This is a genomic window from Klebsiella sp. GN_Kp190, assembly GCF_040061795.1.
In the GTDB taxonomy this organism is placed as follows: domain Bacteria; phylum Pseudomonadota; class Gammaproteobacteria; order Enterobacterales; family Enterobacteriaceae; genus Klebsiella; species Klebsiella michiganensis.
Genome location: NZ_JBEAFN010000067.1, coordinates 1 through 57,671, shown reverse-complemented (window position 1 = coordinate 57,671; position 57,671 = coordinate 1). Strand labels below are relative to the sequence as shown.

Here is a 57,671-nt window from a genome sequence, read left to right as displayed (position 1 = left end):
GCGTCGCGACCTTATCGGCTTCCAGCTTGTCAGCGTAGATTTTGCGCGGGGTCGGATGCTTTTTGATTTTCTGATACATCAGCGGCTGGGTTGCGCTCGGCTCGTCGGCTTCGTTATGGCCGTGACGGCGGTAGCACACCAGGTCAATGAAGACATCGCGTTTGAAGGTATTACGGAAATCCAGCGCCAGGCGGGTCACGAAAGCGACCGCTTCCGGGTCATCGGCGTTGACGTGGAAAATCGGCGACTGCACCATCTTACCGATGTCGGTGCAGTACGGGGTAGAACGCGCATCCAGCGGGTTAGACGTGGTGAATCCCACCTGGTTGTTAATCACGATGCGTACGGTACCGCCCACTTCGTAACCGCGCGCTTTGGACATGTTCAGGGTTTCCTGAACCACTCCCTGGCCGGTGACCGCGGCGTCGCCGTGAATGGTGATCGGCAGAACTTTGTTGCTGCTCGGTTCGTCGAGACGATCGAGGCGTGCGCGGACGGAGCCGATAACCACCGGGCTGACGATTTCCAGGTGCGACGGGTTAAACGCCAGCGCCAGATGCACCAGGCCGCCTTCGGTTTCCATGTCGGAAGAGAAGCCCATATGGTACTTCACGTCACCGGTGCCGAGGTGTTCTTTATGTTTACCGGCGAACTCGTCGAACAGGTCCTGCGGTTTTTTACCCAGCACGTTGACCAGCACGTTCAGACGACCGCGGTGCGCCATGCCCAGCACCACTTCGCGGGTGCCGCTCTTACCCGCGTGGCGGATAATCTCTTTGAGCATTGGGATCAGCGCATCGCCGCCTTCCAGCGAGAAGCGTTTCGCGCCCGGGAATTTCGCCCCGAGGTAGCGTTCGAGGCCTTCCGCCGCGGTCAGCTCGCTCAGGAAGCGTTTTTTCTCTTCGGCGCTAAAGCTCGCTTTGCCTGCTACCGACTCGATACGCTGCTGGATCCAGCGTTTTTCTTCGGTAGAAGTAATGTGCATATATTCCGCGCCGATGGAGCCGCAATAGGTTTGCTTGAGGGCGGAGATCAGATCGCCCAGCTTCATCGTGTCTTTACCGATGGCAAAAGAACCTACGTTATAGATCTCCTGGAAATCGGCCTCGGTCAGATCGTGGTAAGCCGGATCGAGATCCGCCACTCTCTCTTGCTGCCACAGTCCCAGCGGATCGAGATTCGCATGCTGGTGACCACGGAAGCGGTATGCGTTGATGAGCTGCAGGACTTTAACCTGCTTCACATTGGTGTCAGGGTCGGAAATCGAAGAAGTGTAACGCGAGGCATCCTTCGCCAGGCGGCGGAAATAATCACGCGTTTTGGAATGAAATTGATCCGGTTTGACTCCGGTGCCAGGTAACTGCTGGAACATAGAACGCCAGTTGGCGTCAACAGAGTCAGGATCGGTTAAGAAGTCTTCATAGAGCTGTTCTATCCAGCTCTGGTTCGAACCAGAGAGGTAAGAAGAGTCCAGCCAGGCTTTCATTGCGCCGTTCTGCATCGTGATCCCTTAAGCATTTATATGCTTATTTCGCCGTAGAAACTACCACGCACAGAAGTTGTACGTGCCGGGGTTCACTTGTTGCGGATGAGTTGTGGTTTCGTCCGCTAAGGAACCTTTAAAAACTGCCATTAATCTTCGGCGTTCAGGCTGCGGTTGCGTTAGCTGCCTTCACTTACCCCGGTCACATAGTTCACTATGCTCCCGGAGATGCGTTCAGTTGCCGCCTTACCTCGCTCTGAACGCCTTGATTACTGGTACATATTTGGCGGTTTTTAAAGATTTCCTGCTATATCCCCCGGCGGCACGAACGCTGCCGGGGCTACTGCTTTTGGTAGCCCGGATAAGCGCTAGCGCCATCCGGGGCAGACCGGGTTACTTACGCACTGCGCTGCAGCAGCATCGACTTAATATGGCCGATGGCGCGCGTCGGGTTCAGCCCCTTAGGACACACACTGACGCAGTTCATAATGCTGTGACAGCGGAATACGCTGAAAGCATCGCTCAGCCCTTCGAGGCGCTCGCTGGTTTCGGTATCGCGGCTGTCGATCAGGAAGCGATACGCGGCCAGCAGGCCGGCCGGGCCGATAAACTTGTCCGGGTTCCACCAGAACGACGGGCAAGACGTTGAACAACATGCGCAGAGAATACACTCGTACAAACCATCGAGTTTCTCACGCTGCTCTGGCGACTGCAGATGCTCGCGAGCCGGAGGATTTTGCCCATTATTCAACAAGTAAGGCTTAATCTTCTCATATTGTGCATAGAATTGCCCCATGTCTACCACCAAATCACGGATAACCGGTAATCCTGGCAGCGGACGGATAACAATTTTCTTACCCGGCTGATTCAGCGCGGAGATCGGCGTGATGCACGCCAGACCATTTTTCCCGTTCATGTTCAGACCGTCGGAGCCACAAACCCCTTCACGGCAGGAGCGGCGGAACGACAGCGACGGGTCTTTCTCTTTCAGCTGGATTAACGCGTCCAGCAGCATCATGTCGCGACCCTCTTCCGCTTCCAGGGTGTAATCCTGCATGCGCGGAGCATCGTCTACGTCCGGGTTATAACGATAAACTGAAAACTCGAGTTTCATATTCCTGTCTCCGCATTAATAAGTACGAATCTTCGGCGGGAATGCCGGACGCAGCTTCGGTTCCATATTGACGCTACGACGCGTCATGGATTCCGACTCTGGCAGATACAGGGAATGGCACAGCCAGTTTTCATCATCACGATCCGGGAAGTCGAAGCGGCTATGCGCGCCGCGGCTTTCGGTACGGTAGTTCGCAGACATCGCGGTGGCGTAAGCGGTTTCCATCAGGTTATCCAGCTCCAGGCACTCAACGCGCTGGGTGTTGAACTCGCTGGAAGTATCATCCAGGCGGGCGTTTTTCAGACGCTCGCGGATGGCTTTCAGCTGCTCAAGGCCCTTCGCCATTGCATCCCCTTCGCGGAAGACCGAGAAGTTATGCTGCATACACTCTTGCAGCGCTTTGCGGATTTCGACCGGGTCTTCACCATTCCGGTTGCCGTTCCAGCGGTTCAAACGTTCCAGAGAAGCGTCGATCTCTTCATCCGTCGCGTCGCGCAGTACGCCCTGCTCGGCGATAGACTCTTGCAGGTGCAGACCCACCGCGCGGCCAAAGACCACCAGGTCAAGCAGCGAGTTGCCGCCCAGACGGTTCGCGCCGTGTACCGATACGCAGGCGATTTCGCCTACCGCGAACAGTCCCGGAATAACCACATCTTCGCCCTGCTCGTTGACGGTCAGCGCCTGTCCGCTCACTTTGGTCGGAATACCGCCCATCATATAGTGGCAGGTTGGGATAACCGGAATCGGCTCTTTTACCGGGTCGACGTGGGCAAAGGTGCGGGAGAGCTCCAGGATACCCGGCAGGCGGGATTCCAGCACTTCTTTACCGAGGTGATCGAGCTTCAGCTTGGCGTGCGGGCCCCACGGACCATCGCAGCCGCGACCTTCACGGATTTCGATCATGATGGAACGCGCCACCACGTCGCGACCCGCCAGGTCTTTCGCATTCGGGGCATAACGTTCCATGAAACGTTCGCCGTGTTTGTTCAGCAGGTAGCCGCCTTCACCGCGGCAGCCTTCTGTCACCAGAACGCCCGCCCCGGCGATACCGGTCGGGTGGAACTGCCACATTTCCATATCCTGCACCGGCACGCCGGCGCGGATCGCCATACCAACGCCGTCGCCGGTATTGATATGGGCATTGGTGGTGGACTGGTAGATACGACCAGCGCCGCCGGTAGCCAGCACGGTGGCGCGAGCCTTGAAGTAAACCACTTCACCGGTTTCGATACACAGGGCGGTACAACCAACCACCGCGCCATCGGCGTTTTTCACCAGATCCAGCGCGTACCACTCGGAGAAAATAGTGGTGTGATTTTTCAGGTTCTGCTGATAGAGAGTGTGCAGCAGCGCGTGACCGGTACGGTCAGCCGCCGCAGCGGTACGTGCCGCCTGCTCGCCGCCGAAGTTTTTCGACTGGCCGCCGAACGGACGCTGATAAATCGTGCCATTTTCGAGGCGCGAGAACGGCAGACCCATATGATCCAGCTCCAGAATCGCTTCCGGGCCGGTTTTACACATGTATTCGATGGCGTCCTGATCGCCAATGTAGTCCGACCCCTTAACGGTGTCGTACATATGCCATTCCCAGTTATCTTCATGGGTATTACCGAGCGCGACGGTGATACCACCCTGCGCGGAAACGGTATGGGAACGGGTCGGAAAAACTTTAGAGAGCAGCGCACAGGTCTGGCCGCTCTGGGAAATCTGCAGCGCCGCGCGCATACCTGCGCCGCCGGCACCAATGACAACAGCATCAAATTCTCTGACAGGCAATTTCATTACACACCCCACACCACAACAAATCCATAAAGAACGTAAGCCACCAGCGCAACAACGATCAGCAGTTGCAGAACTAAGCGCACTGCCAGTGGTTTAACGTAGTCCGTTAATACCTGCCACATCCCGATCCAGGCGTGGATCAGAATGGAAACGAGAGCCAGCAGGGTGAAGACTTTAGTGAACGCGGAGGAGAAAAAGCCCGTCCAGACTTCCCATGAAATTTCACCGGTGGTGGCAAAGAAGCCAACCATATAGATGATGTAGAGGGTCAGAACGATAGCGGTAGCACGGACCAGAATAAAGTCATGTACGCCGTTGCGTCCTAGTGCTGAGGCGTTGCTTACCATACGAGGACTCCTGCGAGAAGTGAAAGCACGACAGTAATAACAAAAGAAATTTTGGCGGAGCGTGTCCCTACTTCGAGGGTTTCTTCAAGGTAGCCAAAATCCATCAGCAGGTGGCGAATACCGACCACCGCGTGATACGCCAGCGCGGTCAGGATGCCCCACATGATGAACTTCACAAAGAAGCTATCCATAATGGATGCCGCAGTGAGAAAACCTTCGGGAGAGGAAAGGCTGGTGCCCAGCAGCCAAAGCAGAATCCCGATCGCCACGAAGGTGATCACTCCGGATACGCGATGGAGAATGGACGCTATCGCCGTGATTGGGAACCGGATCGTTTGCAGATCCAGATTGACAGGTCTTTGTTTTTTCACATTTCTTACCATGAATAACGCCCACATGCTGTTCTTATTGTTTCCTTCCTCCGGTCTGCTTGCGGGTCAGACAGCGTCCTTATCTATAACTAAAAGTCATGTTAAAACGCCTTTCCAGGAGTTAAAGCGTGACAAAATAACGCTGGGTGGCTCGGGATTGCAGGGTGTTCCGGAGACCTGGCGGCAGTATAGGCCGTTCACAAAATCATTACAATTAACCTACATATAGTTTGTCGGGTTTTCTCCCGAACAGTGATCCATGTCACGATAACAACATATTTTTAATTTTTAATCATCTGATTTGACAAATATTAAACATTATTGTTACAACCATTACCAGATAAATGCAATAATACGCAAAAGTTATGGGGTCACTCTTTTACCTGAGAATAAGTTATGCAACAGTGAGAGAGTATTGACCGATGTAATCAGGACAGTTATTAGTGGTATATAGTTTTATAATATTCGGGCTGCTAAAACGCTGATTTGCTGTTGTTTCGTCGTAGGCTGAAGACGTACCATCAAGCGCCCTTGCTCTGTACCCTGCCCTTTTCGCGACGCAGAGCGATGTGCAACATAACAAACTGGTAATGTCATCTGCTACGGGCTGAATGCAAATCCACCACCCGGCAGCCTTAAGCAATAAAGGCGCTAAGGAGACCATAAATGTCTGATGCTAAAGCAAAAATCACCCTGGGTGGTGATACTGCTATCGAACTGGATGTGCTAAAGGGCACGCTCGGTCAGGATGTTATTGATATTCGTAGTCTTGGTTCAAAAGGCGTGTTTACTTTTGACCCTGGTTTTACCTCCACCGCATCCTGCGAATCTAAAATCACCTTCATCGACGGTGATGAAGGTATCCTGCTGCACCGCGGTTTCCCGATCGATCAGTTAGCAACCGACTCCAACTATCTGGAAGTATGCTACATCCTGCTGAACGGTGAGAAGCCGACCCAGGCCCAGTACGACGAATTCAAAACCATCGTTACCCGCCACACCATGATTCACGAACAGATTACCCGTCTGTTCCACGCATTCCGCCGCGATTCTCACCCGATGGCCGTCATGTGCGGTATCACCGGTGCGCTGGCCGCGTTCTATCACGATTCGCTGGATGTGAATAACCCACGCCACCGCGATATCGCCGCATTCCGCCTGCTCTCCAAAATGCCAACGATGGCGGCAATGTGTTACAAATATTCTATCGGCCAGCCTTTCGTTTATCCGCGCAACGACCTCTCCTACGCGGGTAACTTCCTGAATATGATGTTCTCCACGCCGTGTGAAAAATATGAAGTGAATCCGATTCTGGAACGCGCCATGGACCGTATCCTGATCCTGCACGCCGACCACGAACAGAACGCTTCAACGTCCACCGTACGTACCGCCGGCTCTTCCGGCGCGAACCCGTTTGCCTGCATCGCTGCGGGTATTGCCTCCCTGTGGGGACCGGCACACGGCGGCGCCAACGAAGCGGCGCTGAAGATGCTCGAAGAGATCAGCTCCGTTGAACACATTCCGGAATTCGTCCGTCGCGCGAAAGACAAAAACGACTCTTTCCGCCTGATGGGCTTTGGCCACCGCGTGTACAAAAATTACGACCCGCGCGCCACCGTGATGCGTGAGACCTGCCACGAAGTGCTGAAAGAACTCGGTACCAAAGACGATCTGCTGGAAGTGGCCATGGAGCTTGAGCACATCGCGCTCAACGACCCGTACTTCATCGAGAAGAAACTCTACCCGAACGTCGATTTCTACTCCGGTATCATCCTCAAAGCGATGGGCATTCCGTCTTCTATGTTTACCGTTATCTTCGCGATGGCGCGTACCGTGGGCTGGATTGCGCACTGGAACGAAATGCACAGCGACGGCATGAAAATCGCCCGTCCGCGCCAGCTGTATACCGGCTACGAAAAGCGCGATTTCAAAAACGATATCGCCCGTTAAGAGGGCTATCGCAGCAATAAAAAAACGCGCCTGAAGGCGCGTTTTTTTATTGCTGACATCCCGGGCACCAGTAAAACGGCCGCGACGATAGCATCGTTCTCTCGATTATTCCGCCGCAGCGCTCGCAGGCCTCCCCTTCGCGATGAAAAACCTTAAAGCGAAACAGCGCGCCGTGGTGCTTATTCTCGTCCACCAGACCGCGGGTGTTGTAGGACAAGCGCGGGATCTCCAGCAGCGCATGCGCCAGCGCATCGAGCTGTTTTTCATCCAGTTCAGAGGCTTTATGCCGCCCGGTCAGCCCCACCTGCCAGAGGATCTCCACGCGCAGATAGTTGCCTAATCCGGCAAGAAACGCCTGATCCAGCAGCAGACCGGAGAACTGGCGGTTGCGGAATTTCGCCGACAGCAGCCGCGCTTTGACCTGTTCAACGCTAAGGCGCATATCGAGCACATCCGGCCCGACCCGCAGCAAAAACGGATGGCGGGCGAGCTGCTCGGGCGTCAGCATCTCAATATCAGAGGCGCTGTAGAGCAAAATCGCCCTGCGCGCGGTCTGCAGCCGAACGCGCAGAACGCGCGTCGTTTCAGGCTGCTCCCCCGCGTCCACCACTCGCCAGACGCCGTACAGCTGATTGTGGCTATACAGCGTTAGCCCGCCGGAGAAGTGGGTCAGCAGCGCCTTACCGCGAGTTTCAATGTGCGTCACTCGCTGGCCGACCAGCTGAGATTGGTAATGTTGTAACTGCGGGAAGGCGAACCACGCCCCGGTCAGGGGTTCGCCTTTAATCGCCGCTTCCAGGCTATCCGCCGCGCGGCGAATTTCCGGACCTTCCGGCATAATCTTGTCCTTGTGTTAATGCGTTGCCCCACCGCCGACTTTCACATCGCCATCCTGCTGCAGGGCAACGGCGATGGCCGTTTCCAGCGCGGCCTGCACCGTCTCTACCGCCATACTGGCTTCGCCGGGATGAGCCGCGGCCTGCTCCGGCAAATACGGAATATGGATAAACCCGCCCTTCGCGCCGCTGCGATGACGCAGGCTGTGCAGCAGGCCGTACATCACGTGATTACAGACAAACGTCCCCGCCGTCTGCGACACCGACGCCGGGATCCCCCGGCTGCGCAGGGCGGTTACGATCGCTTTGATCGGCAGCGTGCTGAAGTACGCCGCCGGCCCGCCGGCAGCGATCGGTACGTCGATCGGCTGCAGGCCTTTATTATCAGGGATCCGCGCATCATCGACGTTGATCGCCACCCGTTCAACGGTGATGTCGACGCGACCGCCCGCCTGGCCAATCGCCAGGGTCAGGACGGGATCCAGCTCATCCAGCGCGGCGTTCAGCGCCGTCAGGGCGTCGCCAAAGACGCACGGCAGCTGCCGCGCCGCCACCGGCTGTCCGCCGATAATAGCGCCATCCAGCCGCTTTACCACTTCCCACGAAGGGTTAACCGCTTCGCCGCCGAACGGCTCAAAACCGGTAATTAACACGCCAGCCATGATCCCTCCTTACAAGAACATCAGGAAATAGAGCAAAAATACGTTCACTATAAGCAGCATAACGCCGGTCGGCACCTGGGCTTTTATGACCGCGTTTTTATCCGGCAGCTCCAGCAGCGCGGCAGGCACGATATTGAAGTTCGCCGCCATGGGCGTCATCAGGGTACCGCAGTAGCCGGAGAACATGCCAATGGCCGCCATCACCGCCGGGTTCCCCCCGTGCTGCAGCACCAGAATCGGGATCCCGACTCCCGCCGTCACGATAGGAAACGCGGCGAAAGCGTTGCCCATCACCATCGTCAGCAGCGCCATTCCCAGGGTATAGACGGCAACGGCGATAAACCGGCTATCTACCGCCAGGTAGTGCTGCGTCAGCAGGGAGATGCTGTTGCCAACGCCGGCGGCGGTAAACAGCAGCCCGAGCACCGCGAGGATCTGCGGCAAAATAAACGCCCAGCCCACCGAATCCAGCAGGCGGCGGGCTTCCTGTAACGGCTGCGCCGCCGTTTCATGGGTCATGCGGATAGCCATCACCAGACCGAGCAGCGTGCCCGCGGTCATCGAAAATAGCGTGATCAGCGTGGCGTGATTGCCCGGGCCAAAGATAGCGACCTGCAGCGAGGGGAGATTATTAAACAGCAGCACGCCGATCACCGTCACCACCGGGATCGCCAGCGCCGGGAAAAACAGCCGGTTGCCAAGACGCGCGGCGCTGGCGGTACGTTCTTCCTGCGAGCGCTGATGATAGCGGCCGAGGCGCACGCCGCCAAAACCGGCGATCAGCGCCAGCACCACCACCACCACGCCAACGCCGATATTAACGGCCCGCTTGTCGCCGACCAGCTCATAGGTCCAGTCGCCAAACAGAAACACCAGGCCATACAGCCCCCAGAACAGGCCGGTTGTCAGCCTGCGCGGGTTGGCCTTATCGCGCCATGACATCACCGCCACCACCAGCAGAACCGCGCCCGCCAGCCAGTACAGCCAGGTTTGCTGAAAATTCATGCGGCACCGCCTTTCGCCTGCCCGGCGTTAACCTTGTCCAGCTCGCGCTGGAGATGGCGGTCGAGGCGCCACAGGCGGGCGGAGTGGATCAGGAAGGCGCAGACCGCCGTTGGGATCCCCCACAGGGCGATATGCAGCGGCTCGGTCTGAATGCCGCCCGACTCCAGCATAAAGTTATGCATAAAGATAATCGCCCCGAAGGCGACGAAAATATCTTCCCCGAAGAACAGGCCCACGTTGTCGGTCGCCGCCGACATCGCGCGCAGACGATAGCGCACCTCGCCGGGCAAGGCGCCGAAGTTTTTCTCCGCCGCCCCTTCCGCCATCGGCGCCAGCAGCGGGCGCACCATCTGCGGATGACCACCCAGGCTAGTGAGGCCCATCGCCGCGGTCACTTCACGAACGAACAGATAGACGATAAGCAGACGACCGGCGGTGGCGCTGCGGATCTTCGCGATCCACGTCTGCGCGCGCTCTTTCAGACCGTGCCGCTCCAGCAGGCCAATCACCGCCAGCGGCAGCAGAAGAATAAACGGCAGGTTGCGGGTATTAAGAAATCCTTCTCCCAGCTTTTCCAGAATGGTCGCGATCGGCATATGCGCCGTCAGACCCGTGATGATCCCGGACACAATAACCACCAGTACCGGGTTAAAACGCAGAACAAATCCGACCACGATCGCAGCAATGCCGATCAGTGGCCAGAGAGATAATGACTCTCCCATAGTTACATCCTGTATGTTGTTGTGAATTGTTGTCTAATGTTAATTGCTTGATAATATTGTTTTTATTCTTCTACTTCCGCACTGACCTGTATATTGCGCCCGGCAAACGCCGCGCGCAAGCGGCGCGCAAAATCCAGCGCGTGCTCGCCGTCGCCGTGCAGGCAGACGGTTTCCGCCACCACGTGCGCCCATTCGCCGGTGATGCTCCGCACCCGGCTGTGCTGCACCATTTCCAGGGTTTGCGCCAGCGACTGCTCTTCGCTCTCGATCAGCGCGCCGGGCTGGGTGCGCGGCACCAGGCTGCCGTCCGCCAGATAGCCGCGGTCGGCGAAGACCTCCTGGCGGGTGGTCAGCTGATAACGATGCCCGGCGCGAATCAGCTCGCTGCCCGCCAGGCCTACCAGCACCAGACCCGCGTCAACGTCATATACCGCTTTGGCGATAGCGTCAGCAAGCTGCGGATCTTTTGCCGCCTGGTTATAGAGCATGCCGTGCGGCTTGACGTGCTGCAGCTCGCCGCCCTGCGCGCGCACCAGCGCCGCCAGCGCGCCGACCTGATACAGCGTTTGCGCATAAACCGTTTCCGGCGGCAGCTGCATCGCCGTACGGCCAAAATTTTCCCGGTCAGGGAAGCTGGGATGCGCGCCCACCGCGACGCCATATTTCAGCGCTTCGCGGACGCACTGCAGCATCATCACCGCATCGCCCGCATGGAAACCGCAGGCGATATTGGCGGAAGAGACCAGCTGCAGCAGCGCGCTATCGTTGGCGCAGCCTTCGCCCAGGTCGGCGTTTAAATCAATCTTCATCGTTCAGTCTCCATGCCAGCTGTTCAAAATAACGTTGTCTGTCGGCGCGCGCCTTCAGCGCCTCCTCCAGGGAGCAGGGAACAAAGTGGATCGGCTGTCCCAGCGGGATCTGCGCCAGCTGGTACATGTCGGCTTCGATAATGGTCGCAATCCGCGGATAGCCGCCGGTGGTCTGCGCGTCGTTCATCAGTACGATGGGCTGGCCATTATGCGGAACCTGTACCACGCCGGGCAGCAGGCCGTGCGAAAGCATCTCGCGGTCGGTCGTCCGCTTCAGCGGTTGCCCCTGCAGACGATAGCCCATACGATTGCTCTGCGGGCTAAGCTGCCACGGCGAGCGCCAGAACGTGTCCTGCGACACGCTATCAAACTCCTGGTACTCGGGCCCGGGCAGCGCGCGGATGCGGTTGCCGATGGGGAGCTGCTTCACGCCGCGCGGCCCGCGGAACTGCTTATCCGATTTCCCCAGCTTCAGCCGGTCTCCGTCCTGCAAACGTCGACCTTCCAGACCACCAATCCCCACTTTCAGATCGGTGCTGCGCGAACCCAGCACCTTCGGCACCGCAATCCCCCCCGCCACCGCCAGGTAGCTGCGCACGCCGTGCTGCGGGTTCTTGAGCACCAGATGCTGCCCGGCCTTGACCGCCGTTCGCCAGCCCACCCATACCGGCTCGCCATCGAGCTTCGCCTCGCAGGCGGCGCCGGTCAGCGCAAACCAGCCGCTGCGTTCAAACTGAATATCCACCTGACCCAGCGTTATCTCCAGCGCCGCGGCATTAGCGCCGTTACCCACCAGCAGATTAGCGGTGACCAGCGCCGGCTTATCCATAGCGCCACAGCGGCTGATGCCCAGCTGACGCAGCCCTTCACGCCCGCCGTCCTGCACCGAGGTATACATTCCGGCGCGGATAATTTTTAACATACGCCCTCCTTTTGCGGCACGAAACGCACTCTGTCGCCGGAACGCAGCAGCACCGGCTCCTTGCGCTTCGGATCAAACAGCGCCAGCGGCGTACGCCCCAGCAGCTGCCACCCTCCGGGCGTCGCCAGCGGATAGATCCCGGTTTGCGCTCCGCCAATACCGACGGACCCGGCGGGCACCAGCAGGCGCGGCTCCGCCCGTCGCGGCATCGCCAGCTGCTCCGGCAGGCCGCCGAAGTACGGGAACCCCGGCTGGAAGCCGAGGAACCACACCACGTACTCCACCGACGAATGCAGCTCAACCACCTGCTTTTCGCTCAGGCCGCTGTGGCGGGCAATTTCTCCCAGATCCGGTCCGTATTCGCCGCCATAAACTACCGGGACCGAGACCTCCCGCGATTCCGGTTCGAGCGTATCGCACTCCTCCCACCAGAGCTGCAGGCGCTCAATCGCGTCCCACGCCGTCTGCTGCGGGTTGCGCAATATCACGGTAATGTTGTTCATGCCCGGGATCGCTTCCACCACCTCGGTATGGCCTACCAGCCGCTGGGCTAACCGCCAGATCCGCTTCTGGCTTTCCAGCGTCACCGGAGGCTCAAGCTCCAGTACGACTGCCGTTTCACCTAATAAATAACAACGCGCTCGCTGCACTTTTGCCTCCGTTCATCAGGCCGGGTTCGGGATATCAATAAACGTGACGTCCAGTTCGGTATTTTCCGTCAGCCATTCGCTTAACGCGCGAATGCCGCCGCGCTCGGTGGCATGGTGCCCGGCGGCGTAGAAATGCAGCCCCTGCTCGCGCGCCGAGTGTATGGTTTGCTCTGAAACTTCACCGGTAATAAACGCATCGACGCCAAAGCGGGCCGCGCTGTCGATAAAGCTTTGCCCACCGCCGGTGCACCAGGCCACGCGGGCGACTTTATCCGGCCCGGTGTCGCCGCACCACAGCGGTTTGCGACCCAGCCGTGCTTCAATCCATGAAGCCAGCTCCAGGCCCGATACCGCCATCGACAGTTCGCCCCACGGTACCAGCGGTTCAATCTCCCCCATCACATTGATGCCGAGCAGCGACGCCAGCTGAGCGTTATTGCCCAGTTCCGGGTGAGCGTCTAGCGGCAGGTGCCAGCCATAGAGGTTAATGTCGTTAGCCAGCAGCGTTTTGAGGCGATTGCGCTTCATGCCGCGAATGACCGGCGATTCGCCTTTCCAGAAGTAGCCGTGATGGACGATCACCGCATCGGCCTCCAGGCGGACGGCTTCATCCAGCAGCGCCTGGCTGGCGGTCACGCCGGTGACGACTTTTTGTATCGTTTCGCGCCCTTCCACCTGGAGCCCGTTGGGGGCGTAATCACTGATGGCCGCGCTATTGAGTTTTTCATTAATCAGTTGTTCCAGTTCACTATTTTTCATTGCCGTTCCACCAGGTCATCGTTCTATGCAAAGGAATAACATAACGGTATCCGTCCGGTCAGTCGATAGTTCTGCCGCTTCGCCGTCCATTTTGACTTTTCGCGAAATCCCGCAATTTGTCTACTCCCTCGTTCGCGCATTCGTGTATATTTATGCACTATTACAGCATATTAAATAACCAGAAAGCCCATAAGGCCATGAATATCGCTAGTTAATGGCTATTCATGCAGAAAGATCGACTTTCTTTTTTACGGCAGGACAAGGCATTACATGAACACACAATCCTCACAGCCGCGGGCGATTTATTACGTCGTCGCGCTGCAAATCTGGGAATATTTCAGTTTTTACGGCATGCGCGCGCTGCTGATTCTTTATCTCACCAACCAGCTCAAGTATGACGATAATCATGCTTATGCGCTGTTCAGCGCCTACTGTTCTTTAGTCTACGTCACGCCGATTCTCGGCGGCTTCCTGGCCGATAAGCTGCTGGGCAACCGCATGGCGGTGATGCTCGGCGCGTTGCTGATGGCCATCGGCCATCTGGTGCTCGGCGCCAGCGAAATCGCCCCTACCTTCCTCTATCTGTCGCTGGCGATTATTGTCTGCGGCTACGGGCTGTTTAAATCCAACGTCAGCTGCCTGCTCGGCGAGCTGTATGAACCCACCGACCCGCGCCGCGACGGCGGTTTTTCGCTGATGTACGCGGCGGGTAACGTCGGGTCTATCATTGCGCCAATCGCCTGCGGCTACGTGCAGGAGGAGTACAGCTGGGCGATGGGCTTCGCGCTGGCGGCCGTCGGCATGATCGCCGGGCTGGTGATTTTCCTCAGCGGCAATCACCATTTCCGCCACACCCGGGGCGTCAATCGCGAAGCGCTGCGGGCGCGGAGTTTCGTCTTACCAAACTGGGGCTGGCTGCTGGTGCTGCTGATCGCCGCGCCGCTGCTGATCACCGTGCTGTTCTGGCAGGAGTGGTCGGTTTACGCGCTGATTGTGGCGACGGTTATCGGCCTGGCGGTACTGACGCGGATCTACCTGCGGGCGGAGACCGCCAGGCAGCGTAAAGAGCTGCGGCTGATTATGGTGCTCACCTGCTTCAGCCTGCTGTTCTGGGCCTTTGCGCAGCAGGGCGGCAGCTCCATCAGCCTCTATATCGACCGTTTTGTTAATCGTCATTTTATGGGCTATGAGATACCGACCGCGATGTTCCAGTCGGTGAACGCCTTTGCGGTGATGCTCTGTGGGGTGGTGCTGGCGTGGCTGGTGAAGGAGAATATTAACGGCAACCGTACCGTGCGCATCTGGGGCAAATTCGCGCTGGGCCTCGGCCTGATGAGCGCCGGTTTCTGTATCCTGACCCTCAGCGCACGCTGGTCGGCGGCTTACGGACAATCTTCAATGCCGCTGATGGTGCTGGGCCTGGCGGTGATGGGCTTCGCCGAGCTGTTTATCGACCCGGTGGCGATGTCGCAGATTACCCGTATTGAGATCCCCGGCGTGACCGGGGTGCTGACCGGTATTTATATGCTGCTCTCCGGCGCTATCGCTAACTATCTGGCAGGCGTGATTGCCGATCAAACCTCGCAGGGGTCGTTCGACGCCGCCGGGGCCGTCAACTACTCGATCAACGCCTACATTGAGGTGTTCAGCCAGATAACCTGGGGCGCGCTGGCCTGCGTCGGCCTGGTGCTGGCTATCTGGCTGTATCACGCCGTTAAGATCCGGACTCGTCGCCTGGCGATGGAGTCTTAAGCTCTCTGGCGGCTTCCCAGGCCGCCAGCGTCGCCAGCCGCGCCTGCTTGTGGTCAACAATCGGGCGCGGATAATCCAGCGTTACGCCCTGTTTCTCCGCCCACAGCCACGGTTGATGCACCGCTTTTTCAGGTACCCCGGCCAGCTCCGGCAGCCATTGACGAATAAACTGCCCCGCTTTGTCGAAGCGCTCTCCCTGGGTCGTCGGGTTAAAAATACGAAAATAGGGCGCGGCATCGGTACCCGTTGAAGCCGCCCACTGCCAGCCGCCGTTATTCGCCGCCAGATCGCCATCAATAAGTTGTTCGATAAAGTAGCGCTCGCCCAGCCGCCAGTCGATGCGCAGGTCTTTTACCAGAAAACTGGCGACAATCATCCGCAGGCGGTTATGCATCCAGCCGGTCGCATTAAGCTGACGCATCGCGGCGTCGACAATCGGGAAGCCGGTTTGCCCGCGCTGCCAGGCCTGAAGCGCGGATTTATCGTCCAGCCACGCCACGTTATCGGTCCAGTCGATAAAAGGCCGCCCCTTACACAAGTTTGGGTAGTAAACCATCAGGTGACGATAAAACTCGCGCCAGATAAGCTCGTTGAGCCATACCGATCCGGCTTCGCCATCCAGCGCCCGCGGCTGCTCAACCCGCAAACGGTGCAGGCACTGGCGCGGTGAGAGCGCGCCCACCGCCAGGCACGGCGACAGTCGGCTGGTCCCCTCGATGGCGGGAAGATCGCGCTGCTGCTCATAGTCGGCGGCCTTTTGCTGGCAGAAGCCGCGAAGCCGGGCGATGGCGCTTTTTTCATCCGCGGCGAACAGCTCGCTATCAAATGGCGTCTGCGGATAATCTATTTTCACTTCAGACGCCGCAGCGATGGGCCCGCCCGCGCGGACTTGCGGCGCGGCGACGCACTCCGGCAGCGCTTCCTGCAAACGGCGAATAAAGGCATTTTTAAACGGCGTAAAGACCTTATACATTTCACGACTGCCGGTCAGTACGCTGCCCGGCGGCAGCAGAACGCTGTCATCAAAGCCCTGACAGGTCACCTCCGCTAAGGTTTTCTCCACCGCCGCATCGCGCTGGCGTTCATTGATTTCGTACTGGTAGTTGTAAAACAGATGGGTCACCTGCCGCTGCCGGCAAATGCTGGCGAGCAGCGCCACGCTGGCGGTGAAATCTGCGGCATGTTCAATCTGCAGCGGGATCCCCTTTTCGGCCAGCGCCGCTTGCAGGCTGTGAAGGTGGCTGACCATAAACGCCGCCTGGCGCGGCGCCATACCGTGCTGGCGCCATTGCCCAGGCGTGGCGATAAATAATCCCAGCACCTCGGCATCGGGATCGCGGCAGGCGGCGGCGAGCGCCAGGTTATCGTGGATGCGCAAATCCGCGCGAAACCAGACCAGATGGGTGGCCATAGCATTCCTTTCATCATGAAAATTGATAAGTTCGACTTATATTTAACCCTCCCGCAGGCTTAACCTTCGGGGAGTGAATAAGTGTAAGCCACTCATGGCAAAAAAAAACCGCCGGGTAAACCGGCGGCATGATGATAAGGCAATCTGTTGGCACGCTGTGCCGGGGAAAACAGGGTAAATAAACTAGGATATCAAGCCATTAGCCCGTTTTCGCAGCGCGCGCCCGCTGAGCCATAAACCGTTATTAATAAAAATCTGCGGAGACTTTTTCAGCCTGCGCCAGCCATACCGGCTGTTCGCTGGTTTTCGCCCACACGCGGTGCAGCCAGCTGTAAAAACGGGCGCGATCTTTCCAGAACAGCATTACCGGCAGCGCCAGCACGCCAGCCGCCACGGCGAAAGCGCGACGCGCAAAGATGATATGAGCAGGATAAGTTTTGTACAACGCCATAATTTCTCTCCCCTTTGTCAGGCCGGCAAGCAAAGCCGGTAAAGTTAATCTGTTTCTCTGCTTAAAATAGTACCGCTTTGGCTGTAATTTTACTACTCATCCGACCACTAAAAAGCACGCATTTAGCCTTTATTTACATTCACCCGGTAACTTAGTTACAAAAAGGTTAAATTAATACTAATCATTAGTTAAATTGTGGTCTTGGCGATTTTTATATTTTTTTTACACCCCCGCCGCTGATTTTTGCGAAATCTTTGCGCCCGACTGCCTATTCTCCTCGTAAATCAAAAAGACACCCGGAGGTGGATTGTGAGTGCAGGCGTAATCGCTGGCGTAGCGCTGGTGTTCCTGTTGCTGGTTTATCTGGTTTATGCCCTGATACACGCGGAGGCATTCTGATGGCCGCTCAAGGATTTTTACTCATCGCGAGCTTTATTCTGCTGCTGATGATCCTGGCTCGTCCGCTGGGCACGGCGCTGGCGACGATGATCAATGATGCCCCGCTACCGGGCCTGGCCGGCATCGAACGCGGTTTATGGCGGGCGGCGGGCATTCGTTCGCAGGAGATGAACTGGTATCAATATTTATTCGCTATTCTGCTGTTTAACGCGCTGGGTCTGCTGGTCCTGTTCACGCTGCTGATGTTCCAGGGCTCGCTGCCGCTCAATCCGCAGCACCTGCCCGGCCTGTCGTGGGACCTGGCGCTGAATACGGCGGTGAGCTTTGTCAGCAACACCAACTGGCAGGCCTATGCCGGTGAAACCACCATGAGTAGCCTTAGCCAGATGGCCGGGCTGGCGGTGCAAAACTTCCTCTCCGCCGCCACCGGCATCGCGGTGATCTTTGCCCTTACCCGCGCTTACGCCCGGCAGAAAGTCAGCACCCTGGGCAACGCCTGGGTCGATCTGACCCGCATCACCCTCTGGCTGCTGCTGCCCATTTCGCTGCTCATCGCGCTGTTCTTTATTCAGCAGGGCGTGCCGCAGAGTTTTTCCCCGAATCAGGGCTTTACCTCGCTTGAAGGGGTGCGCCAGATGCTGCCGATGGGGCCGGTGGCTTCACAGGAAGCGATCAAAATGCTGGGTACTAACGGCGGCGGCTTCTTTAACGCCAACTCAGCGCATCCGTTTGAAAACCCAACCGCGCTGACCAACCTGGTGCAGATGCTGGCGATCTTTCTCATCCCGGCGGCGCTGTGCTTCGCTTTCGGCGAGGTGGTGGGCGATCGCCGTCAGGGACGGGCCATTCTATGGGCGATGACGCTCATCTTCATCGTCTGCGTGGCGGTAGTGATGTGGGCGGAAACCCGCGGTAACCCGCATCTGCTGAGCCTTGGCGCCGACAGCAGTATCAATATGGAAGGCAAAGAGAGCCGGTTCGGTATTCTCGCCAGCAGCCTGTTTGCCGTGGTCACCACCGCCGCGTCCTGCGGGGCGGTCAACGCCATGCACGACTCCTTTACCGCGCTGGGCGGAATGGTCCCCATGTGGCTGATGCAGATAGGCGAAGTGGTCTTCGGCGGCGTCGGCTCGGGTCTGTACGGCATGCTGCTGTTCGTGATGCTGGCGGTATTTATCGCCGGGCTGATGATTGGCCGCACCCCGGAGTACCTCGGGAAGAAAATTGACGTCCGCGAAATGAAAATGATTGCGCTGGCGATCCTCGTGACCCCGACGCTGGTGCTCCTCGGCACGGCGCTGGCGATGATGACCGAAGCCGGTCGCGCGGGCATGTTCAACCCCGGGCCACACGGCTTCAGCGAAGTGCTGTACGCCGTCACCTCGGCGGCCAACAACAACGGCAGCGCCTTTGGCGGCCTCAGCGCGGCGACGCCGTTCTGGAACCTGCTGCTGGCGTTCTGCATGCTGGTTGGCCGCTTCGCGGTCATTATCCCGGTGATGGCGATTGCCGGTTCGCTGGTAACGAAGAAAATTCAGCCCGCCGGCAGCGGCACGCTCGCCACCCATGACGCGCTGTTTATCGGCCTGCTGATCGGCACCGTGCTGTTGGTTGGCGCCCTGACCTTTATTCCCGCGCTGGCGCTCGGCCCGCTGGCGGAACACTTTTCCTTACTTTAAGCGATTGCGGAGCAACCTGTTATGAGTCGCAAATCATTAGCCCTGCTGGAGCCGACGCTGGTGCGTCAGGCCCTGCTGGACGCCGTGAAAAAACTGAGCCCTGCCGTACAGTGGCGTAACCCGGTGATGTTTATCGTCTGGATTGGCAGTCTGCTCACCACCCTGCTGGCTCTTGCCATGGCAAGCGGGCAGATCGCCGGCAGCGCCGGATTTACCGCCGCCGTTAGTCTCTGGCTGTGGTTCACCGTCCTGTTCGCCAACTTCGCCGAAGCGATGGCGGAAGGCCGCAGTAAAGCGCAGGCTAACAGCCTCAAAGGGGTCAAAAAGACCGCCTTTGCCCGTAAGCTGCGCGCGCCGCAGCACGATGCGCAAATTGACCACGTCCCCGCCGAAGAGCTGCGTAAAGGCGACGTGGTGCTGGTCGAGGCGGGGGATATTATTCCCTGCGATGGCGAAGTTATCGAAGGCGGCGCGTCGGTGGATGAGAGCGCCATTACCGGTGAATCCGCGCCGGTTATCCGCGAGTCCGGCGGCGACTTCGCCTCGGTGACCGGCGGGACGCGTATTCTCTCCGACTGGCTGGTGATCCGCTGCAGCGTCAACCCCGGCGAAACCTTCCTTGACCGGATGATCGCCATGGTTGAAGGCGCCCAGCGCCGCAAGACGCCGAACGAAATCGCGCTGACTATCCTGCTTATCGCCCTGACCCTGGTGTTCCTGCTGGCCACCGCCACCATCTGGCCCTTCTCCGCCTGGAGCGGTAACGCGGTCAGCGTCACGGTGCTGGTGGCGCTGCTGGTGTGCCTGATCCCCACCACTATCGGCGGCCTGCTGTCGGCCATCGGCGTCGCCGGGATGAGCCGCATGCTCGGCGCGAACGTGATCGCCACCAGCGGCCGCGCGGTTGAAGCGGCGGGCGACGTCGACGTCCTGCTGCTGGACAAAACCGGCACCATTACCCTCGGCAACCGCCAGGCTTCGGCATTCCTGCCTGCGCAGGGCGTGGAAGAGAAAACCCTTGCCGATGCCGCCCAGCTGTCGTCGCTGGCCGACGAAACGCCGGAAGGCCGCAGCATCGTGGTGCTGGCAAAACAGCGCTTTAATCTGCGCGAGCGCGATCTGCAATCGCTGCATGCCACCTTCGTGCCGTTTACCGCCCAGACCCGGATGAGCGGCATCAACATCGACCAGCGGATGATCCGCAAAGGTTCCGTGGATGCCATTCGCCGCCACGTTGAGGCCAACGGCGGTCACTTCCCGGCCGACGTCGATAAACAGGTTGAAGACGTGGCGCGTCTTGGCGCTACGCCGCTGGTGGTCGCCGAAGGCGAACGCGTGTTGGGGATTATCTCGCTGAAAGATATTGTTAAAGGCGGCATCAAAGAGCGTTTTGCCCAGCTGCGTAAAATGGGGATTAAGACGGTGATGATCACCGGCGATAACCGCCTGACCGCCGCCGCTATCGCCGCGGAAGCGGGCGTGGACGACTTTCTCGCCGAAGCGACGCCGGAGGCCAAGCTGGCGTTGATCCGCCAGTATCAAGCGGAAGGACGGCTGGTGGCGATGACCGGCGACGGCACCAACGACGCCCCGGCGCTGGCGCAGGCCGACGTGGCGGTTGCGATGAACTCCGGTACCCAGGCGGCGAAAGAGGCGGGCAATATGGTGGATCTCGACTCTAACCCCACCAAACTGATCGAGGTCGTACATATCGGTAAACAGATGCTGATGACCCGCGGTTCGTTAACCACTTTCAGTATCGCCAACGACGTGGCGAAGTATTTCGCCATCATTCCGGCCGCCTTTGCCGCCGTCTATCCGCCGCTGGCGATGCTTAACGTGATGCATCTGCACTCGCCTTCTTCGGCGATCCTGAGCGCGGTGATTTTTAATGCGCTGATTATCATCTTCCTGATCCCGCTAGCGCTTAAGGGCGTGAGCTATAAGCCGCTGACGGCCTCGGCGATGCTGCGCCGCAACCTGTGGGTCTACGGCCTGGGCGGACTGCTGGTGCCCTTTATCGGTATCAAAGCGATCGACCTGTTATTGACCCTGACCGGGCTGCTGTGAGGAAAAAACCATGTCATTCATTCGTCCTGCTGTTGTGCTGTTTATTCTGTTAACGCTGCTCACCGGCGGCGTCTATCCGCTGTTAACCACCGCGCTGGGACAGTGGTGGTTCCCGCAGCAGGCCAACGGCTCGCTGGTGCGGATTGACGGCGAAGTGCGCGGTTCCCGCCTTATCGGGCAGAACTTTACCGCGCCGGGCTACTTCCAGGGCCGCCCTTCCGCGACGGCGGAGATGCCGGATAACCCGCTGGCGTCCGGCGGCAGCAACCTCGCCGCCAGCAATCCGGCGCTGGACAAAGCCATCAGCGAACGGGTGCAGACCCTGCGCGCCGCCAATCCGGACGCCAGCGCAACGGTTCCGGTGGAGCTGGTGACCGCCTCGGCGAGCGGACTGGATTACAGTCTGACGCCTGCCGCCGCTCTGTGGCAGGCGCCGCGCGTCGCCAAAGCGCGCCAGCTTAGCGTGGAGCAGGTCACGCAGTTGGTGAACGAGGCAACGCAAAAACCGTTGCTCAGTTTTCTCGGCCAACCTGTGGTAAATATACTGCAGCTGAATATGTCGCTGGATGCCCTGAAGGATAAGTAAAAATGAGTGACGAGCCGCTGCGTCCGGACCCTGACCGCCTGCTGCAACACGCCGCCGCCCCGCATCGCGGTAAGCTAAAGATATTTTTTGGCGCCTGCGCCGGGGTCGGTAAAACCTGGGCGATGCTGGCGGAAGCGCAGCGGCTGCGCGCCCAGGGTCTGGATATTCTGATTGGCGTGGCGGAAACCCACGGACGCAAAGAGACGGCGGCGATGCTTGAGGGGCTCAGTACCCTGCCCCAGCGCCGCCTTTCCCACCGCGGGCGCTACGTAAAGGAGTTTGACCTTGACGGCGCGCTGGCTCGTCGCCCGGCGCTGATTCTGGTCGATGAGCTGGCGCACAGCAACGCGCCCGGCTCGCGTCATCCTAAACGCTGGCAGGACGTCGAAGAGCTGCTGGAAGCCGGCATTGACGTATTTACCACCGTTAACGTCCAGCACCTCGAGAGCCTGAACGATGTCGTCAGCGGCATCACCGGCGTGCAGGTTCGCGAAACCGTCCCGGATCCGTTTTTCGACGCCGCCGACGATGTGGTGCTGGTGGACCTGCCCCCCGACGATCTGCGTCAGCGGCTCAATGAGGGAAAAGTCTATATCGGCGGCCAGGCCGAGCGGGCCATCGAGAACTTCTTTCGCAAGGGCAACCTCATCGCCCTGCGCGAGCTGGCGCTGCGCCGTACCGCCGATCGGGTCGATGAGCAGATGCGCGCCTGGCGCGACCGTCAGGGCCAGGAAAAAGTCTGGCATACCCGCGACGCCATTTTGCTGTGCATCGGCCATAACACCGGCAGCGAAAAGCTGGTCCGCGCCGCCGCCCGGCTGGCGGCCCGGCTGGGGAGCGTCTGGCATGCGGTGTATGTTGAAACCCCCTCTCTGCACCGCCTGCCGGAGGCGAAACGGCGGGAGATTCTCGCCGCGCTCAGGCTGGCGCAGGAGCTGGGCGCGGAAACCGCCACCCTCGCCGATCCTTCTGAAGAGAAGGCCGTTCTCCACTACGCCCGCGAACATAATCTCGGCAAGATAGTGATTGGCCGCCAGCAGAAAAGGCGCTGGTGGGATCGCAGCGGCTTCGCCGATCGCCTGGCCCGTCACGCACCGGATCTCGACCTGGTGGTGATAGCGCTGGATGAGAAGGCCGCCTCCCTGCCGGCGCGCGCCAGCGATAGCCGGACGGCGATGGAAAAATGGCGTTTGCAGCTCCAGGGTTGCGTCGTCGCCATCGCCCTGTGCGCGGTTATTACCGTCGTCGCCATGCAGTGGCTGATGGCCTTTGAGGCCGCCAACCTGGTGATGCTGTACCTGCTCGGCGTGGTAATTATCGCCCTTCTGTACGGCCGCTGGCCGTCGGTACTGGCGACGGTGATTAACGTGGTCAGCTTCGACCTGTTTTTTGTCGCGCCGCGCGGCACGCTGGCGGTTTCTGACGTGCAGTATCTGCTGACCTTTGGCGTGATGCTAACCGTCGGGCTGCTTATCGGCAACCTCACCGCCGGCGTACGCTACCAGGCGCGGGTGGCGCGCTACCGCGAACAGCGCACCCGGCATCTGTACGAAATGTCAAAAGCGCTGGCTGTGGGCCGCAGCCGTGAAGATATCGCCGCCACCAGCGAGCGGTTTATCGCCTCAACGTTTCAGGCGCGCAGCCAGCTGCTGCTGCCCGATGAAACATTAAGACTCACGCCGCTGACGCAGCCCGCGGCGGCAATCACCTGGGATGACGCGATTGCCCGCTGGAGCTTTGATAAAGGCCAACCCGCCGGTGCGGGCACCGATACGCTTCCCGGAGTGCCCTACCAGATCCTGCCGCTGAAAAGCGCCACCCGCACCTGGGGACTGCTGGTCGTGGAGCCGGCCAACCTGCGCCAGCTGATGATCCCCGAACAGCAGCGCCTGCTGGAAACCTTCACCCTGCTGGTCGCCAGCGCGCTGGAACGGCTGGCGCTCACCGCCAGCGAAGAGCAGGCCCGGCTGAACAGCGAACGGGAAAGCCTGCGCAACTCGCTGCTGGCGGCGCTGTCCCACGATCTACGGACTCCGCTTACGGTGCTGTTTGGCCAGGCGGAGATCCTGACGCTCGATCTCGCCAGCGAAGGATCGAAGCACGCGCCGCAGGCCAACGAGATACGCCAGCACGTGCTCAATACCACCCGCCTGGTGAATAATCTGCTGGATATGGCGCGGATCCAGTCCGGCGGCTTTAATTTGCATAAAGAGTGGCTAACCCTGGAAGAGGTCGTCGGCAGCGCGCTGCGTATGCTGGAGCCGGGGCTCGGCGGGCGGCATATTCAGCTTGCGCTGCCGGACCCGCTGCTGCTGGTTCACGTCGACGGTCCGCTTTTTGAGCGGGTACTGATTAATCTTCTGGAAAATGCGGTGAAATACGCGGGAGTACAGGCGCAAATCGGCATTACCGCGGACGTCGATCCGCACACTTTAGTGCTTGAGGTATGGGATAACGGACCGGGTATTCCCGCCGGGCAAGAACAGGCTATCTTTGATAAATTCGCTCGCGGCAATAAAGAGTCGGCGATCCCCGGCGTCGGGCTGGGGCTGGCCATTTGCCAGGCGATCGTTGAGGTGCACGGCGGGACCATTAGCGCCGCGACGCGCCCGCAGGGCGGCGCCTGCTTCCGTGTTACACTGCCGAGGGAAACGCCCCCTGAACTGGAAGAGTTAGCCGAGGAAATGTGATTAACGTTCTGATCGTTGAAGACGAAAATGCTATCCGCCGCTTTCTGCGCACCGCGCTGGAAGCCGACGGCATGCGCGTATTTGAAGCGGAGACCCTGCAGCGCGGGCTGATCGAAGCCGCGACCCGCAAGCCGGATTTAACCATTCTCGATCTTGGACTACCCGATGGTGACGGCAACGCGTTTATTCGCGAGGTTCGCCAGTGGAGCCAGATGCCGATTATCGTGCTATCGGCGCGCACCGAGGAGCAGGACAAAATCGCCGCGCTTGACGCCGGTGCCGATGACTATCTCAGCAAACCCTTTGGTATTGGCGAGCTGCAGGCGCGGCTGAGGGTGGCGATGCGCCGCCATGCCGGCGCCCAGGCCGACGAACCGCGGGTGCGTTTTGCCGATATTGATGTTGATATCCCCGCCCGCCGCATCGTACGCGGCGATCAGGAGATCCACCTGACGCCGATTGAATTTCGCCTGCTGGCGGTACTGCTCAATAATCCCGGCAAGGTGCTGACCCAGCGGCAGCTGCTCAATCAGGTTTGGGGGCCGAATGCGGTGGAGCACAGCCACTATCTGCGCATTTATATGGGGCACCTGCGGCAAAAGCTGGAGGCCGATCCGGCGCGTCCGCAGCATTTGCTGACCGAAACGGGGATCGGCTATCGGTTTATGCCCTAGCCGTTGTCCCCGGCTCGCGCTTCGCTTAGCCGGGCTACGGGTCCGCCATCGTCTGCCAGGCGGTAGCCCGGACAGGCGCGTCAAGCGCCGCCTCCGGGAAATGTGCCGGGCCTCATAAATCAACGCTGTTTCATCCCGGTGGCGCTGCGGTATGACCGGGCTACGTGTTCACCGTCGACTGCGGGCCGGTAGCCCGGATAAGGCGTTTACGCCGCAATCCGGGGAAGGCAGGCGATTATTGTCCGTAGTAGGCCCCTGCCCCGTGTTTACGCAAATAGTGTTTATCCAGCAGCGTCGCAGAGACCGGCTGTTCGTCAATGCTCAGCTGACGGGTCCACATATTCATATAGGCAATCTCCTCCAGCACCACCGCATTATGCACCGCGTTCGCCGGATCTTTTCCCCATGCAAACGGGCCGTGGCCGTGGACCAGCGCGGCGGGCACGCTGAGCGGATCGGTATGCTGCGTGCCCAGCGTTTCAATAATCACGTGACCGGTATTGGTTTCATAATCACCGCGGATTTCATCATCGCTGAGCGGGCGGGTACAGGGGATCGGCCCATAAAAATAGTCGGCGTGGGTGGTGCCCATCGCCAGCAGCGGCCTGCCCGACTGCGCCCAAATCGTCGCGTGGCGCGAATGGGTATGCACAATTCCGCCCACGCCGCTAAACGCCTTATACAGCTCCAGATGGGTCGGCGTATCCGACGAGGGCTTATAGCGCCCCTCCACCACCCTGCCGGTCGCCAGCTCCACCACCACCATATCCTCGGCCGTCATCACGGCGTATTCCACGCCGGAGGGTTTGATTACCACCAGCCCGGCCTCGCGATCGATACCGCTGACGTTGCCCCAGGTAAAGGTCACAAGATGAAATTTCGGCAGCGCCAGATTGGCGTCAAGAACCGCCTGCTTGAGGTTATCCAACATACTTCACTCCTGAATTCACAATGCCTTCATACTGAGGCGGGAGAAACGCCTGCTGGTATTTATCCGTTAGCCACGCTTTAGCGTCGGCTATTCTCTCGCTGTCCCGCCCGTCATTTTTGGCCCACATCTCAATCAGCCAGGCGCCGCGATAGTTCAGCGCCGAGAGCGTACGAAATATCTCGGTAAAATCGACGCAGCCGGTCCCGAATGGCACATCGCGGAACTGCCCCAGCGAAGCGTGGGAAACGGGCTGGGTATCCTTCAAATGAATGGCGGTGATTTTATGAATGCCCTTCCTCAACTCTTCGGGAACATCGTTTTGCCAGGCGCTTAAGTTGCCAACGTCCGGGTAGACGCAAAACCACGGACTGCAAACCTTCCGTTCGAGATCCAGCCAGCGGGAGATATTGCTCATAAAGGCGGTATCCATAATCTCCATCGACAGCATCACCTGCGCTTTCGCCGCTTCAGCCACCGCCCAGTTGATGCCCTCGATAAAGTATTCCCGGGTCTGCGCCGAAGAGGATTCGTAATAGACGTCATAGCCTGCCAGCTGGATGTTGCGAATGCCGACGTGGCTGGCAAAATCCAGCGCATCAAGCATCAGTTCCCGCGCCTTGAGCCGGGTATCGCGATTGACGCTACCAAAGGGATGGCTGCGGTGCGCGGAGAGGCACATGCTCGGCACATCAATGCCGCTGTTAATTTTGTCGGCCACGAACGCCAGCCGCTGCCCCCGGTTCCAGCGCAGCCTGGCCTGGCGCTCGGGGCTTTCGTCAACGGAGATTTCAATAAAATCAAACGCCAGGCCCGCCGCCATTTCAAAGCGTTTCGGCCAGTCCAGCGCCGCGGGGAGCGCTTTTTCGTAGATGCCAAGTCTGGGTTTCATTGCGCCGCTCCCGTCGCCCTGGAGAGGCTTTGCGCGACCGCTAAGTAACGGGCGTAGCCTTCACGCAGCTGCTGATGCCGATTGCTGTCGGGTTGATAGCAGACCACCTCGGGCTGCGTGGCGGCAATCGCTTCGCTGAAGTTAGCGTAGGCGCCGCTGCCGGCCGCGGCGCACAGCGCGGCGGCTCGACAGCCGGCCTGTTCGATATCCACCACTTCCAGCGGAAGATTGGCCGCATCGGCGTACATCTGCGTCCAGCCTCTCGACTGGCTCGGCCCGCCGGTAAAGCGAATTTTTTGAATATCCCGATTGAGTTCAATAATGCGGTCCTGATGCACCAGGTGAGAAAAAACGATGCCGCGATAGATGGCCGCAATAATATCCTTTTTCGTATGATGCCCCGCGAGGCCCACTAGCGCGCCGGGCAGATCCATCGCCAGATTGGAACCGAACAAATAGGGTAAAAAAATGAGGTTACTGTCGGTATCTTGCGCAATCCAGCTTTCGAAATGGTCGTAGCAGCGGTCATCGTCAGGGAAAAACTGCTTCACAAACCAGGAGAGATTGCTCGCCGAAGTGGGGCTGCCCTCGTGAACGAAGTATTTGCCCGGAATGCAGTATTTCCCCCAGATGTAGGGAAAGTCGCTGGCAATAATGCTATCCGTCACCGAGGTGGCGATACTCCAGGTGCCGGCCACCGCGCTCAGGGTATCCGCCCGGTCAATCCCCGAGGAGACGGCGGAGGCTACCACGTCGAAAAAGCCGCCGAAAACCGGCGTCCCCGGGCACAAACCGCAATCCAGCGAGGCCTGCAGGGTAATGTGGCCCACGCAGTCCGTCGAGTTCACCACCGGCGCGGTTTTATCCGCCACTTCCTCAATGCCAAACAGCGCCATCATGTCGCGGTCATAGCGGGAGGTAAACTGGTTATAAAAATTGCTGCCGGAAATATTGGTGATCTCCGCCGTCGCCTCGCCGGTCAGGCGGAAACGAACGTAGTCGTGCACCATTAAAACGGCGTCGATCCTGTCGTAATTGGCCGGCTCATGCGCTTTCAGCCACGCCAGTAGCGACACCGGATGTCCGGTCCACAGCTGCTGCAATCCTTTTGGGTATGCCAGCTTGTCTATACCTTCGCGATACCATTTTTTGACAAACGCCAGCGCCCGGGTATCGGATGAGATAATCCCGTTGCGCACCGGCTCGCCTTTTTTGTCAATCGCGTAGAGCCCTTTGCCGTGCGAGGAGAAACCGATCCCGCCGATGCTTAGCGGCGGCACCTGGCTTTCATACAGCGCTTTTTTTATCACGCTGCAAACGGTGTCCCATAGCTCATGCATGTTCCGCTCGGTAAAGCCCGGCTGTTCGGATAATACCTGCGCATATTGCGACGCCACGTGAATCTCTTGCCCTAACTCATTATATATACCGGCTTTGGTGACCGTACCACCGATATCAACCCCGATAAAATTCATATCCCTTCGCCTCATATTTAAAATAAGTTAACGTCTGGCTGAGCTAATAAAGGTGGCGCCCCAAATAATAAGCCCTTTCACCACGTACTGAACGTAAGGTGAGATCCCCAGAAGGTTTAAACCATTATTCAGTACGCCGAGCATCATGGCGCCAATCAGGGTGCCGATAATCATTCCGCGGCCGCCGGCAATGGATGCCCCGCCGAGCACCACGGCGGCAATGGCATCCAGTTCAAATCCGACGCCGGCATTCGGCTGGCCGCTCATCACCCGCGAGGTGAAAATAAGACCGGCAAAACTGGCGGTAAAACCGCTGATCACGTAAACCAGCAATTTATAATATTTCACCCGCAGACCGCTCAGGCGCGCCGCTTCTTCATTGCCACCGAGGGAATAAACATAGCGACCAAACGGCATATGATTCAGGACGATATAAAAGATGAGATATAAAACCACCATCAGAATAATAGGCACCTGAATACCGAACAGATATTCACGGCCCCAAAAAGCGAATGAATCCGGTAAGCCGGAGATGGGGTAGCCGCCGGTATAGATCAGCGCCAACCCCTTCGCAATAATCATTGCCCCGAGGGTCACGATAATCGGCGGCATTTTACCGTAGGCGGTTAAAAAGCCGTTCAGCGCGCCAAAGGCGACGCCGGAGCACAGACCGATAAGAATGGCTAACCACGGATCTAAACCATAGTACTTCATTAATCCCGCCATCAGGGTACCGGCCAGGGCCATGACCGCGCCGACGGAGAGGTCGATCCCGCCGGTCAGGATGGCAAAGGTCATCCCGATGGCAATGATGGCATTAATCGAGACCTGACGGGCGACGGTCGATAAGTTATCGACCGTTAAAAAGTAGTCATTAAAAATAGCCATACAGGAGAACAGGAGTACCAGACCAACAAACGGCAGGAACGCGGGCATTTTTAATAAACCATGGAGCATCTTTTTATTTTTATCAGGAGATGCGGCGGGCGCTAATGACACGTTTTCATTACTCATTTAATACTCCCTAAATAATATTACCGGCAGCGTGCAGCATAATCACAGTGGAATTGATTTGGTCGTTCTCGAGTTCGGCAACGATATTCCCGTCGCGAAAAACCATTACCCGGTCGCTAACGCCAATCACCTCTGGTAGCTCAGATGAAATCATAATTATTGAAATACCCTGGGCGGTGAGGTCGCGCATAATCTGATAGATTTCTGATTTCGCTCCGACATCAATACCGCGAGTCGGTTCGTCAAAAATAAGAATATTGACATCATGATTTAACCAACGGGAAATAACGACTTTCTGCTGGTTACCGCCGCTCAACGTCCCCACCGCGGTCCCGGCATCCGGCGTTTTCACGCCAACGTGATTAATTAAACGCTCGGCGGTCAGGCGCTCTTCGTTATCGCGGATAAGCGAGAACTGGCAGGCGTGTTTGTTAAGCCAGATATTATCTTTGACCGAAAAAGGCAGCACCAGTCCCTGCGTTTTGCGGCTTTCCGGCAACAGACCAATGCCCAAACGCAGAGCCCGGTCGGTGGATTTTATCGTCACCTCTTTTCCGGCCAGGCGGACGCGCTTTTTGAAGCATTTATCCGCGCCGGTCAGGGCCAGGATCGCTTCGGAACGCCCCGATCCCACCAGCCCGGCGAGGCCCAGGATCTCCCCTTTGCGCAGCGTCAGCCGATTGAGCTGGCTACTCTCGGTAAGCTGAATTTCGGCCTCCAGCAGTATCTCATCATGCGCCAGCGTCCGCCGCTCGGGATAGATATTCTCCACCTCACGGCCGACCATCATCTGGATCATCTCGGCGATATCGATATTGTCGACCTTTGCCGACCCGATATATTTGCCGTCGCGGAGAATGCTCAGGCTGTCGCAGATCTCATATATCTCCTCAAGATGGTGTGAGATAAAGAACATCCCGACGCCTTTGGCCTTTAAATCGCGCATCACGCGGAAAAGATGCTCCGCCTCGCTCGGGGTTAAGGTCGCGGTGGGTTCATCCAGAATGAGAATTCGCGCATCCAGCGACAGCGCTTTGGCAATTTCCACGAACTGCTGTTCGGCGACGCTGAGATGGCATATTTGCTCATCGGGATCGAGGGTCACGCCAAGATCTTTAAAAATGCGTAACGCCTCGCGGCGCATCGCTTTACGATCTAGCAGGCCAAAACGATTTACCTTTTCGCGATTAAGGAAAATATTCTCATAAGCGTTCAGATAGGGAATAAGAGAAAACTCCTGAAAGATAATCCCTACGCCGCAGGCAATCGCGTCACGATAGTTATGAAAATGCTGCTGCTTACCGTCAATAAAAATATTACCGGCGTCAGGTTGATATATCCCGCACAGGATTTTCATTAACGTCGATTTACCCGCGCCGTTTTCACCTAATAAAGCATGTACCTCCCCTCGGCCAAGGGTGAGATTGACATTATCCAGCGCCTTGACCCCGGGGAAGCTTTTACTGACGTTTTTGACTTCCAGTAAGCTGGGCATAAACATCGCTCCATAATGGCTCGATAAAATAGCGAGCCATACTTTAAGAAGAATCCGGCACGGCTCACCTGAATAAGCGAGAGCCGCTGTGGCGTAATAATGCGATTACCAGTGGAAATCTTTGGCGTTGGTTTTATCGATAAGTTTCACATCAACAGGGATCTCTTTAGGAATATTCGCCCCCCAATGTTTGGCCAGGGCAATACCTAAACCAATACGCAGCTGATCGCGCGGGAACTGAGCGGCGGTGGCAATAAACGGCGTATTACCTTTAGCAATTTCAGCGACCGCTTCCGGAGAACCATCAACGCTCACCAGCTTCACATCGCGCCCTGATGCCTGAATCGCCGCCAGAGCGCCGAGTGAGCCAACATCATTCACGCTAAAAATACCGTTGAGCGTCGGGTTGGATTGCAGCATATTTTCCGTCACGCTCATGGAGGTATCGCGCTCTTGTTTACCATTCAGTTTGGTAATCACTTTAATATTGGGATGCTTTTTCATCGCATCTTCAAAGCCGCGCACGCGCTCCAGAATAGGTACCACCGGAATCCCGTCGAGAATCGCTACGTTGCCTTTATCACCTAGCGCTTTGGCTAAGTGTTCCCCGGCAATAAAGCCCGCATCATAGTTTTTTGAGCCGACAAAAGAATCGATCGGGCCATTAGCCTGAGCATCTATCGCCACCACCACCACGCCGGCTTTTTTAGCGGCCAGCACGGCGGTTTCCGCACCGACGCTATCAGCCGGGTTAATCAGCAAAATATCTATTTTCTTTTGCAGCATATCCTCAACGTCGCTAATCTGCTTGGAGACATCATGCGCCGCATCCGCTGTATAGACGGTGGCGTTAATATCTTTTGCCGACTGCTCAAGCGACTCTTTCATGGTGACGAAATATTCGTTATTCAATTCCTGGAACGACATACCGATAGTCAAAGGTTTGGCATTAACGCAGGCAACCATGCTCATCGCAAGAAGTCCTGAGAGTATTGCTTTAGTCTTAAATTTTACAGGCATTCACTATCTCCTTATTGAGTAATGCGCTGAGAAATAAAATTTATTTATCAGCGTTTTCATGGTACGGATGCTGCCTGATATACTGAGCAATAAATACGCCGCTGGCAGATAGCCAGAAGCCACTGATATTGTTCTCAGTTATCCCCATGATTGAAATCCAGTATTTAATGAACAGCCATCAGCGGTCATTTGCGTAATAATTAAAAATGACGAACTTAACTAGTTAAAAAATTTATGGCTTAATGACGACCTTAATCGAATCGAGCGATTTAGCCATCTCAAAAGCGGCTTTCCACTCATCAATAGAATAGAAATGCGTCACCACGCCTTTGGCGGTCAGCAGACCGCGCGCAAAGAGATCGATGGCGATTTCATAGCTGTAAGGCCCCAGATGCGCGCCGCGGATATCCAGCTCTTTACGGTCGCCAATAATCGACCAGTCGGCGGTCGTTTCTTTACCAAACACGCTGAACTCAACGAAGCGTCCCAGCTTACGAATCATCTCCAGACCCTGGGTCACGCCGATAGGGGCGCCCGTCGCTTCGATATACACATCGCAGCCGTAACCATCGGTCATGGATTTTACGATAGCGATGGCGTCCTCTTGCGCCGCATTGATGACCACGTCGGCGCCAAACGCTTTCGCCAGCGCCAGGCGGTCGTCCATCGTGTCGATGACCACCAGTTTCTTCGGCGTTTTCAGATGAGCGACCTGCACCATACACAGCCCCAGCGGCCCGGCGCCGGCGATAACAACCACATCATCCAGTTCGATATCACCGCGGCGTACCGTGTGGATTGCGCAGGCCATAGGTTCGATCAGCGCGGCATCTTCTTCACTTAATGATTCAGGAATTTTGTGAATAATCGCCCGTTCGGAAAAACGCATATATTCAGCCATACCGCCATCGGCGACATCCTTCTGGAAACCGTAAATATCATGGGTTTCGCACATCCAGTATTTGCCGGTTTTACAGAAACGGCACTCATGGCAGGGGACAATCTGTTCAGCCAGGATGCGATCGCCAATTTTTAATTGATATTTTTCAGCGGAGCCCGGGCCTAATTCGGCAACCCGACCGTAAAACTCATGGCCGGGCACCACCGGCGTTTTCACCCACGGATTATCGCCCCAGAACATCGGCGCGCCGTCCTGGGCCTTGCAGTCGCCGGCGCAGATTCCACACCCGTCAACCTTAATGACCACTTCCTTTTCTTTGGCGACCGGGCGGGGAATTTTCTCAAAGCGATAATCCTGGGGACCATGGCAGACAACCGCTTTCATATCTTCAGGTAATTGTTCCATCGTAAACCTCTTTTTCGGATAAATAATGAAGAGGGATGGTATTGCTGGCGCAATACCCCTCCATCGGGCACAAGGACTATTCAATAATAATGCCGGTAGAATATCTGGCAGAGCGGCTATTTAGTCTCGACAATATGTACCTGGTGCTGGCGATAGGTATCAGCTGGTAATTCGTTAGTGATCAACACATCAATATCCGCCAGATCGCATATTTTATAGAGTGAATAGCGTTCAAACTTACTGCTATCGACCATCAGGATTTTTTGATCGGCAACTTTCAGCATCTCCTGCTTCAGCCGGACGTTGACTTCATTGCTGTCTTTTATTTCCAGCCCGGCGTCGAGACCCTGGCAAGAAAAAAACAGCTTATTGACCTTAAAGTTGTTGATAATGAACTCGGCGACCGGACCGTGAAAATCACCGTGGCGCTCAGAATATTCACCCCCAACGCTAACTATTCTTATTTTCTTACGACAGGCTAAGGTTTGAATGATATTCAAAGAATTGGTAATCACGGTCAGCTCGATGTCAGGCAGCTGGCGCGCTAAAAACCAGCAGGAGCTGCTATTATCCATGATAATGCACTCATGCTCATGAATAAACTGCAGCGCGCCTTTAGCAATACGCATCTTACGTTCCGGCTGCTCTTTGGTGCGCTTAATAAAGGCCTCGGCTTTATCGACAAAGTTCCCGTGATTTGTCGGCGTATCGGCAGCTAAAAATGATGCATTATTTTCAGAAATCATTGCACCGCCAAAGCTGCGAACTATTTTTTTATTTCTCGCCAGCGCGGTTAAATCCCGGCGAATGGTTTCTGGAGATACACCGAATATCTGTGAGAGCTCATTAACTCTGGCGCATCCTTTTTCTACGACATATTCCACAATTAATGAATGACGTTTAACTTGTAACATAGACGTTCTCAAGAAAGCATTCAGGATTTAATGACATAAATATAACAAAATCGTCCATATCAGTAAGTGACATAAATCATACAAAATCAAAACAAGTTTTTAGCTTTTTTTAGTTTGAAGTTGATCATATATATGAGGCAACTTTCATTTCGGATGGAATAAATTTGTGATTAAAATCGCAGAATTAGCCGTGATTGTTCGTTTGCTTTAGCCGTATATTCGCTAAAACGGGCAAACCCGGTCAAAGCAATAATACCCGTTTATGCCCGATTCAGTCAGCGTAATATCCGCCAGGCCTGTGCCGTCTGGATAACACATAACGTCAAACCTTGCGGCATCGCCATAATGTCACGACTTTTGCCGCCTCTGAGACCAGCAGCAGAGCAATAAAGAAGGCCGCGCTTTTCAACGCCACCGCCTGCGCCAGCCAGACCACCAGCGAAAGCGACGGGAGCATAAAGGCCAGACGCAGCGGCGTCTGCGCATAGGCCAGCCACGGCGCATAGCGGCTCTGGCGCCAGAAGAGAATCATCGACGCGGGAATGCTGATAGTCAGAATAAAATGAAGGGTAAACAGCCAGGCGGCCGCGGAGCCCCAGGTTTGCAGCAGCGGTAAAAAGAGAGGATATCGTCGTAAAGCGGTACTCGCCGGTGGTAGATGTTCCAGCCAATAAACTGCAAGAGATAAAAGAGATCCATCCCACCCCAAAACCAAAAAACCTTCTTTCGTTCCAGATTCATCGCTATCCCTGCGAAAAAAAACAGGCCCTGAAAAGGGCCTGTTTATCGTGCGGTCAATTACGCGTTTTTCAACACTTCGCTGACAATCTCTACCGCTTCTTTCTCAATCTGCTGACGATGTTCAGCGCCGAGGAAGCTTTCGCAGTAGATTTTATAGGCATCTTCGGTACCTGACGGACGCGCGGCAAACCAGCCGTTGTCGGTCATCACCTTCAGACCGCCAATCGCCGCCCCGTTGCCCGGCGCCGCGGTCAGACGCGCGGTAATCGGATCGCCTGCCAGGGTGCTGGCGCTCACCATTTCCGGGGAGAGCTTAGACAGCGCCGCTTTCTGGGCAGACGTCGCGGAAGCCTGCAGACGGTTGTAGCTTGGCGCACCAAAGCGCTCTGCCAGCTCGTCGTAGTGCTGCTGCGGGTTTTTGCCGGTGACTGCGGTGATTTCCGCCGCCAGCAGGCACATGATGATGCCGTCTTTGTCGGTCGACCACGGCGTGCCGTCAAAGCGCAGGAACGACGCCCCCGCGCTCTCTTCGCCGCCGAAGCCGAAGCTGCCGTCAAACAGGCCGTCAACGAACCACTTAAAGCCAACCGGTACTTCCACCAGTTTGCGCCCCAGATCGTTGACTACGCGGTCAATCATCGCCGAGGAGACCAGGGTTTTACCGACAGCCACATCTTTGCCCCACTGCGGGCGATGCTGGAACAGGTAGTTAATCGCCACCGCCAGGTAGTGGTTCGGGTTCATTAACCCGGCCGGCGTGACGATACCGTGACGGTCGTAATCCGGGTCATTGGCGAAGGCCAGGTCAAACTTGTCGCGCAGCGCCAGCAGGCCCGCCATCGCGCACTCGGAGGAGCAGTCCATGCGGATTGCGCCGTCTTTATCGAGGTGCATAAAGCGGAAGGTCTGATCGACGTGGTCGTTAACGATGGTCAGGTTGAGATTGTAATGCTCAGCGATACGCTTCCAGTATTCGATACCGGAGCCGCCCAGCGGATCGACGCCCAGCGTCAGTCCGGCTTTCTGGATCGCCGCCATATCGACGATATCCGCCAGCCCTTCAATAAACGGCTGCACCAGATCCTGCTCTGTGACGTGGCCGGAGGCCAGCGCCGCATCAAGAGAAATACGCTTCACGCCCTGCAGACCGGCAGCCAGCAGTTCGTTGGCGCGATTCTCTACCACCTTAGTCACGTTGGTATCCGCCGGGCCGCCGTTAGGCGGGTTGTACTTGATACCACCGTCTTCCGGCGGGTTGTGGGATGGCGTGATAACAATACCGTCAGCCAGCGGGCCGCCCTTCTTGTTGTGCACCAGAATCGCATTGGAAATCGCCGGCGTCGGGGTGAAGCCGTTGTTTTCCTGAACGATGACGTCAACGCCGTTCGCCGCCAGCACTTCCAGTACGGAAATGAAAGCCGGTTCGGAGAGTGCGTGAGTGTCCTTACCGACATAGCATGGGCCGGTGATCCCGTTCTTCGCGCGATCTTCAGCAATTGCCTGAGCAATCGCCAGAATATGCTGCTCGTTGAAGTTGTGGCGCGCCGCGCTGCCGCGGTGACCGGAGGTGCCAAACTTCACTGCATGTTCCGCGTTGCCAACTTCCGGCTTCAGCACATAGTACTGGGCAGTCAGTTGGGCGACGTTAATCAAATCACTCTGTTGCGCAGGTTGACCCGCGCGCTTATCGATTGCCATTGCCTGATCCTTCTGGTGCAAAGTTAACTAACTAGATCGTACCGCAAACCTTTTCGATCAATTCCGCAGGGAACTGCATTGACTGCATGATATGTTCGATCATGCTGCATTTGCGACCGGTATTGGTATTTGTAATGACCCACCACGGCGTTCCCGGTACCTGCTTAGGTTTCGTCTGATTACCGTTTTTCTGCAGCGTGCGTTCATCCTCAGCGAAATAAACGCGGGTGCGCCCGTGCAGGGACTCGGTCGCCTCGGCAAACGCTTTGCTGTCTAAGGCGTAGAGGGTGGTCAGAACCAGCATGAAACGGTTTACCGCGCGCTTTTGTTCGGCGTACTCATCAGATAACAGCAGCTCACGCATAGCGCGAACTTTATCTTTCAGAGGATTGGCGGGTTTCACTTCAACGACAGGCGTTGGCGCAGGGGCCGGAGCGGCTTTCGCTACCGGTGCGACAGGCTGGGAAACGGCGGAAAACTTCAACATGCGCCGTAAAATGTCGGATGCGCTCTCGCCAATATGCTTGGTGTGGCTGGCAATATAGCTATAGAGTTCATCATCAACTTCAATTGTTTTCATCTTAATCCAGTGCGATATCTTTTTCTGAATACAAGTTGTCGGGATTATAGGGACAAATCCCAACCGCGGATAGCGTCAAACCAGGATGGCGGTAAAACTCGGATATCTTCCGGGTCTTGCAGCCGGATGGCAGAATGTCCAACATAATACCCTAACCCGACGGAGCGAAAAAAAGAACTTTGCCATGAAATTAAATAGCCGAGCGCAATCTGCACAGAATCCGCACAATAATCCCCCTATCGTCCTGGTCCACGGCCTTTTTGGCAGCCTGGATAATCTTGGGATCCTCGCCCGCGATCTGGTTCTCGATCGCGATATTATCCAGGTCGACATGCGAAACCACGGCCTTTCGCCACGCTCGCCTGACATGACCTATCCCGCGATGGCCCAGGATCTGCTTGATATTCTCAATGAATCACAGATTGAGAAAGCCACCTTTATTGGTCACTCAATGGGCGGTAAAGCGGTGATGGCGCTGAGCGCGCTGGCCCCGGAGCGCATCGCGGGCCTGGTCGCCATTGATATCGCCCCGGTGGATTATCACGTCCGCCGCCATGATGAAATCTTCGCCGCCATCAATGCCGTCACCGACGCGGGGGCCGCTACGCGTCAGCAGGCGGCGACGGTCATGCGCCAGCACCTTAACGAAGAGGGCGTGATTCAGTTTCTGTTAAAATCTTTCGTGGACGGCCAGTGGCGGTTTAACGTACCGGTGCTGTGGGAGCAGTACGATAATATCGTCGGCTGGCAAACCGTTCCGCCCTGGCCGCATCCGGCGCTGTTTATCCCGGGCGGCAACTCCCCCTACGTCACCGATGCCTACCGCGAGACTTTATTAGCTCAGTTTCCCCAGGCGCGCGCGCACGTTATCGCCGGCGCCGGGCACTGGGTGCATGCAGAAAAACCGGAGGCCGTTATCCGCGCGATCCGTCGTTATTTGACCTCTATCGCCGCATAACTGCCTAAAATATACTCGACCGCGCGGCTTAATGCCCGCGGCCGTTGGCGCAGCCCGTCGCCTGATGTATTATGGCGCGCTGTCTGCGTCGGCTATGCCCGATAGCTTGTTTCCCCCGAAGTCACTCTGAATCATGGCAAAAGAACAAACGGACCGTACGACATTAGATTTGTTCGCAACTGAGCGTCGGCCGGGTAGACCGAAAACGAATCCGCTTTCGCGCGATGAACAGCTGCGCATCAACAAACGCAATCAGCTTAAACGCGATAAGAGTCGCGGTCTGAAGCGCGTGGAGCTAAAGCTCAATGCCGATGCTGTCGATGCGCTTAATGAGCTGGCCGAAGCCCGTAACATGAACCGCAGCGATCTCATCGAAGAGATGCTGATGAACCAGCTGGCAGCCCTGCGCGGCCAGGATAAAGCCTAAAACCCTCAAAAAATAAGCTTTCGTGTAGCAGAGTGTGCAGTTGGGCGTGATTGCTGTTTCCGCGCCCTTCTCAGTTCTGCTATCATTGCCCCTATCTGCGGGCATTACGCCACTACCACATCATTAAGTTTCAAGAGGTTATTTTACTCATGGCAATCATCGGCATCTTTTTTGGCAGCGACACCGGCAACACCGAAAATATTGCAAAAATGATCCAAAAGCAGCTTGGTAAAGACGTTGCTGATGTTCACGACATTGCCAAAAGCAGCAAAGAGGATCTGGAAGCTCACGATATCCTGCTGCTCGGCATTCCCACCTGGTACTACGGCGAAGCCCAGTGCGACTGGGACGATTTTTTCCCGACGCTGGAAGAGATCGATTTCAATGGCAAACTGGTGGCTCTGTTTGGCTGTGGCGATCAGGAGGACTATGCTGAATACTTCTGTGATGCGCTGGGGACTATCCGCGATATCATCGAACCGCGCGGCGCAACTATCGTTGGCCATTGGCCGACCGCCGGCTACCATTTTGAAGCCTCTAAAGGCCTGGCCGATGACGATCACTTTGTTGGCCTGGCCATTGACGAAGACCGTCAGCCTGAGCTGACTAACGAACGCGTGGAAAAATGGGTAAAACAGATTTCTGAAGAGCTGCACCTCGAAGAAATCAAGAATGCCTGAGTCTGAACGGCGTAATCCTCAGGTTTCGCCGAATTGATAGATAAAAGCAATCAAAGTTATAGCTACAAGTTTTTAACTTTTAATCACATATCTGTACAATGTCCTCTGATTTAACGGGGTCGCGTGAAGCACTTTGTAGCGAGTGCCTCGTTTTTGACAGCATACAAGGCCCGATGCTTGCAGTTTTCATTTCACCATGGCAGTTCTATAATGAGACGCATTACATCGGGTGATTCTCTGTATTACTTCCGCTGATGGAAGTAGATCGTTTAGCAACAGGACAGATTCCGCATGACTGACAACAATACCGCATTAAAGAAAGCTGGCCTGAAAGTGACGCTTCCGAGATTAAAAATCCTGGAAGTGCTGCAAGGACCGGATAACCATCATGTCAGTGCGGAAGACTTATACAAACGCCTGATTGATATGGGTGAAGAGATTGGCCTGGCTACCGTCTACCGCGTACTGAACCAGTTCGACGACGCCGGCATCGTCACCCGTCATAATTTCGAAGGCGGTAAATCCGTTTTTGAACTGACGCAGCAGCATCATCACGATCACCTGATTTGCCTCGACTGCGGCAAAGTGATCGAATTTAGCGATGATTCCATCGAAGCGCGCCAGCGTGAAATTGCCGCAAGGCACGGTATTCGCCTGACTAACCACAGCCTGTACCTGTACGGCCACTGCGCAGAAGGCGACTGCCGCGAAGATGAACATGCCCACGACGCGGCAGAGAAATAATCACCGCATCGTATACCGCCAAAAGCCAACCTGAAGGTTGGCTTTTTTTTGCCCGGAATCTGCCGCCTCTTTCTCTCGCGCTGCAATACGTTTACTGTCAGTGCATCCTGACGTGTACGGAGAGTCGACATGGAGCTTCGCCAGCTACGCTATTTTGTGCGCATTATTGAAACCGGCAGTATGGGCCGCGCCGCGCTTGACCTGGATATCGGCGTCTCCGCGCTTAGCCAACAGATGGCGCGCCTGGAGAACGAACTCGCCATTCGCCTGCTGCAGCGGACGTCTCGCGGCGTAATGCCGACCAGCGCCGGCCTCGCCTTCTACTCCCAGGCGCAGCTCGCGCTGCGTCACGCCGATGATGCGGTTCTCGCCGCGCGCGAGGCGCGCCTTTCCGGCCACGTCAGCGTCGGTATGGCCCCCAGCACCGCCTCCGTTCTCGGGGTGCCTTTTATTCACGCGATGCGCGAAAGCTATGCCGACGTCCGCCTGCATTTGGTCGAGAGCCTCTCCGGTAACCTTGAACGCATGATCAACACCCGCCAGCTTGACTTAGCTATCGTGTTCCAGAAGGAGAAGCTTGTGCGCTGGAGCGCCAGACCTATTCTCGAAGAGCGTCTGTTTCTGATTGGCACCCATGACGTGCTCTCTCCCCTTCCCGAAGCGAGCATCTCGCCTGGCCAGCTGGCCGCTATCCCGCTGATTATGCCAAGCCTGGGGCATGGACTGCGCGGCAGGCTGGAGGCGATCTGCCAGGAGCATGCCCTGAGCGTCGATGTGGTGGCTGAAATCGACGGCCTGGCCCTGCTGATGCGCGCCGTCCGCGACGGGCTCGGCGCCACTTTGCAGCCGGGGGCGGCAATTTCCCATCTCGACAGCGAGTCCCTGAGAGTGATCGGCGTCGACAATCCGATACTCAGTCGACCTAATTTTCTCGTCAGCCTTTCCGATGATGAACTGACTCCGGCAGGCCTTGCGGCCCGCGTAATACTGGCGAAAGTCATGCGTCAGCTGGTTGAGTCAGATCGCTGGCCCGGCGCCAGCCTTTACGCAAACTAAACCCCCCTTTAGCAATACGCCATAGCGTCCAGCCGGCCGTAACGCATACATTTCCATTACAAATTTAACAATCAAGCAAAGCGTAATGGAGCCATAAATGGTGGATGTACTGGTCATTGGCGGCGGCAATGCCGCGCTATGCGCCGCCTTAACCGCCCGGGAAGCTGGCGCGTCCGTACTGCTGCTGGAGGCCGCGCCGCGGGAATGGCGAGGCGGCAACTCTCAGCACACGCGGAATCTTCGCTGTATGCACGATGCTCCGCAGGATGTTTTGGTCGACAGCTATCCGGAAGAAGAGTACTGGCAGGACCTGCTGCGCGTCACCGAGGGCAACACCAACGAAGCGCTGGCGCGCCTGGTGATCCGCACCTCATCGCAGTGCCGGGACTGGATGCGCCAGCACGGGGTTAACTTTCAGCCGCCGCTCTCCGGCGCCCTGCACGTGGCCCGCACCAACGCCTTTTTTATGGGCGGCGGCAAGGCTCTTATAAATGCCTATTACCGCAGCGCGGAGCAGATGGGCGTAAAGATCCGCTACAACACGCCGGTACAGGCGCTCGAATTAGATAACGGCGAATTCGTCGCCGCGCTGGCGGGCGAAGAGAGGATCGTCGCCAAAACCTGCGTCCTCGCCGCCGGCGGATTTGAATCTAACCGCGAGTGGCTGCGTGAAGCATGGGGACAGAACGAGCGCGGTGAATGGCCAGCCGATAACTTTCTCATCCGCGGCACCCGCTTCAATCAGGGCGTGCTGCTCAAGTTTATGATTGACGCCGGGGCTGACATTATTGGCGACCCCTCGCAATCCCACTGCGTCGCCATTGACGCCAGGGCGCCGCTCTACGATGGCGGGATCTGCACGCGCGTGGACTGCGTGTCGCTGGGGGTGGTCGTCAACCGCGACGCCGGGCGCTTTTATGATGAAGGGGAAGATTTCTGGCCCAAACGCTATGCCATCTGGGGCAGGCTGGTCGCCCACCAGCCGGGGCAAATCGGCTACTCGATCATCGACAGCAACGCGATCGGCCACTTTATGCCGCCCGTTTTCCCCGGCGCCCAGGCCAATACCATTGAAGAGCTGGCTCGCCAGCTGGGGCTGGACGCGGAACGCCTGGCGCAAACCATCGCCCGCTACAATGCCGCCTGTACGCCGGGCCAGTTCGATCATACCCGCCTTGATAACTGCGCGACATCCGGCCTGACGCCGCCGAAAACCCACTGGGCGCGGCCCATCGATACCCCGCCCTACTACGGCTATGCCCTACGGCCGGGGATCACCTTTACCTACCTTGGGCTGTACGTTAATGAACGCGCCGCCGTCCATTTTGCGGGCAAGCCGAGCCGCAACCTGTTCGTCGCCGGCGAAATGATGGCCGGCAACGTGCTGGGCAAGGGGTATACCGCCGGCGTGGGCATGTCCATCGGTACGACGTTCGGCCGCATTGCCGGCCAGCAGGCCGCCCGCGCGGCGCAGCAGGAGACACACCATGAAATCGCTTGAAAAGCTGATCATTGACGCGCAAATCATCACCGAGTCGGAAGCGGAAGTTGAACGGGTGATGCAGGTCTGTAACGCCTGCCGCTATTGCGAAGGGTTTTGCGCCGTGTTTCCGGCCATGACCCAGCGCCTGGCTTTTGGCAAAGCGGATATAAACTACCTGGCCAACCTGTGCCATAACTGCGGCGCCTGCCTGCATGCCTGCCAGTACGCGCCGCCGCACGAGTTTGCCATTAATGTCCCGAAGGCGATGGCGGAAGTGCGCCTGGAGACCTATCAACACTATGCTCAGCCCGCGGCTTTCGGCAGCCTGTATCGTCGGGCCGGCGTAACCACGGTACTGGCGCTGGTCGGCGGGCTGATCCTCTTTCTGCTGCTGGCGATGGGGCTCAAAGGCTCCCTGCTTCATCCGCCGCTGGCCGGCGATTTCTACCAGATTTTTCCCCATAACCTGCTGGCGTGGATGTTTGGCACGGTCTTCATACTGGCCATGGGGTTACTGATGGCCGGGGTGATCCGCTTCTGGCGCGAGATCTCGCCGGGTCAGCCTCAGGCCATCGACATCGCTAAAGCCTCGCATAATGCGCTCACGCTGAAGTATCTCGACGGCGGGCACGGTAAGGGCTGCAACGAGGCCGATGACGCGTTTACCCTGCTGCGCCGCCGTTTCCATCACTTTACCTTCTACGGGTTTCTGCTCTGTTTCGCCGCCACCGTGGTGGCCACGGGGTATCACTATATCGCCGGCTGGGAGGCCCCCTACCCGTTCTTCAGCGTACCGGTTGTGCTGGGCACGCTCGGCGGCATCGGCCTGCTGGTGGGCCCGGCGGGTTTGCTATGGCTGAACCTGCGCCGCTCGCCGCTGCACGGCGACCCGCGGCAAAAACCGATGGATCGCGGCTTTATTCTGCTGCTGCTGCTGACCAGCTTCACCGGCCTCGCCCTGCTGGCGGGACGAGACACCTCGTGGATGGGCATTCTGCTTGCCATTCATCTCGGCGTGGTCATGGCGCTGTTTTTGACCCTGCCATACGGAAAATTCGCCCACGGATTTTATCGCTGTGCGGCGTTACTCAAGTGGGCGATTGAGAAACGACGCGGAAAACAGGCGGCAGTCGCAGGCGACTAGTCCGCTCCTCTTACCTCTATAAAAACAAGATAAAGACAATGGAGAGCAACCCCTATGACGCAACCCTCATCGCGCGCCGGTACCTTTGGCGCCATTCTCCGCGTGACCAGCGGTAATTTTCTCGAACAATTCGACTTTTTTCTGTTTGGCTTTTACGCCACCTATATCGCCAGAACGTTCTTTCCGGCGGAGAGCGAGTTTGCGGCGTTAATGCTGACCTTCGCCGTGTTTGGTTCGGGCTTTCTGATGCGCCCCATCGGCGCGATAGTGCTGGGCGCCTATATTGACAGAATCGGGCGGCGTAAAGGGCTGATGGTGACGCTGGCAATTATGGGCTGCGGGACGCTGCTGATAGCGCTGGTTCCCGGCTATCAAACCATCGGCGTTCTCGCCCCCGTTCTGGTATTAGTGGGTCGCCTGCTGCAGGGATTCTCGGCGGGCGTCGAGCTCGGCGGCGTGTCGGTCTATCTGTCGGAAATCGCCACGCCGGGGAAAAAAGGGTTCTATACCAGCTGGCAATCCGCCAGCCAGCAGGTGGCTATCGTCGTCGCGGCGCTGATTGGCTACGCGCTGAATGAAACGCTCGGCCACGATGAGATTGCCGAATGGGGCTGGCGTATTCCCTTCTTTATTGGCTGTATGATTATTCCGCTGATTTTTGTGCTGCGGCGTTCGTTGCAGGAAACCGAAGCCTTCCTGCAGCGCAAGCATCGCCCTGACACGCGTGAGATCCTGAGCACGATTGCCAAAAACTGGCGCATCATCACGGCGGGGACCTTGCTGGTGGCGATGACCACCACCACCTTTTATTTTATTACCGTCTATACGCCGACCTACGGTAGAGCCGTTCTGCATCTGAGCGCCCGCGACAGTCTGCTGGTGACCATGCTGGTCGGCATCTCTAACTTTATCTGGTTACCGATTGGCGGGGCAATTTCTGACAGAATAGGCCGTCGGCCGGTGCTGATGGGCATAACCCTGCTGGCGCTGCTCACTACCTGGCCGGTCATGCACTGGCTCACCGCCGCGCCGGATTTCACCCGCATGACGCTGGTCCTGCTCTGGTTCTCGTTCTTCTTTGGGATGTATAACGGCGCGATGGTGGCCGCCCTGACGGAAGTGATGCCGGTCTACGTCCGCACCGTGGGCTTTTCACTGGCCTTTAGCCTCGCCACCGCGATCTTCGGCGGCCTGACGCCGGCCATTTCCACCGCGCTGGTCGAGATAACGGGCGACAAAAGCTCGCCGGGCTGGTGGCTGATGTGCGCCGCGCTATGCGGCCTGGCCGCTACCGCGATGCTCTTCGTACGCCTGGGCCGCGGCTACCAGCCGGCAGAAATACCCCGCTAAAATAGCAACGGGCGGAGTTGACGCTCCGCCCGTTTGCTTGCCGCCGTCTGGCTTAACGCGGCGTATTGTTGCTGTGGATCTCTTTCCAGATCTGGTCGCAGCGCGCCTCTACAGCCTGATCGTTCCCAGTTTTGCGCGCCTGGATGCACTGCTGATAATCCAGCACCCGCACGCTTTCCTGGGTCGCGAACTGCTGATGCTGTTTCTCCTGCTTCAGCACGTTCAGTACGCTCTGACAGGCTTCAACTTTATCCGGATTGCCCTCTGCGGTATTAATGCAGGCGCTGTAGGCATCTTTTAACTTTGAGTCTTCCTTAGGCGCTGGCGACTGGGTACAGGCAACCAGACCTGCTGCCATAATGGCGACAAGTATTAACTTTTTCATCATGAACCTCGGGAAATTGCGGCGGGTTTCCCCCGCCGCAGTGGCATCAGAAAATGGTGAACGGAGCAATAACCATGAACTTCACGTCGCGCTCATCCTGGAAGATGTTGCCGTAACCACCGCTCCAGCTTGGGATATCGGAGTGGTTGTCGTATTGCGTAAAGTGGAGTTTGAACAGCGTGCCCTTAGCGCGTCCTTCCTGAACGGTGTACATGGCATCCAGGCTATAGGCGGACTCTTCCAGGCGTTTATCCGGGTTGTAGTACGCATCAGGCGAGGACATTCTCCCCGGCTTCGCATCCCAGGCATAAACGTAGGAGGCGCCGAAGGCCCAGCCCGGCATGTTCCAGTTCTTCATGTCATACATCGCGCCGAAGAACACCGCTTTTTCACCGTTGGCGTTGAAGTCCGAACGGTTATCCCACCAGATATCCAGTCGCCCGTTAGACGATGCGTAAGTTGGCGTCATACGCTGCAGGAAGTAGCCCTGCTGACCATCAGCTTTAACCCAGGTTCCTTCCAGACGCAGGTCCAGAACGTCGGCAACCTTATAGCCAAAGGTCAATGCCTGCAGCCACGCGGTACCGTCATAGATATCGTTAACCCCGCCGTTGCTGACCTTATCGCGGGTGCCGTAGAACTGATAGCTGGTGGTTAACGGCGTGCCTGCAACATCAAACTTATAGCTGGCCTTGGCAAAATACTGGTCGATATAACCCTGTGCCTGACCAAACGCCGCTTCCAGCACAAGGTCGTTTTTAAAATCATATTTGGCGCCAAGAGAGTGAAGGTAATCCACCTTGGTTTTCTTGTCGTTCTGGTAGAACTCATCCATCTCAATGTGCCACGGCGCTTTATATTCGTTCGTCCACATATAGGAGAAACTCAGCGCGCCCGCATCGCCGTAGTCAAAGTTCGCACCGGCTTCTGCCCCCTGATAGGTACCCGGCATAAAGCTCCAGTGCGGCGCCAGCAGCGTCTGGCCGGTTGGCTGAATATAGCCCGCGCGCGCCCAGGTCGGGCCAAATTTAAATTTTGCGGCTGCTTTATACAGGCTGATCCCGCTCTTATCGCCGGAATAGTCTTCATCGTAGGTTTTATTGCGCGAGGAGAAAGCGATTTCGTTCGGGTGACCGCTCTCGCTGCTTTCGCCCATTTCGATGGCGGTAAAGGCAGCAACGTCAATACCGAACATGTCGGCGGCATAGCCGGACTGGAAGTCGAGGTTGGCGTTCCAGGTGGAGTGCGACAGGTTAGTTTTATATTTATCGCCGTCGGTCACATCTTTACGGTCGCGCTCACGCTGCCAGTAATAGATGCCGCCGGTTAACGTTGAATCATCAATGAACCCTTCTGCTTTTGCATCCGGCACCATTGCAAATCCTGACAGGGCTGTGACACCGGCAATAGCCAGCGCCAGCGTACTACGTTTGCCACTAAACGTACGCATATGCATATCCTCTTTGACGTTTTAAAGTGCGGTTACCAATGGCAACGCGCAAAAAAATAAAATAAGACTGCTTAAAAAGTGGTGCGGTAAAAATTCGCATAACCACTAGGTATAGACTATTTTTCGTGACGCGAATTATCAATCTCTTTCGCCGACCAAAGATGAAGATTATGACAAAGCGCACATAATTTATGTCTTTTTGTTTCAGTCGTAGATGTCACACTTTTTTCGGGTGAAGTGCTTGCAAAAAAAGAGAAAATTAGGGGAAATGAAAGCGATTACATATTTATATGCAATAGATGGAAAGGGTTAAAAAAAGCGGTTATTACAATCTGTAAACAAGATTAATTCGCATCGCAAAAATATGAGGATTTAATTCTCTGATTCTGAATAAAAAAAACGCCGCAGTAAGCGGCGTTCTCAATAACGGCGGGTAGCTACGCGCCGACTTTCGCCCATGTGTCGCGCAGACCGACGGTGCGGTTAAACACCAGCTGGGTTGCGGTTGCATAGCGGCTATCCAGGCAGAAATAACCTTCGCGCTCGAACTGATACGCTTTTTCCGGCTGCGCCTGCGCCAGGCTCGGCTCGGCAAAACCCTGTTTGATCACCAGCGACTCCGGATTCATCACCGAGAGGAAGTCCTCCGCCGCGCCCGGGTTCGGTACGCTGAACAGGCGATCGTACAGGCGGATTTCTACCGGCAGCGCGTGCGCCGCGCTCACCCAGTGAATCACGCCCTTCACCTTGCGGCCGTCGGCCGGATCTTTGCTCAGGGTATCGGCATCGTAGGTGCAGAAGATAGTGGTGATGTTGCCTTCCGCATCTTTCTCCACGCGCTCCGCTTTGATCACGTAAGCGTTACGCAGGCGAACTTCTTTACCCAGCACCAGACGCTTGTACTGCTTGTTCGCTTCCTCGCGGAAGTCGGCGCGATCGATCCAGATTTCGCCGCTGAACGGCACCTCGCGGCTGCCCATCTCCGGTTTATTCGGATGATTCGGCATGGTCACGATTTCGCTGCCGCCCTGCGGATAGTTTTCGATAACCAGCTTAACCGGGTCGATAACGGCCATCGCGCGCGGGGCGTTTTCGTTCAGATCTTCACGGATGCAGGATTCCAGCGAAGCGATTTCGATGGTGTTGTCCTGCTTGGTCACGCCGATGCGTTTGCAGAACTCGCGGATGGATTCAGCGGTATAGCCGCGACGGCGCAGACCGGAAATGGTCGGCATACGCGGGTCATCCCAGCCCTCAACGTGCTTCTCGGTCACCAGCTGATTCAGCTTACGCTTGGACATCACGGTGTATTCGAGGTTGAGGCGCGAGAATTCATACTGGCGCGGATGCACGGGGATGCTGATGTTATCCAGCACCCAATCGTACAGGCGGCGGTTATCCTGGAACTCGAGAGTACACAGCGAGTGGGTAATCCCTTCCAGCGCATCGCTGATGCAGTGGGTAAAGTCGTACATCGGGTAGATGCACCACTTGCTTCCGGTCTGGTGATGGTCGGCAAACTTAATGCGGTACAGCACCGGATCGCGCATCACGATAAAAGGAGAGGCCATGTCGATTTTCGCGCGCAGGCAGGCTTTACCTTCGGCAAATCCACCGCTGCGCATTTTTTCAAACAGCGCCAGGTTCTCTTCCACGCTGCGATCGCGATACGGGCTATTTTTACCCGGCTCTTTCAGCGTGCCGCGGTACTCACGGATCTCTTCCGCTGACAGTTCGTCAACGTAGGCCAGACCTTTATTGATCAGTTCAACCGCATACTGGTGCAGCTGATCGAAATAATCAGACGAGTAGCAAACATCCCCGGACCAGTGGAAACCTAACCACTGCACGTCGTTTTTAATCGACTCAACGTATTCGATATCTTCCTTCACCGGGTTGGTGTCATCGAAACGCAGGTTGCATTGGCCCTGGTAATCCTGAGCGATACCAAAGTTCAGGCAAATAGACTTCGCGTGGCCAATGTGCAGATAGCCGTTCGGTTCCGGTGGAAAACGGGTATGAACGGTGGTGTGCTTACCAGTAGCCAGATCTTCATCAATGATCTGACGAATAAAGTTAGTCGGGCGGGCTTCTGCCTCACTCATCGTGGGTTCCTCAAAGCGTAAACAACGTATAACGGCACATGATCTTACAAGCAGGGCGTAGAGACAACTATTAGTTACGCAAAATAGCGATCGGAAGGAGATTATGGGGGTGTTTGCGGTAAAAAAAGCGGCGCAGGTTTCGCTGCGCCGCTGAGGCATAAACGCCACTCAGGAGTCTTATTTGCCTTTAATTTCGTACAGCGGCGTCTGGCCAGCAACCACTTTACCGGTTGCCTGGATAACCAGCGCGCTGTAGTCGTCGCTATTGCTGCATACGACCGGGCTAATCATCGAGCGCGCGTTAGCGTTCAGGAACTCAAGATCCAGTTCCAGAATCGGCTGACCCGCTTTCACTTCCGCGCCCTCTTCCACCAGACGTTTAAAGCCCTGGCCGTTAAGCGCGACGGTATCGATACCCATATGGACGACGATTTCCGCACCGTTTTCAGTTTCCAGACAGAAAGCATGGTTGGTGTTGAAAATCTTCACCACGGTGCCAGCCGCCGGCGCAACAACAATCTTATCGGTCGGTTTCACCGCCACGCCGTCGCCGACGGCTTTGCTGGCGAACGCTTCATCCGGGACCTGCTCCAGCGCTACAATGTCGCCGGTAATCGGCGAAACCAGCGCTTCGACGGTTTTCGCGTTAGCAACAGCCTGCGGTTTAGCAGCCTGAGCGGCTACGGGTGCGCTGTGAGACGCTGCAGCCGCCGCGGCAACCGGGCCACGGGCAACCACTTTCTTCATTTCATCGCCGACGGATTCGGCTTTCGCACCCACGATAACCTGGATGGTCTGCTTGTTCAGTTTAACCACACCGGAAGCGCCGAGGCGCTTACAGGCCGCGTCGTTAACCAGCGCAGAGTCCGCCACGGTCAGACGCAGACGGGTAATACAGGCATCAATCGCTTTCAGGTTATCCGTACCGCCGACCGCCGCGATGTAGTTGGTCGCCAACTGGGTTAAACCTTCTTCGGTATTGCTGTTGGCCTCTTCAGTGACCACGTCATCCACTTTATCTTCACGACCCGGCGTTTTCAGATTGAACATGCGGATTACCGCGCTGAACAACAGGAAGTAGATAACAAAGAACACAACGCCCATCACAATCAGCATCCAGACGTTTTTACTGGCTGCCGGCAGGCTGTACATCAGCACATAGTCGATGGCGCCTGCGGAGAAAGAGAAGCCCGCGTGGATACCCAGCGCCGTGGCAACGAACAGGCTGATACCGGTCAGGATGGCGTGCAGGAGATACAGCAGCGGCGCCAGGAACATGAACAGGAATTCCAGCGGCTCAGTCACACCGGTCAGGAACGCGGTGATGGCAACCGACAGCAGCATACCACCGACCATCGGACGACGCTCTTTCGGGGCCGCGAAATACATCGCCAGCGCCGCACCCGGCAGACCGAACATCATGATCGGGAAGAAGCCGGACATGAACATCCCCGCGGTGCCGTCACCCGCATAGAAGCGGTTGATATCACCGTGGAACACGGCGCCAGCAGCGTTGGTGAATTCACCAATCTGGAACCAGGCGATGGTGTTCAGCACCTGATGCAGACCCGTCGGGATCAGCAGACGGTTGATGAAACCAAAGATACCGGAGCCGAGCGCGCCCGCGCCCACAATCCATTCACCACCTGCATGGATGGCGTTCTGCACCGGCGGCCAGACGTAGCCGAAGATGGCTGCCAGCACCAGGCAGAAGAAGCCGGTTGCGATAGGTACAAAGCGTTTGCCGCCGAAGAAGCTCAGGAAGTCAGGCAGTTTGATACCCGACCAGCGGTTATAGACGGCACCGCCAACCAGACCGGTAATGATACCCGCCAGGACGCCCATGTTGATGGCCGGGTTGATGGTGACCATCGCTTTCGTCAACACGAAGTAACCTACCGCCCCCGCCAGCGCTGCGGCACCGGCGCTGTCTTTCGACCAGCTGGATGCGACGCCGATAGCGAAAATCAGCGCCAGGTTGTCAAAGATTGCCCCGCCCGCCTGGGCGATAAACGAAATGTTAAGCAGATCCGGTTGACCGAATCGCAGCAGCAGCGCCGCGACCGGCAGCACTGCGATAGGGAGCTGTAACGCCCTACCGAGTCGCTGAAAAAAACCTAAAATATTCATCTTATTCCCCCTATGAGACCCCGATAAGGCTCATTAAAGCCACTTTATTATTGTGTAACCTGGTTAAATTTTTAACTTACCTGCAAAGTGTCTGAAAAATTAATTCGTCTCGCAAATTAAATGGGTATTTTTTGTGACAATAGTCACCAAATATCGTATTCACCTCCGCCTTTGACTGGCTAACAACGAAAACTTATTTTATCATTCAAAAAATCAACACGGATTGACCCCGCTCGGCGCAGTTGCTGCGATACTCTTAATAGTATGCTGGCGCCAATCCGCCAGGTTCTAATTTAACTATAGAGGTGAACAATGAGACTGATCCCCCTGGTAACAGCTGAACAAGTCGGTAAATGGGCTGCCCGGCATATCGTTAACCGCATCAATGCGTTCAAACCGACTGCGGACCGTCCGTTTGTCCTGGGCCTGCCTACCGGCGGTACGCCTCTGACCGCTTATAAAGCCCTGGTTGAGATGCACAAAGCAGGCCAGGTTAGCTTTAAGCATGTTGTCACCTTCAACATGGATGAGTACGTTGGGCTGCCGAAAGAGCATCCGGAAAGCTATCATAGCTTTATGCATCGCAACTTCTTTGATCACGTTGATATCCCGGCGGAAAATATTAACCTGCTGAATGGTAACGCGCCGGATATTGATGCAGAATGCCGTCGCTATGAAGAAAAAATTCGTTCTTACGGTAAAATCCACCTGTTTATGGGCGGCGTGGGTAACGATGGCCACATCGCTTTTAACGAACCAGCCTCTTCTTTGGCTTCACGCACACGCATCAAAACCCTGACCCATGATACTCGCGTAGCGAATTCCCGTTTCTTCGACGGTGACGTTGACCAGGTGCCTAAGTACGCGCTGACCGTTGGCGTGGGCACGCTGCTGGACGCGGAGGAAGTGATGATTCTGGTGCTGGGTCATCAGAAAGCGCTGGCGCTGCAGGCGGCGGTGGAAGGCAACGTAAACCATATGTGGACCATTACCTGTCTGCAGCTGCACCCGAAAGCGGTGGTGGTCTGCGATGAGCCGTCCACCATGGAACTAAAAGTTAAGACACTGAAATATTTCAACGAGTTAGAAGCCGAAAATATCAAAGGTCTGTAATGTAGTCTCGTCCCGCGGCTGCCCCCGCGGGACAACCATTTTTGACAACCGGGGGTCGTAATGTATGCATTAACCCAAGGCCGGATTTATACCGGTCATGAAATTCTGGATGACCATGCGATTGTTATCGCCAATGGCCTTATCGAACGTATCTGTCCTCAGACAGAACTGCCCACCGGGATCGAACAGCGCTCGGTTGATGGCGCGATCCTTGCCCCCGGTTTTATCGACGTCCAGCTTAACGGCTGCGGCGGCGTGCAGTTCAACGACACGGCGGACGCGGTCACCGTTGAAACGCTGGAGATTATGCAGAAGGCCAATGAACGCTCCGGCTGCACCAGCTATCTGCCCACGCTGATCACCTCCAGCGACGACCTGATGAAACAGGGCGTACGCGTGATGCGCGAATACCTGCAAAAACATCCTAACCAGGCGCTGGGTCTGCATCTTGAAGGCCCGTGGCTGAATATTGTTAAAAAAGGCACCCACAACCCGGACTACGTACGCAAACCGGATGCCGCGCTGGTGGATTTCCTGTGCGAAAACGCGGACGTGATAACCAAAATCACGCTTGCGCCGGAACGGGTGGAACCGGAGGTTATCCGCAAACTGGTGGCCGCCGGCATCATTGTCTCCGCCGGTCACTCCAACGCGACGCTTAAAGAAGCGAAAATCGGTTTCCGCGCCGGGATTACCTTTGCTACCCATCTGTTTAACGCCATGCCGTATATTACCGGCCGTGAGCCGGGCCTGGCTGGCGCGATTTTCGACGAGCCGGATGTCTACTGCGGCATCATCGTCGATGGTATGCACGTCGATTTCGCTAACGTGCGCCTCGCTAAACGCTTGAAAGGCGACAAGCTGTGTCTGGTTACCGACGCGACGGCGCCGGCGGGTGCCAATATTGAGCAGTTCATTTTTGCCGGTAAAACAATATACTACCGGAACGGCCTGTGCGTAGATGAGAACGGTACCCTCAGCGGCTCTTCATTGACCATGATTGAAGGGGTGCGTAACCTCGTTGAGCATTGCGGCATCGCGCTGGATGAAGTGTTGCGTATGGCGACGCTCTACCCTTCCCGCGCCATTGGCGTAGACAAACAGTTAGGCAGCATTGCCCCGGGGATGGTCGCTAACCTGACCGCATTCACCCGTGATTATAAAATCACCAAGACCATCGTTAATGGTAACGAGGTCGTCACTGAGTAAGTAAAAGTATGACAGCAGGCGGACAGGCTCAAATTGGTAACGTCGATCTCGTAAAACAGCTGAACAGCGCGGCCGTCTATCGGCTCATCGATCAGCACGGCCCCATCTCGCGTATCCAGATTGCGGAACAAAGCCAGCTTGCCCCTGCCAGCGTAACCAAAATTACGCGTCAGCTTATTGAACGCGGACTGATCAAAGAAGTCGATCAGCAGGCCTCCACCGGGGGCCGCCGCGCCATCTCCATTGTTGCCGAAACCCGCGGCTTCCACGCCATCGGCGTACGCCTTGGCCGCTACGACGCCACCCTGACCCTCTATGATTTAAGCAGCAAGACTCTTGAAGAAGAGCACTACCCGCTGCCGGAAAGAACCCAGGAAACGCTGGAACACGCCCTGCTTAACATCATCGCCACCTTTATGGAGAGCTGTCAGCGTAAAATCCGCGAGCTGATCGCCATTTCGGTGATCCTGCCGGGGCTGGTCGATCCGGAAAGCGGCGTCATTCGCTATATGCCGCATATTCAGGTGGAAAACTGGGGGCTGGTTGAAGCGCTGGAAAAACGCTTTAAAGTTACCTGCTACGTCGGCCACGATATTCGTAGCCTCGCGCTGGCGGAGCACTACTTTGGTGCGAGCCACGACTGTGAAGACTCCATTCTGGTGCGCGTACATCGCGGAACCGGCGCAGGGATCATCTCCAACGGGCGGATTTTTATTGGCCGTAACGGTAACGTCGGGGAAATCGGCCATATCCAGGTCGACCCGTTAGGCGAGCGCTGCCACTGCGGTAACTTCGGCTGTCTGGAAACCGTCGCCGCCAATGCCGCTATTGAACATCGCGTTCGTCATCTGCTGGAACAGGGTTATCAGAGCAAAATCTCCCTCGATGACTGTTCGATCAAAACGATCTGCAAAGCCGCGAATAAAGGCGATGCGCTGGCCTGTGAGGTGATCGAGCACGTTGGCCGCCATCTGGGTAAAACCATCGCTATCGCCATTAACCTGTTTAATCCGCAAAAAGTGGTGATTGCCGGGGAGATCGTGGAAGCGGAAAAAGTCCTTCTGCCGGCAATCGAAGGCTGTATTAATACCCAGGCGCTGAAGGCGTTTCGCAAAAACCTACCGGTAGTGCGATCCACGCTCGATCATCGCTCAGCCATTGGCGCTTTTGCCCTGGTAAAGCGTGCGATGCTCAACGGGACTCTGCTCCAGCGTTTGCTGGAAAGCTAAAGCCGCTTTATAGTTTCGCCTTTCTCCAACGATGTCGGACAGTTCATGACCATTCAAAACGTAATTTGTGATATTGACGGCGTGCTGATGCACGACAATGTGGCCGTGCCGGGCGCCGCTGAATTCATCAAACGCATACTCGAGAAAGAGATGCCGCTGGTGATGCTGACCAACTACCCTTCTCAAACCGGTCAGGATCTGGCAAACCGCTTTGCGACGGCGGGAATCGATGTTCCTGATACCGCCTTTTATACCTCAGCAATGGCCACGGCGGATTTTCTGCGTCGCCAGGAAGGCAAAAAAGCCTATGTGGTCGGGGAAGGCGCGCTGATTCACGAACTGTACAAAGCCGGCTTTACCATCACCGACGTCAATCCGGATTTTGTTATCGTCGGTGAGACGCGCTCCTTTAACTGGGAGATGATGCATAAGGCCGCTTTTTTTGTCGCCAACGGCGCGCGCTTTATCGCCACTAACCCGGATACCCACGGTCGCGGCTACTACCCGGCCTGCGGGGCGCTGTGCGCCGGTATAGAAAAAATCTCCGGTCGTAAGCCGTTCTACGTGGGGAAACCGAGCCCGTGGATTATCCGCTCCGCGCTCAATAAAATGCAGGCGCATTCGGAACAGACGGTGATCGTCGGCGATAACCTGCGAACGGATATTCTGGCGGGCTTCCAGGCCGGTCTGGAAACCATTCTGGTGCTTTCGGGCGTTGCCACGCTCGATGATATCGACAGCATGCCGTTCCGCCCTTCCTGGATTTATCCCTCCGTTGCGGAAATCGATATCTTCTAAATAAAACCACGTCCTGCGACGTGGTTTCTTATTTCTAAGCCTCTCCTGAACGCTTTTATCTAAAAAAAAAGCGCCATCACTAAATATTCAGCAACAAAAGTGCTCAAAACGTGCTCTTTTTTCACTATTCGACAATCACAATTGCATTATTTCCTTTTACTGCCGTAAACCCCTTGCGCCCTCCGCGCCTTTGCGGCATTTTCTAAAGCATGCACTGAGGCTTCGCAATAAGACGAAGTCTGCACAACATCAAACAAGACAGGGTAACGGAGAAGGCTATGTGTTCGATTTTTGGCGTACTGGATATTAAAACTGACGCGGGTGAGCTGCGTAAAAAGGCACTGGAGCTTTCCCGACTGATGCGCCACCGTGGTCCGGACTGGTCCGGCGTCTATGCCTGTGATAAAGCCATCCTGGCGCATGAACGCCTGTCGATCGTCGACGTCAACGCCGGCGCGCAGCCGCTGTATAACGCCGCTAAAACTCACGCTCTCGCCGTCAACGGTGAAATCTACAACCACCAGGCGCTGCGCGCGGAATACGGCGACCGCTATGCGTTCCAGACCGGTTCCGACTGCGAAGTTATCCTCGCGCTGTATCAGGAAAAAGGCCCGGACTTCCTCGACGATCTGCAGGGGATGTTTGCTTTCGCTCTCTACGACAGCGAAAAAGACGCGTATCTGATTGGTCGCGACCACATCGGCATCATCCCGCTGTATATGGGTCACGACGAACATGGCAACTTCTACGTTGCCTCTGAAATGAAAGCGCTGGTTCCGGTTTGCCGCACGATTAAAGAGTTCCCGGCAGGCAGCTACCTGTGGAGCAAAGATGGCGAAATCCGCGAGTACTACCAGCGCGACTGGTTCGACTACGACGCGGTCAAAGACAACGTCACGGACAAAAACGAACTGCGTCAGGCGCTGGAAGAGTCGGTGAAAAGCCACCTGATGTCCGATGTTCCGTACGGCGTACTGCTCTCCGGCGGCCTGGATTCATCGGTGATTTCCGCCATCACCAAAAAATATGCCGCGCGCCGCGTCGAAGATCAGGAAAAATCAGAAGCCTGGTGGCCGCAGCTGCACTCCTTCGCCGTCGGCCTGGAGGGCGCCCCCGATCTGAAAGCCGCGCAGGAAGTGGCTAACCATCTGGGTACCGTACACCACGAGATCCACTTTACGGTGCAGGAAGGCCTGGACGCGATTCGCGATGTTATCTATCACATTGAAACCTACGACGTGACAACGATTCGCGCGTCAACGCCAATGTATCTGATGTCGCGTAAAATCAAAGCCATGGGCATCAAAATGGTGCTGTCCGGCGAAGGTTCTGACGAAGTATTTGGCGGCTACCTCTATTTCCATAAAGCGCCCAACGCCAAAGAGCTGCACGAAGAGACCGTGCGCAAACTGCAGGCGCTGCATATGTTTGACTGCGCTCGCGCCAACAAAGCGATGTCCGCCTGGGGCGTTGAAGCGCGCGTCCCGTTCCTGGATAAGAAATTCCTCGACGTGGCAATGCGTATTAACCCGCAGGATAAAATGTGCGGCAACGGTAAAATGGAAAAACATGTCCTGCGTGAATGTTTTGAATCTTACCTGCCGGCGAGCGTCGCCTGGCGCCAGAAAGAACAGTTCTCTGATGGCGTTGGTTACAGCTGGATCGATACCTTAAAAGAAGTGGCCGCTGAACAGATTTCCGATCGGCAGCTGGAAACCGCCAGCTTCCGCTTCCCGTACAACACGCCTTCCTCGAAAGAAGCGTATCTGTACCGTGAGATTTTCGAAGAGCTGTTCCCGGTACCGAGCGCGGCCGAATGCGTTCCTGGCGGCCCTTCCGTCGCATGCTCTTCAGCAAAAGCGATTGAGTGGGACGAATCTTTCAAAAAAATGAACGATCCGTCGGGACGCGCGGTTGGCGTACACCAGTCGGCCTACTAACCGACGCTGTTTTCAAAACGGACTCTTCGGGGTCCGTTTTTGTTTTGTGCCTTATTTAAGCCGTTAAAAACGATAAATAACCAATAATTGCCGATTATTGCACCACGCTGTTCGCAACCTAACCAAACAGTTACGTTCAGTCCATTTTCGATGAAAAAGGGGTTGACGCTTCAAGGCTCAATACGCATAATGCGCCCCGCAACGCCGATAAGGTAACGCGCAAAAAGATGGCTACGTAGCTCAGCTGGTTAGAGCACATCACTCATAATGATGGGGTCACAGG

At 56.6% G+C, this 57,671-nt stretch carries 50 protein-coding genes and 1 pseudogene (1 of these 51 running past the window's edge); 21 read left to right on the top strand and 30 right to left on the bottom strand.

The features are described from left to right. The 5 genes from sucA to sdhC all read right to left on the bottom strand — a co-directional run. Positions 1-1,501, bottom strand: the 5' portion of a protein-coding gene (sucA, locus tag ABLU67_RS24885) for a 2-oxoglutarate dehydrogenase E1 component (protein WP_004130528.1). It extends 1,307 nt beyond the left edge of the window; only the first 1,501 of its 2,808 coding nucleotides appear in the window; its start codon is at positions 1,499-1,501; the stop codon falls past the left edge of the window. 379 nt (positions 1,502-1,880) lie between these two features. Then, a complete protein-coding gene (gene sdhB, locus ABLU67_RS24880; protein WP_004130526.1) occupies positions 1,881-2,597 on the bottom strand; it encodes a succinate dehydrogenase iron-sulfur subunit SdhB in 717 nt (238 codons plus the stop codon). Positions 2,598-2,612: 15 nt separating this feature from the next. Continuing rightward, the gene (gene sdhA, locus ABLU67_RS24875; protein WP_025106368.1) at positions 2,613-4,379 is read right to left on the bottom strand and encodes a succinate dehydrogenase flavoprotein subunit; all 1,767 of its coding nucleotides are present in this window, start codon (positions 4,377-4,379) and stop codon (positions 2,613-2,615) included. Further along, the gene (sdhD, locus tag ABLU67_RS24870) at positions 4,379-4,726 is read right to left on the bottom strand and encodes a succinate dehydrogenase membrane anchor subunit (protein WP_041144632.1); all 348 of its coding nucleotides are present in this window, start codon (positions 4,724-4,726) and stop codon (positions 4,379-4,381) included. The genes sdhA and sdhD overlap by 1 nt, the downstream gene beginning before the upstream one ends. Continuing rightward, positions 4,720-5,124 carry a succinate dehydrogenase cytochrome b556 subunit gene (sdhC, locus tag ABLU67_RS24865; RefSeq protein WP_014837839.1) on the bottom strand — a complete coding sequence of 135 codons (405 nt, stop codon included), beginning with the start codon at positions 5,122-5,124 and terminating at the stop codon, positions 4,720-4,722. Before sdhC ends, sdhD begins: the two co-directional genes overlap by 7 nt. A 639-nt stretch (positions 5,125-5,763) precedes the next feature. Between sdhC and gltA the strand changes: the two genes are divergently transcribed. Further along, positions 5,764-7,047, top strand: coding sequence for a citrate synthase (gene gltA, locus ABLU67_RS24860; protein ID WP_004100276.1), 1,284 nt, complete (start codon positions 5,764-5,766; stop codon positions 7,045-7,047). Between the two features lie 46 nt (positions 7,048-7,093). Here gltA and nei read toward each other — a convergent pair whose 3' ends face one another. From nei to ABLU67_RS24820, 8 genes are all read right to left on the bottom strand, one after another. Then, positions 7,094-7,885 (bottom strand): endonuclease VIII, encoded by a 792-nt coding sequence (gene nei, locus ABLU67_RS24855; RefSeq protein ID WP_025106369.1) that lies wholly within the window; start codon positions 7,883-7,885, stop codon positions 7,094-7,096. A 15-nt stretch (positions 7,886-7,900) separates the two neighbouring features. Beyond that, positions 7,901-8,545: a pyroglutamyl-peptidase I gene (gene pcp / locus ABLU67_RS24850; RefSeq protein ID WP_014228439.1), complete on the bottom strand. Its 645-nt coding sequence runs from the start codon at positions 8,543-8,545 to the stop codon at positions 7,901-7,903. Between the two features lie 9 nt (positions 8,546-8,554). Further along, a complete protein-coding gene (locus tag ABLU67_RS24845) occupies positions 8,555-9,550 on the bottom strand; it encodes a DUF979 domain-containing protein (RefSeq protein ID WP_025106370.1) in 996 nt (331 codons plus the stop codon). Continuing rightward, a complete protein-coding gene (locus ABLU67_RS24840) occupies positions 9,547-10,272 on the bottom strand; it encodes a DUF969 domain-containing protein (protein ID WP_004130515.1) in 726 nt (241 codons plus the stop codon). The genes ABLU67_RS24845 and ABLU67_RS24840 overlap by 4 nt, the downstream gene beginning before the upstream one ends. Positions 10,273-10,334: 62 nt before the next feature. Beyond that, entirely contained in the window at positions 10,335-11,081 is a 747-nt protein-coding gene (pxpA, locus tag ABLU67_RS24835; protein WP_025106372.1) for a 5-oxoprolinase subunit PxpA, read from the bottom strand. Then, positions 11,071-12,003: a 5-oxoprolinase subunit PxpC gene (gene pxpC, locus ABLU67_RS24830; RefSeq protein ID WP_009651642.1), complete on the bottom strand. Its 933-nt coding sequence runs from the start codon at positions 12,001-12,003 to the stop codon at positions 11,071-11,073. The genes pxpA and pxpC overlap by 11 nt, the downstream gene beginning before the upstream one ends. Further along, positions 11,997-12,653, bottom strand: coding sequence for a 5-oxoprolinase subunit PxpB (gene pxpB / locus ABLU67_RS24825; protein WP_004848901.1), 657 nt, complete (start codon positions 12,651-12,653; stop codon positions 11,997-11,999). The genes pxpC and pxpB overlap by 7 nt, the downstream gene beginning before the upstream one ends. 15 nt (positions 12,654-12,668) lie before the next feature. Continuing rightward, positions 12,669-13,412: a type 2 GTP cyclohydrolase I gene (locus ABLU67_RS24820; RefSeq protein ID WP_014228436.1), complete on the bottom strand. Its 744-nt coding sequence runs from the start codon at positions 13,410-13,412 to the stop codon at positions 12,669-12,671. Between the two features lie 270 nt (positions 13,413-13,682). Between ABLU67_RS24820 and dtpD the strand changes: the two genes are divergently transcribed. Beyond that, entirely contained in the window at positions 13,683-15,164 is a 1,482-nt protein-coding gene (gene dtpD, locus ABLU67_RS24815; protein WP_064375132.1) for a dipeptide permease DtpD, read from the top strand. Here the strand turns inward: dtpD and phrB are convergent. Beyond that, positions 15,127-16,575, bottom strand: a complete 1,449-nt coding sequence (gene phrB / locus ABLU67_RS24810; protein ID WP_064358420.1) for a deoxyribodipyrimidine photo-lyase — start codon at positions 16,573-16,575, stop codon at positions 15,127-15,129. The genes dtpD and phrB overlap by 38 nt on opposite strands. A gap of 244 nt (positions 16,576-16,819) precedes the next feature. After that, the gene (locus ABLU67_RS24805; RefSeq protein WP_004848892.1) at positions 16,820-17,026 is read right to left on the bottom strand and encodes a DUF2517 family protein; all 207 of its coding nucleotides are present in this window, start codon (positions 17,024-17,026) and stop codon (positions 16,820-16,822) included. 309 nt (positions 17,027-17,335) lie between these two features. Here ABLU67_RS24805 and kdpF point away from each other — a divergent pair, with 309 nt between their 5' ends. From kdpF to kdpE, 6 genes are read left to right on the top strand one after another with little or no spacing between them, the layout of a single operon-like run. After that, the gene (kdpF, locus tag ABLU67_RS24800; RefSeq protein ID WP_009651669.1) at positions 17,336-17,425 is read left to right on the top strand and encodes a K(+)-transporting ATPase subunit F; all 90 of its coding nucleotides are present in this window, start codon (positions 17,336-17,338) and stop codon (positions 17,423-17,425) included. Then, positions 17,425-19,104 carry a potassium-transporting ATPase subunit KdpA gene (gene kdpA, locus ABLU67_RS24795; protein WP_014837834.1) on the top strand — a complete coding sequence of 560 codons (1,680 nt, stop codon included), beginning with the start codon at positions 17,425-17,427 and terminating at the stop codon, positions 19,102-19,104. The genes kdpF and kdpA overlap by 1 nt, the downstream gene beginning before the upstream one ends. Before the next feature lie 21 nt (positions 19,105-19,125). Next, complete coding sequence (kdpB, locus tag ABLU67_RS24790; RefSeq protein WP_004848888.1) at positions 19,126-21,174, top strand: potassium-transporting ATPase subunit KdpB; 2,049 nt, start codon at positions 19,126-19,128, stop codon at positions 21,172-21,174. A 10-nt stretch (positions 21,175-21,184) separates the two neighbouring features. Continuing rightward, positions 21,185-21,760 carry a potassium-transporting ATPase subunit KdpC gene (gene kdpC / locus ABLU67_RS24785; RefSeq protein ID WP_025106377.1) on the top strand — a complete coding sequence of 192 codons (576 nt, stop codon included), beginning with the start codon at positions 21,185-21,187 and terminating at the stop codon, positions 21,758-21,760. A 2-nt stretch (positions 21,761-21,762) separates the two neighbouring features. After that, positions 21,763-24,450, top strand: a complete 2,688-nt coding sequence (gene kdpD, locus ABLU67_RS24780; RefSeq protein ID WP_200913769.1) for a two-component system sensor histidine kinase KdpD — start codon at positions 21,763-21,765, stop codon at positions 24,448-24,450. Next, entirely contained in the window at positions 24,447-25,124 is a 678-nt protein-coding gene (gene kdpE, locus ABLU67_RS24775) for a two-component system response regulator KdpE (protein ID WP_025106379.1), read from the top strand. The genes kdpD and kdpE overlap by 4 nt, the downstream gene beginning before the upstream one ends. 235 nt (positions 25,125-25,359) lie before the next feature. Here the strand turns inward: kdpE and araD are convergent, their stop codons facing one another. From araD to seqA, 11 genes and pseudogenes are all read right to left on the bottom strand, one after another. Further along, positions 25,360-26,055, bottom strand: a complete 696-nt coding sequence (gene araD / locus ABLU67_RS24770) for an L-ribulose-5-phosphate 4-epimerase (RefSeq protein WP_148849597.1) — start codon at positions 26,053-26,055, stop codon at positions 25,360-25,362. After that, positions 26,045-26,944, bottom strand: a complete 900-nt coding sequence (locus ABLU67_RS24765) for an L-ribulose-5-phosphate 3-epimerase (protein WP_025106381.1) — start codon at positions 26,942-26,944, stop codon at positions 26,045-26,047. The genes araD and ABLU67_RS24765 overlap by 11 nt, the downstream gene beginning before the upstream one ends. Beyond that, positions 26,941-28,419, bottom strand: a complete 1,479-nt coding sequence (locus ABLU67_RS24760) for an FGGY-family carbohydrate kinase (protein ID WP_004848873.1) — start codon at positions 28,417-28,419, stop codon at positions 26,941-26,943. Before ABLU67_RS24760 ends, ABLU67_RS24765 begins: the two co-directional genes overlap by 4 nt. Before the next feature lie 27 nt (positions 28,420-28,446). Beyond that, on the bottom strand, positions 28,447-29,376 hold the full coding sequence (locus ABLU67_RS24755; RefSeq protein ID WP_046878552.1) for an ABC transporter permease: 930 nt from the start codon (positions 29,374-29,376) through the stop codon (positions 28,447-28,449). A 67-nt stretch (positions 29,377-29,443) separates the two neighbouring features. Further along, positions 29,444-30,928: a sugar ABC transporter ATP-binding protein gene (locus ABLU67_RS24750; RefSeq protein ID WP_064358444.1), complete on the bottom strand. Its 1,485-nt coding sequence runs from the start codon at positions 30,926-30,928 to the stop codon at positions 29,444-29,446. Positions 30,929-31,033: 105 nt separating this feature from the next. Then, a complete protein-coding gene (locus ABLU67_RS24745; RefSeq protein ID WP_014228426.1) occupies positions 31,034-31,900 on the bottom strand; it encodes an ABC transporter substrate-binding protein in 867 nt (288 codons plus the stop codon). A 280-nt stretch (positions 31,901-32,180) separates the two neighbouring features. After that, positions 32,181-33,254, bottom strand: coding sequence for an erythritol/L-threitol dehydrogenase (locus ABLU67_RS24740; RefSeq protein ID WP_004848867.1), 1,074 nt, complete (start codon positions 33,252-33,254; stop codon positions 32,181-32,183). Between the two features lie 116 nt (positions 33,255-33,370). Further along, a complete protein-coding gene (locus ABLU67_RS24735; RefSeq protein WP_004848865.1) occupies positions 33,371-34,168 on the bottom strand; it encodes a DeoR/GlpR family DNA-binding transcription regulator in 798 nt (265 codons plus the stop codon). 322 nt (positions 34,169-34,490) lie between these two features. Further along, positions 34,491-34,909, bottom strand: a pseudogene (locus tag ABLU67_RS24730) (arginine:ornithine antiporter). 57 nt (positions 34,910-34,966) lie between these two features. Then, positions 34,967-36,607 (bottom strand): phosphoglucomutase (alpha-D-glucose-1,6-bisphosphate-dependent), encoded by a 1,641-nt coding sequence (gene pgm / locus ABLU67_RS24725; RefSeq protein ID WP_014228422.1) that lies wholly within the window; start codon positions 36,605-36,607, stop codon positions 34,967-34,969. A 31-nt stretch (positions 36,608-36,638) separates the two neighbouring features. Further along, the gene (seqA, locus tag ABLU67_RS24720) at positions 36,639-37,187 is read right to left on the bottom strand and encodes a replication initiation negative regulator SeqA (RefSeq protein ID WP_004848859.1); all 549 of its coding nucleotides are present in this window, start codon (positions 37,185-37,187) and stop codon (positions 36,639-36,641) included. Positions 37,188-37,371: 184 nt separating this feature from the next. On the opposite strand from seqA, the gene ybfF reads away from it, so the two are divergent. The 8 genes from ybfF to ABLU67_RS24680 all read left to right on the top strand — a co-directional run bounded on the left by ybfF (position 37,372) and on the right by ABLU67_RS24680 (position 45,029). Beyond that, a complete protein-coding gene (gene ybfF, locus ABLU67_RS24715; protein WP_014837821.1) occupies positions 37,372-38,145 on the top strand; it encodes an esterase in 774 nt (257 codons plus the stop codon). A 133-nt stretch (positions 38,146-38,278) separates the two neighbouring features. Next, entirely contained in the window at positions 38,279-38,572 is a 294-nt protein-coding gene (ybfE, locus tag ABLU67_RS24710) for a LexA regulated protein (protein ID WP_004848855.1), read from the top strand. Between the two features lie 149 nt (positions 38,573-38,721). Continuing rightward, complete coding sequence (gene fldA / locus ABLU67_RS24705) at positions 38,722-39,252, top strand: flavodoxin FldA (RefSeq protein WP_004100234.1); 531 nt, start codon at positions 38,722-38,724, stop codon at positions 39,250-39,252. A gap of 291 nt (positions 39,253-39,543) precedes the next feature. Further along, entirely contained in the window at positions 39,544-39,996 is a 453-nt protein-coding gene (gene fur, locus ABLU67_RS24700) for a ferric iron uptake transcriptional regulator (protein WP_004130476.1), read from the top strand. A 129-nt stretch (positions 39,997-40,125) separates the two neighbouring features. Next, on the top strand, positions 40,126-41,052 hold the full coding sequence (gene tcuR, locus ABLU67_RS24695) for a tricarballylate utilization LysR family transcriptional regulator TcuR (RefSeq protein ID WP_064358423.1): 927 nt from the start codon (positions 40,126-40,128) through the stop codon (positions 41,050-41,052). A 97-nt stretch (positions 41,053-41,149) separates the two neighbouring features. Further along, on the top strand, positions 41,150-42,553 hold the full coding sequence (gene tcuA, locus ABLU67_RS24690; RefSeq protein WP_064391680.1) for an FAD-dependent tricarballylate dehydrogenase TcuA: 1,404 nt from the start codon (positions 41,150-41,152) through the stop codon (positions 42,551-42,553). Further along, positions 42,540-43,679, top strand: coding sequence for a tricarballylate utilization 4Fe-4S protein TcuB (tcuB, locus tag ABLU67_RS24685; protein ID WP_014837817.1), 1,140 nt, complete (start codon positions 42,540-42,542; stop codon positions 43,677-43,679). Before tcuA ends, tcuB begins: the two co-directional genes overlap by 14 nt. Before the next feature lie 54 nt (positions 43,680-43,733). After that, positions 43,734-45,029, top strand: coding sequence for an MFS transporter (locus tag ABLU67_RS24680; protein WP_048261222.1), 1,296 nt, complete (start codon positions 43,734-43,736; stop codon positions 45,027-45,029). A gap of 52 nt (positions 45,030-45,081) precedes the next feature. On the opposite strand, the gene chiQ is transcribed toward ABLU67_RS24680, so the two are convergent. The 4 genes from chiQ to nagE all read right to left on the bottom strand — a co-directional run bounded on the left by chiQ (position 45,082) and on the right by nagE (position 51,099). Further along, positions 45,082-45,414 carry a ChiQ/YbfN family lipoprotein gene (gene chiQ / locus ABLU67_RS24675; RefSeq protein ID WP_004848843.1) on the bottom strand — a complete coding sequence of 111 codons (333 nt, stop codon included), beginning with the start codon at positions 45,412-45,414 and terminating at the stop codon, positions 45,082-45,084. A 46-nt stretch (positions 45,415-45,460) separates the two neighbouring features. Further along, a complete protein-coding gene (chiP, locus tag ABLU67_RS24670; protein WP_004130464.1) occupies positions 45,461-46,864 on the bottom strand; it encodes a chitoporin in 1,404 nt (467 codons plus the stop codon). A 437-nt stretch (positions 46,865-47,301) separates the two neighbouring features. Next, positions 47,302-48,969 (bottom strand): glutamine--tRNA ligase, encoded by a 1,668-nt coding sequence (gene glnS / locus ABLU67_RS24665; RefSeq protein WP_004848839.1) that lies wholly within the window; start codon positions 48,967-48,969, stop codon positions 47,302-47,304. A 177-nt stretch (positions 48,970-49,146) separates the two neighbouring features. Then, positions 49,147-51,099 (bottom strand): PTS N-acetyl glucosamine transporter subunit IIABC, encoded by a 1,953-nt coding sequence (gene nagE, locus ABLU67_RS24660; protein WP_004848836.1) that lies wholly within the window; start codon positions 51,097-51,099, stop codon positions 49,147-49,149. Between the two features lie 312 nt (positions 51,100-51,411). Here nagE and nagB point away from each other — a divergent pair, with 312 nt between their 5' ends. The 5 genes from nagB to asnB all read left to right on the top strand — a co-directional run bounded on the left by nagB (position 51,412) and on the right by asnB (position 57,388). Beyond that, positions 51,412-52,212, top strand: a complete 801-nt coding sequence (nagB, locus tag ABLU67_RS24655; RefSeq protein ID WP_004130458.1) for a glucosamine-6-phosphate deaminase — start codon at positions 51,412-51,414, stop codon at positions 52,210-52,212. 60 nt (positions 52,213-52,272) lie between these two features. Beyond that, on the top strand, positions 52,273-53,421 hold the full coding sequence (gene nagA, locus ABLU67_RS24650; RefSeq protein ID WP_014228413.1) for an N-acetylglucosamine-6-phosphate deacetylase: 1,149 nt from the start codon (positions 52,273-52,275) through the stop codon (positions 53,419-53,421). A gap of 8 nt (positions 53,422-53,429) precedes the next feature. After that, on the top strand, positions 53,430-54,650 hold the full coding sequence (locus ABLU67_RS24645; RefSeq protein WP_025106389.1) for an N-acetylglucosamine repressor: 1,221 nt from the start codon (positions 53,430-53,432) through the stop codon (positions 54,648-54,650). 45 nt (positions 54,651-54,695) lie between these two features. Beyond that, positions 54,696-55,448, top strand: a complete 753-nt coding sequence (locus ABLU67_RS24640; RefSeq protein ID WP_004100215.1) for an HAD-IIA family hydrolase — start codon at positions 54,696-54,698, stop codon at positions 55,446-55,448. Between the two features lie 278 nt (positions 55,449-55,726). Next, positions 55,727-57,388 (top strand): asparagine synthase B, encoded by a 1,662-nt coding sequence (gene asnB / locus ABLU67_RS24635; protein WP_025106390.1) that lies wholly within the window; start codon positions 55,727-55,729, stop codon positions 57,386-57,388. Positions 57,389-57,671 lie beyond the last annotated feature (283 nt).

Coding starts and splice junctions, on each gene's coding strand:
- sdhB (WP_004130526.1), bottom strand. CDS start 2,597: ATGAAACTCGAGTTTTCAGTTTATCGTTATAACCCGGACGTAGACGAT.
- sdhA (WP_025106368.1), bottom strand. CDS start 4,379: ATGAAATTGCCTGTCAGAGAATTTGATGCTGTTGTCATTGGTGCCGGC.
- sdhD (WP_041144632.1), bottom strand. CDS start 4,726: ATGGTAAGCAACGCCTCAGCACTAGGACGCAACGGCGTACATGACTTT.
- sdhC (WP_014837839.1), bottom strand. CDS start 5,124: ATGTGGGCGTTATTCATGGTAAGAAATGTGAAAAAACAAAGACCTGTC.
- gltA (WP_004100276.1), top strand. CDS start 5,764: ATGTCTGATGCTAAAGCAAAAATCACCCTGGGTGGTGATACTGCTATC.
- nei (WP_025106369.1), bottom strand. CDS start 7,885: ATGCCGGAAGGTCCGGAAATTCGCCGCGCGGCGGATAGCCTGGAAGCG.
- pcp (WP_014228439.1), bottom strand. CDS start 8,545: ATGGCTGGCGTGTTAATTACCGGTTTTGAGCCGTTCGGCGGCGAAGCG.
- ABLU67_RS24845 (WP_025106370.1), bottom strand. CDS start 9,550: ATGAATTTTCAGCAAACCTGGCTGTACTGGCTGGCGGGCGCGGTTCTG.
- ABLU67_RS24840 (WP_004130515.1), bottom strand. CDS start 10,272: ATGGGAGAGTCATTATCTCTCTGGCCACTGATCGGCATTGCTGCGATC.
- pxpA (WP_025106372.1), bottom strand. CDS start 11,081: ATGAAGATTGATTTAAACGCCGACCTGGGCGAAGGCTGCGCCAACGAT.
- pxpC (WP_009651642.1), bottom strand. CDS start 12,003: ATGTTAAAAATTATCCGCGCCGGAATGTATACCTCGGTGCAGGACGGC.
- ABLU67_RS24820 (WP_014228436.1), bottom strand. CDS start 13,412: ATGAAAAATAGTGAACTGGAACAACTGATTAATGAAAAACTCAATAGC.
- dtpD (WP_064375132.1), top strand. CDS start 13,683: ATGAACACACAATCCTCACAGCCGCGGGCGATTTATTACGTCGTCGCG.
- phrB (WP_064358420.1), bottom strand. CDS start 16,575: ATGGCCACCCATCTGGTCTGGTTTCGCGCGGATTTGCGCATCCACGAT.
- ABLU67_RS24805 (WP_004848892.1), bottom strand. CDS start 17,026: ATGGCGTTGTACAAAACTTATCCTGCTCATATCATCTTTGCGCGTCGC.
- kdpA (WP_014837834.1), top strand. CDS start 17,425: ATGGCCGCTCAAGGATTTTTACTCATCGCGAGCTTTATTCTGCTGCTG.
- kdpB (WP_004848888.1), top strand. CDS start 19,126: ATGAGTCGCAAATCATTAGCCCTGCTGGAGCCGACGCTGGTGCGTCAG.
- kdpC (WP_025106377.1), top strand. CDS start 21,185: ATGTCATTCATTCGTCCTGCTGTTGTGCTGTTTATTCTGTTAACGCTG.
- kdpD (WP_200913769.1), top strand. CDS start 21,763: ATGAGTGACGAGCCGCTGCGTCCGGACCCTGACCGCCTGCTGCAACAC.
- araD (WP_148849597.1), bottom strand. CDS start 26,055: ATGTTGGATAACCTCAAGCAGGCGGTTCTTGACGCCAATCTGGCGCTG.
- ABLU67_RS24765 (WP_025106381.1), bottom strand. CDS start 26,944: ATGAAACCCAGACTTGGCATCTACGAAAAAGCGCTCCCCGCGGCGCTG.
- ABLU67_RS24760 (WP_004848873.1), bottom strand. CDS start 28,419: ATGAATTTTATCGGGGTTGATATCGGTGGTACGGTCACCAAAGCCGGT.
- ABLU67_RS24755 (WP_046878552.1), bottom strand. CDS start 29,376: ATGCTCCATGGTTTATTAAAAATGCCCGCGTTCCTGCCGTTTGTTGGT.
- ABLU67_RS24750 (WP_064358444.1), bottom strand. CDS start 30,928: ATGCCCAGCTTACTGGAAGTCAAAAACGTCAGTAAAAGCTTCCCCGGG.
- ABLU67_RS24745 (WP_014228426.1), bottom strand. CDS start 31,900: ATGAGCATGGTTGCCTGCGTTAATGCCAAACCTTTGACTATCGGTATG.
- ABLU67_RS24740 (WP_004848867.1), bottom strand. CDS start 33,254: ATGGAACAATTACCTGAAGATATGAAAGCGGTTGTCTGCCATGGTCCC.
- ABLU67_RS24735 (WP_004848865.1), bottom strand. CDS start 34,168: ATGTTACAAGTTAAACGTCATTCATTAATTGTGGAATATGTCGTAGAA.
- pgm (WP_014228422.1), bottom strand. CDS start 36,607: ATGGCAATCGATAAGCGCGCGGGTCAACCTGCGCAACAGAGTGATTTG.
- seqA (WP_004848859.1), bottom strand. CDS start 37,187: ATGAAAACAATTGAAGTTGATGATGAACTCTATAGCTATATTGCCAGC.
- ybfF (WP_014837821.1), top strand. CDS start 37,372: ATGAAATTAAATAGCCGAGCGCAATCTGCACAGAATCCGCACAATAAT.
- ybfE (WP_004848855.1), top strand. CDS start 38,279: ATGGCAAAAGAACAAACGGACCGTACGACATTAGATTTGTTCGCAACT.
- fldA (WP_004100234.1), top strand. CDS start 38,722: ATGGCAATCATCGGCATCTTTTTTGGCAGCGACACCGGCAACACCGAA.
- fur (WP_004130476.1), top strand. CDS start 39,544: ATGACTGACAACAATACCGCATTAAAGAAAGCTGGCCTGAAAGTGACG.
- tcuR (WP_064358423.1), top strand. CDS start 40,126: ATGGAGCTTCGCCAGCTACGCTATTTTGTGCGCATTATTGAAACCGGC.
- tcuA (WP_064391680.1), top strand. CDS start 41,150: ATGGTGGATGTACTGGTCATTGGCGGCGGCAATGCCGCGCTATGCGCC.
- tcuB (WP_014837817.1), top strand. CDS start 42,540: ATGAAATCGCTTGAAAAGCTGATCATTGACGCGCAAATCATCACCGAG.
- ABLU67_RS24680 (WP_048261222.1), top strand. CDS start 43,734: ATGACGCAACCCTCATCGCGCGCCGGTACCTTTGGCGCCATTCTCCGC.
- chiQ (WP_004848843.1), bottom strand. CDS start 45,414: ATGAAAAAGTTAATACTTGTCGCCATTATGGCAGCAGGTCTGGTTGCC.
- chiP (WP_004130464.1), bottom strand. CDS start 46,864: ATGCGTACGTTTAGTGGCAAACGTAGTACGCTGGCGCTGGCTATTGCC.
- glnS (WP_004848839.1), bottom strand. CDS start 48,969: ATGAGTGAGGCAGAAGCCCGCCCGACTAACTTTATTCGTCAGATCATT.
- nagE (WP_004848836.1), bottom strand. CDS start 51,099: ATGAATATTTTAGGTTTTTTTCAGCGACTCGGTAGGGCGTTACAGCTC.
- nagB (WP_004130458.1), top strand. CDS start 51,412: ATGAGACTGATCCCCCTGGTAACAGCTGAACAAGTCGGTAAATGGGCT.
- nagA (WP_014228413.1), top strand. CDS start 52,273: ATGTATGCATTAACCCAAGGCCGGATTTATACCGGTCATGAAATTCTG.
- ABLU67_RS24645 (WP_025106389.1), top strand. CDS start 53,430: ATGACAGCAGGCGGACAGGCTCAAATTGGTAACGTCGATCTCGTAAAA.
- ABLU67_RS24640 (WP_004100215.1), top strand. CDS start 54,696: ATGACCATTCAAAACGTAATTTGTGATATTGACGGCGTGCTGATGCAC.
- asnB (WP_025106390.1), top strand. CDS start 55,727: ATGTGTTCGATTTTTGGCGTACTGGATATTAAAACTGACGCGGGTGAG.